The sequence below is a fragment of the Methylobacterium sp. 1973 genome (assembly GCF_040545035.1).
GTDB lineage: Bacteria > Pseudomonadota > Alphaproteobacteria > Rhizobiales > Beijerinckiaceae > Methylobacterium > Methylobacterium fujisawaense.
On record NZ_JBEPLA010000001.1, the window covers coordinates 663,479 to 720,874 of the forward strand.

At 69.0% G+C, this 57,396-nt stretch carries 45 protein-coding genes, 1 tRNA gene and 4 pseudogenes (2 of these 50 only partly in view); 36 read left to right on the forward strand and 14 right to left on the reverse strand.

The features are described from left to right. The 4 genes from ABIC70_RS03275 to ABIC70_RS03290 form a co-directional block, all read left to right on the forward strand. On the forward strand, positions 1-742 hold the 3' portion of the coding sequence (locus ABIC70_RS03275; protein ID WP_043379190.1) for a glycosyltransferase family 2 protein. The gene continues 338 nt to the left of window position 1, outside the view; the window shows 742 of its 1,080 coding nt (coding positions 339-1,080); its start codon lies beyond the left edge, outside the window; the stop codon is at positions 740-742. Positions 743-985: 243 nt separating this feature from the next. Further along, positions 986-2,497: a 2,3-bisphosphoglycerate-independent phosphoglycerate mutase gene (gpmI, locus tag ABIC70_RS03280; RefSeq protein ID WP_354438931.1), complete on the forward strand. Its 1,512-nt coding sequence runs from the start codon at positions 986-988 to the stop codon at positions 2,495-2,497. A 133-nt stretch (positions 2,498-2,630) separates the two neighbouring features. Continuing rightward, entirely contained in the window at positions 2,631-4,046 is a 1,416-nt protein-coding gene (locus ABIC70_RS03285; protein ID WP_354438865.1) for a lipopolysaccharide biosynthesis protein, read from the forward strand. Positions 4,047-4,056: 10 nt separating this feature from the next. Continuing rightward, positions 4,057-5,250 (forward strand): GNAT family N-acetyltransferase, encoded by a 1,194-nt coding sequence (locus ABIC70_RS03290; RefSeq protein ID WP_043379195.1) that lies wholly within the window; start codon positions 4,057-4,059, stop codon positions 5,248-5,250. Here the strand turns inward: ABIC70_RS03290 and ABIC70_RS03295 are convergent. The 3 genes from ABIC70_RS03295 to ABIC70_RS03305 all read right to left on the reverse strand — a co-directional run bounded on the left by ABIC70_RS03295 (position 5,186) and on the right by ABIC70_RS03305 (position 7,663). After that, positions 5,186-5,542, reverse strand: a complete 357-nt coding sequence (locus ABIC70_RS03295; RefSeq protein ID WP_043759809.1) for a hypothetical protein — start codon at positions 5,540-5,542, stop codon at positions 5,186-5,188. The two genes, ABIC70_RS03290 and ABIC70_RS03295, sit on opposite strands and share 65 nt — an antisense overlap. An 18-nt stretch (positions 5,543-5,560) precedes the next feature. Then, positions 5,561-5,788, reverse strand: a complete 228-nt coding sequence (locus tag ABIC70_RS03300) for a hypothetical protein (RefSeq protein WP_020091174.1) — start codon at positions 5,786-5,788, stop codon at positions 5,561-5,563. A gap of 447 nt (positions 5,789-6,235) precedes the next feature. Then, positions 6,236-7,663 carry a protein adenylyltransferase SelO gene (locus ABIC70_RS03305; protein ID WP_354438867.1) on the reverse strand — a complete coding sequence of 476 codons (1,428 nt, stop codon included), beginning with the start codon at positions 7,661-7,663 and terminating at the stop codon, positions 6,236-6,238. A gap of 1,043 nt (positions 7,664-8,706) precedes the next feature. Here ABIC70_RS03305 and ABIC70_RS03310 point away from each other — a divergent pair. From ABIC70_RS03310 to ABIC70_RS03320, 3 genes and pseudogenes are all read left to right on the forward strand, one after another. Then, entirely contained in the window at positions 8,707-8,994 is a 288-nt protein-coding gene (locus tag ABIC70_RS03310) for a hypothetical protein (protein WP_139231562.1), read from the forward strand. Between the two features lie 132 nt (positions 8,995-9,126). Further along, positions 9,127-9,267: pseudogene (locus ABIC70_RS03315) on the forward strand (IS3 family transposase); the annotation flags it as partial. A 305-nt stretch (positions 9,268-9,572) separates the two neighbouring features. Further along, on the forward strand, positions 9,573-10,532 hold the full coding sequence (locus tag ABIC70_RS03320) for a helix-turn-helix domain-containing protein (protein WP_043345703.1): 960 nt from the start codon (positions 9,573-9,575) through the stop codon (positions 10,530-10,532). 352 nt (positions 10,533-10,884) lie between these two features. Here ABIC70_RS03320 and ABIC70_RS03325 read toward each other — a convergent pair whose 3' ends face one another. Then, positions 10,885-17,046 (reverse strand): autotransporter-associated beta strand repeat-containing protein, encoded by a 6,162-nt coding sequence (locus ABIC70_RS03325; protein ID WP_354438868.1) that lies wholly within the window; start codon positions 17,044-17,046, stop codon positions 10,885-10,887. Positions 17,047-17,834: 788 nt separating this feature from the next. Here ABIC70_RS03325 and ABIC70_RS03330 point away from each other — a divergent pair. The 3 genes from ABIC70_RS03330 to ABIC70_RS03340 all read left to right on the forward strand — a co-directional run bounded on the left by ABIC70_RS03330 (position 17,835) and on the right by ABIC70_RS03340 (position 20,197). Further along, the gene (locus ABIC70_RS03330; RefSeq protein ID WP_354438870.1) at positions 17,835-18,776 is read left to right on the forward strand and encodes an AraC family transcriptional regulator; all 942 of its coding nucleotides are present in this window, start codon (positions 17,835-17,837) and stop codon (positions 18,774-18,776) included. Between the two features lie 235 nt (positions 18,777-19,011). Next, the gene (locus tag ABIC70_RS03335; RefSeq protein ID WP_354438871.1) at positions 19,012-19,470 is read left to right on the forward strand and encodes an AAA family ATPase; all 459 of its coding nucleotides are present in this window, start codon (positions 19,012-19,014) and stop codon (positions 19,468-19,470) included. 199 nt (positions 19,471-19,669) lie between these two features. Further along, positions 19,670-20,197 carry a metallophosphoesterase family protein gene (locus ABIC70_RS03340; RefSeq protein WP_354438873.1) on the forward strand — a complete coding sequence of 176 codons (528 nt, stop codon included), beginning with the start codon at positions 19,670-19,672 and terminating at the stop codon, positions 20,195-20,197. Between the two features lie 12 nt (positions 20,198-20,209). Here ABIC70_RS03340 and ABIC70_RS03345 read toward each other — a convergent pair whose 3' ends face one another. Then, positions 20,210-20,524 (reverse strand): hypothetical protein, encoded by a 315-nt coding sequence (locus tag ABIC70_RS03345; protein WP_043379206.1) that lies wholly within the window; start codon positions 20,522-20,524, stop codon positions 20,210-20,212. Positions 20,525-20,690: 166 nt separating this feature from the next. Next, a complete protein-coding gene (locus ABIC70_RS03350; RefSeq protein ID WP_354438875.1) occupies positions 20,691-22,559 on the reverse strand; it encodes a methyl-accepting chemotaxis protein in 1,869 nt (622 codons plus the stop codon). 390 nt (positions 22,560-22,949) lie between these two features. On the opposite strand from ABIC70_RS03350, the pseudogene ABIC70_RS03355 reads away from it, so the two are divergent. Further along, a pseudogene (locus ABIC70_RS03355) lies at positions 22,950-23,414 on the forward strand (DUF1440 domain-containing protein); the annotation flags it as partial. A gap of 53 nt (positions 23,415-23,467) precedes the next feature. Here the strand turns inward: ABIC70_RS03355 and ABIC70_RS03360 are convergent. Then, a pseudogene (locus ABIC70_RS03360) lies at positions 23,468-23,572 on the reverse strand (IS481 family transposase); the annotation flags it as partial. 458 nt (positions 23,573-24,030) lie between these two features. On the opposite strand from ABIC70_RS03360, the gene ABIC70_RS03365 reads away from it, so the two are divergent. From ABIC70_RS03365 to ABIC70_RS03380, 4 genes are all read left to right on the forward strand, one after another. After that, a complete protein-coding gene (locus ABIC70_RS03365; protein ID WP_354438932.1) occupies positions 24,031-25,632 on the forward strand; it encodes a sigma 54-interacting transcriptional regulator in 1,602 nt (533 codons plus the stop codon). Positions 25,633-25,843: 211 nt separating this feature from the next. Then, positions 25,844-26,395, forward strand: coding sequence for an OsmC family protein (locus ABIC70_RS03370; protein WP_043759796.1), 552 nt, complete (start codon positions 25,844-25,846; stop codon positions 26,393-26,395). 58 nt (positions 26,396-26,453) lie between these two features. Then, the gene (locus ABIC70_RS03375; protein ID WP_043759795.1) at positions 26,454-27,650 is read left to right on the forward strand and encodes an acyl-CoA dehydrogenase family protein; all 1,197 of its coding nucleotides are present in this window, start codon (positions 26,454-26,456) and stop codon (positions 27,648-27,650) included. Further along, positions 27,647-28,981 carry an FAD-dependent oxidoreductase gene (locus tag ABIC70_RS03380; RefSeq protein WP_354438877.1) on the forward strand — a complete coding sequence of 445 codons (1,335 nt, stop codon included), beginning with the start codon at positions 27,647-27,649 and terminating at the stop codon, positions 28,979-28,981. The genes ABIC70_RS03375 and ABIC70_RS03380 overlap by 4 nt, the downstream gene beginning before the upstream one ends. On the opposite strand, the gene ABIC70_RS03385 is transcribed toward ABIC70_RS03380, so the two are convergent. Next, on the reverse strand, positions 28,959-29,585 hold the full coding sequence (locus tag ABIC70_RS03385; protein WP_354438878.1) for a hypothetical protein: 627 nt from the start codon (positions 29,583-29,585) through the stop codon (positions 28,959-28,961). The genes ABIC70_RS03380 and ABIC70_RS03385 overlap by 23 nt on opposite strands. 194 nt (positions 29,586-29,779) lie before the next feature. On the opposite strand from ABIC70_RS03385, the gene ABIC70_RS03390 reads away from it, so the two are divergent. The 4 genes from ABIC70_RS03390 to ABIC70_RS28390 all read left to right on the forward strand — a co-directional run bounded on the left by ABIC70_RS03390 (position 29,780) and on the right by ABIC70_RS28390 (position 33,372). Continuing rightward, positions 29,780-31,135, forward strand: a complete 1,356-nt coding sequence (locus tag ABIC70_RS03390) for a CmpA/NrtA family ABC transporter substrate-binding protein (protein WP_043379219.1) — start codon at positions 29,780-29,782, stop codon at positions 31,133-31,135. Positions 31,136-31,138: 3 nt separating this feature from the next. Then, positions 31,139-31,978 carry a nitrate ABC transporter permease gene (gene ntrB / locus ABIC70_RS03395; protein WP_043759789.1) on the forward strand — a complete coding sequence of 280 codons (840 nt, stop codon included), beginning with the start codon at positions 31,139-31,141 and terminating at the stop codon, positions 31,976-31,978. Between the two features lie 8 nt (positions 31,979-31,986). Then, a complete protein-coding gene (locus tag ABIC70_RS03400; RefSeq protein WP_179697504.1) occupies positions 31,987-32,967 on the forward strand; it encodes an ABC transporter ATP-binding protein in 981 nt (326 codons plus the stop codon). 279 nt (positions 32,968-33,246) lie between these two features. Next, on the forward strand, positions 33,247-33,372 hold the full coding sequence (locus ABIC70_RS28390) for a hypothetical protein (RefSeq protein WP_502915941.1): 126 nt from the start codon (positions 33,247-33,249) through the stop codon (positions 33,370-33,372). 77 nt (positions 33,373-33,449) lie between these two features. On the opposite strand, the gene ABIC70_RS03410 is transcribed toward ABIC70_RS28390, so the two are convergent. Then, complete coding sequence (locus ABIC70_RS03410; RefSeq protein ID WP_354438879.1) at positions 33,450-34,355, reverse strand: helix-turn-helix domain-containing protein; 906 nt, start codon at positions 34,353-34,355, stop codon at positions 33,450-33,452. An 85-nt stretch (positions 34,356-34,440) separates the two neighbouring features. Between ABIC70_RS03410 and ABIC70_RS03415 the strand changes: the two genes are divergently transcribed. The 17 genes from ABIC70_RS03415 (at position 34,441) to ABIC70_RS03495 (ending at position 52,737) form a co-directional block, all read left to right on the forward strand. Further along, complete coding sequence (locus ABIC70_RS03415; protein ID WP_236952753.1) at positions 34,441-35,763, forward strand: NADH:flavin oxidoreductase/NADH oxidase; 1,323 nt, start codon at positions 34,441-34,443, stop codon at positions 35,761-35,763. After that, positions 35,738-36,070, forward strand: coding sequence for a DUF485 domain-containing protein (locus tag ABIC70_RS03420; protein WP_274926487.1), 333 nt, complete (start codon positions 35,738-35,740; stop codon positions 36,068-36,070). The genes ABIC70_RS03415 and ABIC70_RS03420 overlap by 26 nt, the downstream gene beginning before the upstream one ends. A gap of 12 nt (positions 36,071-36,082) precedes the next feature. Then, the gene (locus tag ABIC70_RS03425; protein WP_111473522.1) at positions 36,083-37,669 is read left to right on the forward strand and encodes a sodium:solute symporter family transporter; all 1,587 of its coding nucleotides are present in this window, start codon (positions 36,083-36,085) and stop codon (positions 37,667-37,669) included. A gap of 1,434 nt (positions 37,670-39,103) precedes the next feature. Continuing rightward, a complete protein-coding gene (locus ABIC70_RS03430; protein WP_124262961.1) occupies positions 39,104-39,289 on the forward strand; it encodes a hypothetical protein in 186 nt (61 codons plus the stop codon). A gap of 47 nt (positions 39,290-39,336) precedes the next feature. Next, on the forward strand, positions 39,337-40,743 hold the full coding sequence (locus ABIC70_RS03435) for an LLM class flavin-dependent oxidoreductase (protein ID WP_354438881.1): 1,407 nt from the start codon (positions 39,337-39,339) through the stop codon (positions 40,741-40,743). Between the two features lie 8 nt (positions 40,744-40,751). Continuing rightward, positions 40,752-41,522 (forward strand): ABC transporter ATP-binding protein, encoded by a 771-nt coding sequence (locus ABIC70_RS03440; protein WP_279900376.1) that lies wholly within the window; start codon positions 40,752-40,754, stop codon positions 41,520-41,522. A gap of 10 nt (positions 41,523-41,532) precedes the next feature. After that, complete coding sequence (locus ABIC70_RS03445) at positions 41,533-42,414, forward strand: branched-chain amino acid ABC transporter permease (RefSeq protein ID WP_179697500.1); 882 nt, start codon at positions 41,533-41,535, stop codon at positions 42,412-42,414. Positions 42,415-42,418: 4 nt separating this feature from the next. Next, positions 42,419-43,507 carry a branched-chain amino acid ABC transporter permease gene (locus tag ABIC70_RS03450; protein WP_043379245.1) on the forward strand — a complete coding sequence of 363 codons (1,089 nt, stop codon included), beginning with the start codon at positions 42,419-42,421 and terminating at the stop codon, positions 43,505-43,507. Continuing rightward, positions 43,504-44,859: an ABC transporter substrate-binding protein gene (locus ABIC70_RS03455; protein ID WP_354438882.1), complete on the forward strand. Its 1,356-nt coding sequence runs from the start codon at positions 43,504-43,506 to the stop codon at positions 44,857-44,859. Before ABIC70_RS03450 ends, ABIC70_RS03455 begins: the two co-directional genes overlap by 4 nt. Further along, positions 44,856-45,626: an ABC transporter ATP-binding protein gene (locus tag ABIC70_RS03460; protein WP_053609350.1), complete on the forward strand. Its 771-nt coding sequence runs from the start codon at positions 44,856-44,858 to the stop codon at positions 45,624-45,626. The genes ABIC70_RS03455 and ABIC70_RS03460 overlap by 4 nt, the downstream gene beginning before the upstream one ends. 43 nt (positions 45,627-45,669) lie before the next feature. After that, a complete protein-coding gene (locus tag ABIC70_RS03465) occupies positions 45,670-46,926 on the forward strand; it encodes an acyl-CoA dehydrogenase family protein (protein ID WP_075381100.1) in 1,257 nt (418 codons plus the stop codon). Next, positions 46,926-47,093: a hypothetical protein gene (locus ABIC70_RS03470; RefSeq protein WP_159020355.1), complete on the forward strand. Its 168-nt coding sequence runs from the start codon at positions 46,926-46,928 to the stop codon at positions 47,091-47,093. Before ABIC70_RS03465 ends, ABIC70_RS03470 begins: the two co-directional genes overlap by 1 nt. A 262-nt stretch (positions 47,094-47,355) precedes the next feature. Next, on the forward strand, positions 47,356-48,252 hold the full coding sequence (locus ABIC70_RS03475) for a LysR family transcriptional regulator (protein ID WP_043379259.1): 897 nt from the start codon (positions 47,356-47,358) through the stop codon (positions 48,250-48,252). 163 nt (positions 48,253-48,415) lie between these two features. Further along, the gene (locus ABIC70_RS03480) at positions 48,416-49,141 is read left to right on the forward strand and encodes a PIG-L deacetylase family protein (protein WP_053609352.1); all 726 of its coding nucleotides are present in this window, start codon (positions 48,416-48,418) and stop codon (positions 49,139-49,141) included. After that, positions 49,138-49,827 carry a 4-carboxy-4-hydroxy-2-oxoadipate aldolase/oxaloacetate decarboxylase gene (locus ABIC70_RS03485; RefSeq protein ID WP_043379263.1) on the forward strand — a complete coding sequence of 230 codons (690 nt, stop codon included), beginning with the start codon at positions 49,138-49,140 and terminating at the stop codon, positions 49,825-49,827. The genes ABIC70_RS03480 and ABIC70_RS03485 overlap by 4 nt, the downstream gene beginning before the upstream one ends. 82 nt (positions 49,828-49,909) lie before the next feature. Next, positions 49,910-51,238 carry an MFS transporter gene (locus ABIC70_RS03490; RefSeq protein ID WP_236961874.1) on the forward strand — a complete coding sequence of 443 codons (1,329 nt, stop codon included), beginning with the start codon at positions 49,910-49,912 and terminating at the stop codon, positions 51,236-51,238. 41 nt (positions 51,239-51,279) lie between these two features. Then, positions 51,280-52,737, forward strand: a complete 1,458-nt coding sequence (locus ABIC70_RS03495; protein WP_354438883.1) for an MmgE/PrpD family protein — start codon at positions 51,280-51,282, stop codon at positions 52,735-52,737. A gap of 30 nt (positions 52,738-52,767) precedes the next feature. Here the strand turns inward: ABIC70_RS03495 and ABIC70_RS03500 are convergent. From ABIC70_RS03500 to ABIC70_RS03520, 5 genes and pseudogenes are all read right to left on the reverse strand, one after another. Beyond that, positions 52,768-53,266: pseudogene (locus tag ABIC70_RS03500) on the reverse strand (integrase core domain-containing protein). Between the two features lie 323 nt (positions 53,267-53,589). After that, positions 53,590-53,666 (reverse strand) — tRNA-Arg (locus ABIC70_RS03505). Between the two features lie 125 nt (positions 53,667-53,791). Next, the gene (locus tag ABIC70_RS03510; protein WP_043379300.1) at positions 53,792-54,532 is read right to left on the reverse strand and encodes a nucleotidyltransferase family protein; all 741 of its coding nucleotides are present in this window, start codon (positions 54,530-54,532) and stop codon (positions 53,792-53,794) included. 19 nt (positions 54,533-54,551) lie between these two features. Then, positions 54,552-56,114, reverse strand: a complete 1,563-nt coding sequence (gene tsaE, locus ABIC70_RS03515) for a tRNA (adenosine(37)-N6)-threonylcarbamoyltransferase complex ATPase subunit type 1 TsaE (RefSeq protein WP_051975932.1) — start codon at positions 56,112-56,114, stop codon at positions 54,552-54,554. A 177-nt stretch (positions 56,115-56,291) separates the two neighbouring features. Beyond that, on the reverse strand, positions 56,292-57,396 hold the 3' portion of the coding sequence (locus ABIC70_RS03520) for an EAL domain-containing protein (protein ID WP_354438885.1). The gene runs 230 nt beyond the window's last position; only the last 1,105 of its 1,335 coding nucleotides appear in the window; its start codon lies beyond the right edge, outside the window — the gene reads right to left on this strand; its stop codon occupies positions 56,292-56,294.

A 57,396-nucleotide genomic window follows, 5' to 3' on the forward strand; every position in this document is an offset into this window, starting at 1 on the left:
GTTCGTGCAGAACCTCGTCGGCACGATGCAGCTGCGGGAAGCCGTCTCGGTGGTCGTGCCGCTCCGGACCGTCGGGGTCACGCCGCTGCAGCGGGCCATCGCGGCGGCGCAGAACAGCCGCCTCGGCAACGGCGGCTCGGCCCACCGTCAGGGCGGCATCTCGGGCTACGTCGCCCACGGCCACCACGCGGCCTTCGACCGGCGGGCGTTCCTGCGGGTGGGCGGCTACGACGAGACCTTCACCCACAACGAGGATGCCGAGCTCGACCGGCGGCTCTGCGCGGCGGGCGGGCGGATCTACCTCGCCGCCGACCTCGCGATCACGTATTTTCCCCGCGCGCGCTTCGGCAGCCTCGCGCGGCAATACCGTCAGTACGGTCGCGGCTGCGCGCGGACCCTCGAGAAGCACGCCAGCCTGCCGCGCGCCCGCCAGATGCTGCCGGCCCTGGTTCTGCTCTACGCCGTCGCGGCCCTGCCCCTGGCGGCCCTGATGCCCGCCCTGCTGATCCCGCTGCTGCTCTACGCCGGAGCCTGCGGCCTGTGCGGCCTCGCCCTGGCCCTCAAGGCGCGGGACCCCGTCCTGCTCCTGAGCGGACCGGCGGCGGTGGCCATGCATCTGTCCTGGGCGGCGGGGTTCCTGTCCCATCCGGGCTACTGGCGGACCGTCCTCCGGGCCGCCCTGCGCCGCAAGCGGCCCGGGCTCGGCGTCCCGCCGGGATCCGACGCGGCGCGCGTCAACTGACCGGTTGACGCCGGGCCGGCGCCGCGCCTGGCGATGGGCTGGGCGCGGCCCTGCCATGTCAGAAGCCCGACGCTCTCTCGCATCCGTCGCCCATTCGCCCATTGGGGCGGTGGCCTCACGGGGCCAAGGCGATTATCGACACGCGCAACGATCCGGCCGCGCAGGGCCCGGAGACCGGCCGCGCCCCGCGTGCGGCAGCGCAGGAGAGTTGTGACCGTGCCCGACAGTACGCCGCGTCCCGTGATGCTCGTGATCCTCGACGGCTGGGGTCTGCGGGACGCGGTGGCCGACAACGCCGTCCACCAAGCCAAGACCCCGGTCTTCGACGCGCTGATGCAGGCGCATCCCCGGGCGCAGCTGAAAACCTTCGGCGCCGATGTCGGCCTCCCCGCCGGGCAGATGGGCAATTCCGAGGTTGGGCATCTCAATATCGGGGCGGGCCGCGTGGTCCTGCAGGACCTGCCGCGGATCGACTCCGCCGTCGCCGACGGTTCGCTCGCCCAAAATCCGGCGCTGATCCGGTTCATCGAGACCCTCCGCGCATCGGGGGGCACCTGCCACCTCGTCGGCCTGCTCTCGCCCGGCGGCGTCCACGCCCATCAGGACCACGCCGTGGCGCTGGCGCGGTTGCTGGTCGCGGCGGGGATCCCGGTCCGTCTCCATGGCTTCACCGACGGGCGCGACATGCCGCCCCGCTCCGCGGCCACCTGCATCGCCGATGTGGCGGCCACCCTGCCCAAGGGCGCGCGTATCGCCACCCTGTGCGGCCGCTATTTCGGGATGGACCGCGACCGGCGCTGGGAGCGGGTCCAGACGGCCTACGACGCCCTCACGGAGGCGCGCGGGACCCGGTTCGAGCGGGCCGGGCAGGCGGTCGCCGCGTCCTACGCGCAGGACGTGTCGGACGAGTTCATGCGGCCCGCGATCATCGGCGACTATGCCGGCATGCGGGACGGCGACGGCCTGCTGTGCTTCAACTTCCGCGCCGACCGGACCCGGCAGATCCTGGAGGCGCTCCTCGACCCGGCCTTCGCGGGATTCGACCGCGCGCGGACGGTCCGGTTCGCCGCCGCCCTGGGGATCGTCCAGTACAGCGTCGAGATCGACGCCTTCGCCGAGACCCTGTTCGGCCCCCTCGACCTGCCCAACGGCCTCGGCGAGACCGTGGCCCGGGCCGGCCGCACACAGTTGCGCATGGCCGAGACCGAGAAGTACCCGCACGTCACCTACTTCATGAACGGCGGCCGCGAGGAACCGTTCGCGGGGCAGGACGCGGTCCTCGTGCCCTCGCCCAAGGTCGCAACCTACGACCTGCAGCCGGAGATGTCGGCGCCGGAACTCACCGATCGCGCCGTGGAGGCGATCGGCTCCGGGCGCTACGACCTCATCATCCTGAACTTCGCCAATCCCGACATGGTCGGCCATACCGGCAGTCTCGCGGCCGCCGTGAAGGCGGTGGAGACCGTCGACACCTGCCTCGGCCGCGTGGTCGAGGCGGTGACGGCGCAGGGCGGGGCGCTGCTGGTGACCGCCGACCACGGCAATTGCGAGATGATGCGCGATCCCGAGACCGGGGAGCCCCACACCGCCCACACCCTCAACCCGGTGCCGGCCCTGCTCATCGGCGTCGACGGCGTGTCCCTGGCCGACGGCCGCCTGGCGGATGTGGCGCCCACCCTCCTCGACCTGATGGGGCTCGACCAGCCGGCCGAGATGACCGGCGCGTCGCTGATCCGGAAGCGGGGCGCGGGCTGAGGGCCGGGACCGGCGGCACGCCGCCTGCACGGCCCGGGCTGTCATGCCCGCCGTCCCTGCGTTACGTCCCGCCACGAAGCCGGTCTGTCCCAGCGTGGTGCGAGGTCGTGGTGCGTGTGACCGGTTCTAGGACATGATCGCCCGACACAGCCTGATCTATGTCGGCTCCCGGGGCTTCGCGGCAGCCCTGAACATGGCCTCCGTGGCGGTGTTCACGCGGCTCGCGCCGGTGGAGAGCTACGGCACCTACCTCTACGTCCTGTCCTGGTCGCTGGTGCTCTACGGGGCGACCTGCCAATGGCCGAAATTCGCGTTCTTCGCCCTCTACGACGAGGCGCGCGAGCCCGCGCAGGTCGGCACCGTGGTGCGGATCCTGGGCGGCACGCTGCTGCTCGCGGGGCTCGGGAGCGCGCTGGCCGCCGGCCTCGGGCTGATGTCGGCGCGGATGGCGGCCGCGATCCTGGCGCTCGCCTTCGGGAGCACCCTGTTCGAGGGCTCCACCGAGATCGCCCGGACGCGCCTCCGGGCCGGAGCGGTGGCAGCCTCGGTGATGAGCCGGGCCGTCCTGATCCTCGCCCTCGGCAGCCTCGCGCTGCATCTCTCGCAGGATCCGCTGCATCTCGCCTTCGCGGTGGCGGCCGCCAACATCCTGGCCTCGCTCCCCGCCGCCGCCACGATCGCGCCGATGATGCCCGGCCGCGGCAGCCGGGCCGAGGCCCTGCGGCTCTTCGCCTATGGCTGGCCGCTGGTCCTGTCCTTCGGGACGGCGGCGCTCGCCCAGAGCCTCGACCGGCTGATCATCGCCAAGACGGTGGGGCCAGCGGGGCTCGGCGCCTACGGGGCGCTGGCCGACTTCCTGAAGCAGAGCTTCATCGTGTTCGGCGAGGCGATCGCCCTGTCGCTGATCTCCATCGCCAAGCGCGAGGCGCGGGCGGGCGGGATGGCGGCGGCCTCCGGGGTGCTGCGCGACGCCGCCCGGGCCATGACGCTGATCGCCGCCTTCGGGGCGGTGTTCTTCCTGTGCTTCGACGATCTGGTCGTGGCGGTGCTGCTCGGGCCCGCCTACCGGGCGGAGGCGCGGGAGCTCGCGCCGGTCCTGATCCTGGCCTCCATCCTGATGATGTTCCGCGCCTATTATTTCGGGCAGGTGATCTACTTCACCCGCTCCAGCGGCCTGGAGGCCGCCGCCGCCTTCGCGACCCTCGCCGCGGTCGCCGCCCTGTCGCTCCTGCTGATCCCGCGGTTCGGTGCCGCCGGGGCGGCCCTCGCCTTCGCGGGCGGCCAGAGCGCGGCCTGCCTCGTGCTGGTGCTGGGCGCCCGCCGGGCCGGAACGACGATGCCGCTGCCCCTCGCCGACATGGCGGGGATCGCCGGGATCGCGCTCGCCTGCGGCGCGGTGAATGCCGGCATCGCCCTGGTCCCGGGCGGGCTGATGCCGCCGGGGCAGGCCCTGCGCCTGGTCCTGCTCGCCGTCGCCGCCGGCATGACGGCATGGCGCTACGACGTGCTCGGCTTCGCCGGCGCGATCCGCCACCGGCTCGCGGCCTGACGGTCCCGCCATGGCAGACATCGCCGCGCTACCGGGGGGGTTCGTGGCGGCGGTCCGGCCCCTCGATCCCCGAGCCCCCTGGATCCCGGCCTGGCGGGCGCTGGGCGCGGCGTCCCTCATCCGAAACCCGTTCTACGAGGCCGGCTACGCCCTGGCTGCCCGCGACGCCTTCGGGGCGGGCGTCCGGCTCCTCCTCGTCGCCGACCGGCCGCCGGAGGCGCCGGGGGCCCGGCTCGTCGCCGTCTGGCCGTTCCGGCTGTCGCGGCGGCGCTGGGGCCTGCCGCTGCCGCTGCTCATGGGCTGGACCCACGGCTACGCCCCGTTCGGCGCGCCGCTCCTCGACGGTGCCGATCCACAGGCCGGACTCGCGGGGCTGCTCGCCGCGCCGGGCGTGCTCGGCCTGCCGCCGCGGCTCCTCCTGCCGAACGCCCCCGCCGACGGCCCCCTGCCGGACCTCCTCACCGCGCAGGGCGGACGCCGGGCCGCCTACTGGCCGCATGACCGCGGCCTGCTGGATCTGAGCGGGTTCGGGCCGGAGGCGCGGAGCGGCTATCTCGGGCACCTCTCCGGTCAGCGCCGCCGCAAGCTGCGCCGCGCCCGCGCGCGCCTGGAGGCGGCGGGGCCCGTGACCTTCGAGATCCTCGCCGCGCCCGAAGCCCTCGGCCCGGCCCTGGACGCCCACGTCGCCCTCGAGACCGCCGGCTGGAAGGGGCAGGCCGGGACGAGCCTGGCGCAGCGGCCGGCGGAGATCGCCTTCCTGCGCGCCGCCCTGGCCGATCTCGGCGCGGCGGATGGCGTGCGCATCGCCCGCCTGCGCCGGGGGGAGCAACTTCTGGCCTCCCTGATCCTGCCGGTCACCGGCCGGGAGGCCTGGGTGCTGAAGATCGCCAACGACGAGACCCGACCGGAGACCGCGCCGGGCGTCCAGCTCGTCCACCGGCTGACCGAGGCCCTGGCCGCGGGCGACTGGCCGATCGACCGGATCGATTCCTGCGCGCCGCCGGGCTTCGCCCTCGGCACCACCTTCTGGACGGAGCGCAGGCCGATCGCCCATCTCCTGGTCGAGGGGGGGCGCGATCCCCTGTTCCCGGTCGCCCGGACCCTGGAGCGCGCCCGGGAGCGCGTCGCCCGGGCGCGTGTCACCATCCGAAGCGGGCGATCTGCTCCAGCCGTGCCCGCGTCGCCGCCGCGTCGCCGCCCATGACGGCGATCCGCCCGGACAGGTCGTAGCAGGCCGCGCAGAACGGCAGTTGCAGCAGCGTGTACCCATCGTCGCGCGCCCGGGCGACGGAGGCGATCAGGCAGGGCAGGACCGGCCCGTCCGCGGGCCCGGCGAGGCAATCGGCCCGGGGGCTGCCGAAGGCCGGGCGGTTCGGCCAGGTCAGCAGGAGCGTGGTGCCGCCCCGGCGGTCGGGGGCCGGCGGCAGGGTGTAGCTGCGCAGGAACAGCGCGCAGGCGGCGAGGAGCAGGAGCGGCAGGATCAGGGCTGTGCGCATCGACGGATTCCTCGCGCCTCAATCCCCCGCGTCGAAGCGCGTGCGATAGAACACCTCGCGGCCGGCACCGTCGATCACCCGGACGGCCTCGGCCGGCTCCCCCGACCGCTGCGGCACCCGGGCGCGGGCGAACAGGCGCAGAGCCCGCTCCTGCGCGCTCTCCAGACTGCCGACCCGCACGGAGATCCGCGTCTGGATCTCGTCCGGTTCCGGTCCGAGGACTTCGATGTGGAAGGTCTCGCGCACGGGGATTCGTTTCATCGAGGGGCATGAAGACCGGATGTTGGAATCCGGCCGGCGGGCGCCATAACATGTTCCGGCCCGGTTTCGGCTCGGATCGCCCGCATCGGCCCATCAACACCGTCGCCGCGTGCGCCGCGCAGCGACCCAGAGACGCGCCCCGCGCTCGATCGCGGCGCTGCCGGGGAGTTCCGCGCGCATCGACGGGCCGCGCGAGGTCGATCTTGGCCCGAAGTCCAGTTGCCCCGTGGCCGGGCGCGGCTCTAAGAGGGCCGCTCCGACCGAGGAGACATCACCGGAGAAACCCGTGGATCCGCTCAAGGCCGCCGCCGCGACGCTTCTCTGCCTCGCTCTGTTCTGGCTGGCCTTCCGGCTGACCCGGCGCCTGGTCGATCTCGCCATCGCGGGGGGCTACGCCGAGGAGCGCCGGCGGCTCGCCGAGGAAGAGGCCGCTCAGGCCGAGGCGGGCGCCGTTCCGCAGGCCTCGGCCATCCGGGCCACCCCGGCGAGCTTCGCCGCGAACAGGGACCAGTCATCCGCCGCGGCGATCGGCGCCCACAACGCCTCCACCTCGTCGATCAGGAGCGTGCAGGGCGCCTCCGCGAAGTAAGGATGGTCGAGCCGCGCGCCCGGTGCGGGCGCCAGCGGTTCCAGCGCGGCCCGCACGGCCGTGAAGGCCTCGGACCGGTACTGCGCGGCGGCCGGTCCCGCCTCCGCCCGCCCGGCGCTCGCGAGCCCCCCGTACCAGTCGAAGAAGAACCGCTCGAAGGGCGCCTGCGTCTCGGCGAGGAAGCGCCAGACCGCCGAGACCAGCCGGTCGGTCTCCGGCTGCGGCGCCGCGGCGAGGCCGAGGCGGCGGAACAGGGCTTCGGCGAAGGCCGCCTGCAGGGCCGGGCCGAAGCCGGAGAGGGCGGCTTCGAGGCGCGCCTGGGGGGCCAGCGTCAGCAGGCAGTCGGCGAGCCGGGCGAGATTCCAGAACAGGGCCTCGGGCTGACGGCCGAAGCTGTAGAGCCCGGTCTCGTCGAAATAGGCCGCGGTGAAGTCCCGGTCGAAATGCGGCAGGAAGCGCCAGGGCCCGTAATCGAAACTTTCGCCGGTGACGTTGATGTTGTCGCTGTTGAGCACGCCATGGACGAAGCCGGCCGCCGCCCATTGCGCGCCCATCCGGGCGACTTTGACCACCACATCCTCCAGGAAGGCGACGCCGCGATCCTCCAGGCCGGCCCGCCAGAGGTCCGGCCTGTGGGTCTCGATCGTGTGGTCGAGGAGCCGGGCGACGTTGTCCGGTTCGCCGAGCGCCAGGACGCGCTGGAAGCTGCCGATCCGGATGTGCCCGTGCGAGAGGCGCACCAGCACGGAGGAGCGGGCCGGCGAGGGCTCGTCGCCGCGCACGAGGTCCTCGCCGGTCTCGATCAGGCTGAAGCTCTTCGAGGTGTAGACGCCCTGTGCCTCCAGGAGCGCGGTGGCCAGCACCTCGCGCACGCCGCCCTTGAGGGTGAGCCGTCCATCGGCGCCGCGGGACCAGGGCGTGGTGCCGCTGCCCTTGGTGCCGAGGTCGAGCAGCCGCCCGTCCTCGAGGTCGTGCAGCTGCGCGAACAGGAAGCCGCGGCCGTCGCCGAACTCCGGATTGTAGGAGCGGAACTGATGGCCGTGGTAGCGCAGGGCCAGGGGCGTCTCGAAGCTGCCGGGCAGCGGCTCGAACCGGCCGAAATGGGCGATCCACGCCGCCTCCGAAAGGCCGCCGAGGCCCACCCGCTCCGCCCAGGCCTGATTGCGGTAGCGTAGGATCGTCTGCGGGAAACGGGCCGGGGTGACCGGATCGAAGAAGGCGGGCCCGAGATCGGCGTGGCGCCGGGAGGGCTTGAAGGCGGTGTCGTCCATGCGGCGCGTCTCTCGGGTCGGGCCGGGCGTGCCCCTCCCGTCACCAAGCCGGCGGAACGGGATCCGTTGCAGCATTCCGGTTCTTGCGCGCGGAACGAAGCAGGCCGGCGTCGCAGGCGGCTTCGGGCGTGGTGCTGCGGGCGTGCTTCGCTCTGCGCGCAGGGGGCGTCCGGCACCAGGGCTGCCGTCGGCGCCCGTGCGTGTGAGCGCGATCCGCCTGGCCGTGCGACTGTCTAAAAGGAGTGGTCTCGTGGCGGTCTGCTACCGCGCGGACGGTCGAGGACGCAGACATTCGAGCTGTGGCAGCAGGGGTCGACAGTCGTGCGCTCGGCACCAGAAGCGCATCGCGCTGGATTGGACATGCCCCTGCCCGATCGATCGTAAGCGAGACCGCTCTTCCGAGGTCTGACGAGCCGACACGATCCCCCGACAGCATGGGGGCCGGATTGAGGTGATCCAGCCTGCCTCTCTGGCACGCGTCGGAGGAGCCCTCGTTTTATGGACACGGTCCGGCGCCGATATGAGACGACGCGGTGGGTCGGTCTACAGAATGTCCGGGTCCTTCAAGCGCGAAACGGCCCGCGCAGGCGCCCCGCAGCGCCAGCGCTCCTTCAAGGCAGGTCGATCCCGGAATGACCGCGATTGTTCGATGCGGCCTTGCGACGGGACGAACGATTTAAGGCTTATTGGGGATCTCAATCTATTTTATCATCCTGGCGATGCAGGATGTGATCAGACGTATCTATAAATATCATGCTCGGCGCGCCAATTAGGAGCAGATATATTTCATGGATGTGCGTCCAATACTGAAAGTACAAGACACCCCATCTCGCCGTCGAATCTCTAAAAGAGCTATTGTTTATCGAATGAAATAGATAAAAATTAAGCATAGCCCGAGCGTGTGATCTGTCACTTCGAGTCGGCCCAAATCAATTTATGAGTTGATGCCATAACCGCTAGTGGATGGCGGGAATGCGGTGGGATGTAAGTTTTTGGAATCCATACGAGCCCTCCGCCCTACGCCCGTTCGACCAGATATTTTTGTGACCCTCTATCTTCAGCAGGACAATCGAAAATCCTGCGCGCGCCAAGGAGCCTGTTCAATGCGTATGATCAAAGGTTTTATAAGAATTTGGCTCGTCGTGTCCGCTGCTGCCGCTTCAGTACTGCTGGTGTATGTCGTGAACCAGTCCGCCCCGGCCTGGGTAACCGCTGTTCTGCTGTCCCCTTTGTTTTTGATACCCATAACGCAAACCGATGAATTTCTGGCGCCCGTCATAAATTGGGTCAGGCGCGGGTTTCACGGCAATCCTTCCGACAACCCGCATTGACCAAGTAAAAAATTTCCAAAACTTGTTGCGCATTGGGGTGGTTGGAATTTGATTTTGCGACCGTGAATAAATTATTGCGGCTAACAGTACATTCTATGAAGAGTGCGGATTGCGAACGACTCCGGCAGGCGGTGGCGGGATACCGACAACCGCGTCCGGCCGCATTCGTCCTCGGGCTACCGACCACCTGCGCCTGTCACCGTCCCGGATCTGGCCTTCCGGCTTCCCATGGCCCCGGCCCTGCAGCAGCCTCTCAATCAGCCTGGTCAATAATACTGCTCAGCTCAGCGTCTATAGCACAATATATTGTATTTTCCGACATTTCACACCTAATGGAAATCAATTTTAGCGCTTAATAACAGTTTTTAGTTTCTACAAATACTGACTGACCGCCTCACAACCTCAGCGATCATAGAGAAGGTATATTTGCCGATAACTCACTCTTAGATTTGTTTTTGGCTGAGATTTGTTAGATTTTGACATTACGCCGTTTCCATATCATAAGCCACATTGCATCAGAGTTCGTCGAGAATTCATGCATTACTAGTGATGGTATATTTGAATATAGACAAAAATACATGCGGACACTATTTTCAACGGAGAAATTTCATCCCCGCGACAGATTTAGAAGCTGGCGCGATGCCATGTCCGACATGCGCGTGCCGGCCGAGCAGAAGCGCCTGACCGACGATCCATTCGATGCCAAGATAGAAGTTGCTACCGTCGGCTCGATCGAAGCGATACGCACCTCCCATGGCGCTTTACGCGCTGAGGCGACGCCCGACCTGGTCAGGAATCATGGCCAGGAGAATGCTGTCGGAATATTCTTCCGGCAGGCAGGAATTGCAAAGACCGGTCAATCCGACAGGACCTCGGTGCAACGGCCCGGCGATCTCATGGTGCTCGACTGTCGTCCGGCGGCGCAGGAATACAGCTCGGGCAGCCAGATGCTCACCCTCCACATACCCCGTGAGCGGCTCGAGTCTGTCCTCGGTCCAGCTCGGCTCTACAGCGGGCTGACCATCGGTGCAGACCTCGGCAGCACCGCCTTGGCGACAGGCTTCCTCACTGAGCTGATGCGTGTCAGTGATAGCCTCACGCCGGCCGTGGCAGACCGCATGTCGGCCATCGGCATCGACCTGATCGCGGCCAGCATCGCCGAGCGCTTGGCACAGGAGGTGTCTCGCCCCTTGCATGAAACAGTCACGGTTCAGCGCGCCAAGACCTATGTCGAGGCCAATCTGGGTGACCCCGACTTCGGACCTCCGGAACTCGCCGCGGCTGTCGGCGTCTCGCTGCGCCGGCTACAGGAGATGTTTCATGAGCGTGGCAGGCACGTGTCCGACTACATCTGGGAACGCCGTCTTCTGAGGGCCGGGCATCAGCTGAGCAAGATCGAGCATGGCCATCTGCAGATCGGCGCAGTCGCGTATAGCTGTGGCTTCTCCAGCCAGGCCCACTTCTCCCGCCGCTTCAAAGCGCATCACGGCATGACGCCGAGCGAGTTCCGGCAGGCTGCTCTTGAGGTGGCCCGGTAGGGCTCTCATCCGTTGACGATCCGGTCCTGGGTGGCGGTGGGAGCATCCCCGGCGCGCAGGTCGGGAAGGTCCGGTAGGCGCGATTCTCTGAACATGGAAAACCCGACGCGTTACTCCGACGCACACGGATGCGTCTCCAGCGGCTCGACGAGGGCTCGCCCAAAGGTCGGGAAAACGGTCGTCTTTCGAAGATGCAGTCGGATAGGACAATGTCGGCTTGGGGTGACGGCTGTGCGGGAACGCGTTTTGGTGTGTCGGTACGGAGTTGTGACAGCGCGCGCGGTGCCGCGTGCTCTTACGTCCCGTCGGCCCTCGACAGGTCGCCCACAGGCGCAGCCCGGGCCCAGCCGGCTCACCAGCGGTAGGAGAGGCTGCCCTTGACGGCATGGTCCTGCGCCCGCCGCCCGATCTGGCCGTCATAGGCCAAGCCCAGCCGCGCGCCCGGCGCTATTTCCCAGTCCAGCCCAGCCGACACCACCGCCGCGTCCTCGGCCAGCGGCCCACCCCCCGTGCGGAACGCTGTGCCCCCACCCCGGAACGCCAGCAGCGCTGCCGGCGCCACAGTCCCGAATGCCCGCCGGTAGCCGATCAGGCCCCGCGCCACGAGCGGACCTGCGCCTCCGAACAGGTCCGCCACAATCGCCTGCGCCTGCGCTCCCGCCGTGACTGTCTCCACCCCGTAGCTCCGGCCGAATACCGCCAGCGCCGCCGAACCGCCCGTTTCGGTCAAGCCGTCCTGGTGCAGCCGCAGCATCGCGACGCCCACGAACGGCTCGACGGAGCGCGCCGCTCCGCCCATCCGGTAGCCGACTTCGCTGAAGCTCTGCAGCGTCGTGCCCCCGGCCCGGCCCGTGATCGCCTGCGAAAAGCCCGGAAACAACACCGTCCGGTGGGTGTCGAGTGCGTCGCTGCCGTACATAACCCCGAGCCGCACCCGTACGGCGCCGAGCGCGCCGCTGGCGTAGGCGGCGCCGAAGCCACTCTCGATCTGCCCGGAGGACTGGCGGGCACGCACGTCGAACTGCGTGAAGCCGTAGCCGGCCGCGACGCCCGCGCGCCAGTCGCCCATCCCGTCCCCGAGCACGCCCGGGCCGGTCTCGCCGCTGAGTACGAAGCCGCCGGTCTCCCGGCTGAGCCGCGCCACGTTGCGCGTGCCCTCGGTGGCGCCGAACGCCCCGAAGGCTTGACCCCAGAGGCCGTAGCCCGGCGTCAGCGGCTGGACCGTCACCACACCGGCGGCGGGCTCGTCCGTGGCGAAGGCGGCGGAGCCGGCCGGCAGGGTCGTGCCGGGCGCGAGGCGCTGGCCGATGGTGCCGGTCAGGCCGAGGCCGCTGGCCGGGCCGGCGCCGAAGCGCAGGTGCTCGAGCAGCGCCCCCTGCACGGCGAGGGCGGCCTGCGCCCGCGCGGTCACTGCCGAGGCATGGATCTCGCCCGACAGGCTGTTGAGCGCCCGCACCGCGCCGGGCGCCGTCTGGTTGAGCACGGCGGTCACCACCTGTGCGGCCGGGCTTGCCACCACCGTGGTGGTGCTACCCGCGGTGCTCACCGTGGTCGTGACCGTGCCAGAGGCCGGCACGCTCGTCGCCGCGGTGGCGGGCGCGCTGCCGGTGGTGGCCGTTGTGGTCACGGTCGGCCCGGCGCCGTTCAGGGCCTGGGCGAGGTTGCCCTGGTTGAGCGTGGTGGCCACGCTGGTGAGCGGCGCCGTCTGAGCGAAGCCCAGCGACACGCTGTGGCCGTCGTAGGCCAGCGACGGCGTCAGGAAGGCGAGATTGCTCGTTGTCTGCAGGCTGCTGAACTGGCCGGTGACGCCGCCGGAGGCGGTGAGCAGCGTGTAGCGCAGGGCCGGCGTGTAGGTGCCGGCGCCCGCCAGCACCTGCACGGTGCCGCCCTGGATCGTGACCGGGCCGGTCACCGCGGTGCGGTCGTTGGCGGTGGGCGTCACCTTGACCGTGTAGAACGAGCCCGGCGCGAAGGTCAGCGGGCCGGTGATCGACAGGGTGCCGATCGCCGTGGCGCTGCCCGGCGCCAGCCGACCGCCGGCCTCGATCAGCGGGTCGCCGATCTTGCCCGAGCCGGCCAGCGTGCCGCCGCTCTTCACCGTCACCTCCGAGGCGGCGAGCACGCCGTCGATCTGCAGGGTGCCGCCACGGATCGTCGTGGCGCCCGTATTGGTGTTGCGGCCGGTGAGCACGGTGGTGCCGCCTCCCGTCTGCGTGAGGCTGCCCGATCCGGAGATCGCGGGGGCAAAGCTCACGGCGTCGGTCCGGTCGAACACCAGGGCGCCGTCGTTGACGACCCCGGCGGTCGCCACGATCGCGCCGGCGGTGCCGCCGTCGCCGAGCCGCAGGGTGGCTCCGCGGCCGATCGTGGTGACGCCCGTGTAGGTGTTGGCGCCGGTGAGCGTGAGGGTGTCGCCCGCCAGGGTCAGGCCGAGCGGACCGACGCCGTCCCGGATCGTGCCGGCGAAGCTGCCGGCGCTCAGGCCGGCCACCGTCAGGACGGCCGGGCCGCCCGCGCTGCTGGTCACAACCGTCGCCGGCGAGGCGCTGACCAGGGCGCCGACGGTGTTGGCGGCGCCCGCGAGGTCGAGGGTGCCGGTGCCTGCCAGGGTATGGGGGGAGGCCGCCGAGAAGCCGCCCACGCCGCCCGCCTTCAGGACCGATCCGTCGCCGATCGTGGTGGCGCCCGTGTAGGTGTTGGCCGTCGAGACGGTGGTGCCGTCGGTCGTGGTGAGCGTGGCGGGGCCGGAGATGCGCGCGACTGTTCCGCCCGCAGCGGTGACCGGGGCGGTGAGCGCGCCGTTCTGCAGGGTCGCGCCCTGGCCGAGGCTGACGGCGGCCTGGGTCTGGCGGGTGCCGCCGAGGTCGAGCACGCTGGTGGCGCCCGTGATCGTGGTGGTGGCCAGGGCGCTGCCGAAAGTGCCGGCACCGCCGAGGGCGAGGGTACCGGCCGCAACCGTGGTGCCGCCGCCATAGGTGTTGGCGGCAGTGAGGATCGCGGTGCCGGTGCCGATCTTGGTCAGGCTGGAGCGGTTGCCGCCATCTCCGATGCTGCCCGAGACGATCAGGTTGCCGGTGCCGCCGAGCGCGATGTTGCCTGCCAGCGTGATCGCGCCGGAAACACCGGCCGTGCTGGTACCGGTGAGCGCGCCGACCCCGCCGGCTCCGGAGCCGGCGAGCGTCAGGGCATTGCCGAGGGTCACGCCGTTGACGTCGAGGGTGGCGCCAGCCGAAACGGTGGTCGCCGAGGAGCCGAGCGCATGGGCGTTTGCGACGCTGAGCGTTCCGCCGGAGAGGGTCGTGGTGCCCGTGTAGGTGTTGGCGCCGATCAGGATCGTAATGCCGGCGAGGTGATCGACGCGGCCCCGGCCGGTGATCGTCGGCGCGAAGGTGACGGCCGTGCCGTCCGGGTTGCCGGTATGGTTGAAGGTGAGCGTGCCGGTGCCGGGGCCGAACTTCACCTCGCCGGCCTGCACCGTGCCGGCCGCCACCGGCGCTCGATCCGCCGCCGCGCCGAGGATCAGCGTGCCGGTCGAGCCGTTCTGCTGGGCGATCTCCAAGACGCGCGTGCCGTCGGGGCCGACCGAGACGCTGCCGCCCGCCGCTACGGAGAGGGTGCCGGTGCCGGATCCACCCACGACGAGGGTATCGCTGCTGATCCAGGCCGAGCCCGAACCCGTCACCGTCACAGACCCGGTGGTGCCGGTGCTCCCACCCAAACGGCCCGACACGCTTGAGACCACGCCCCCGTCCGCCACTGTCAGCAGGCCGCTCCTGGTGTTGCCGATGATGAGGTCGCCCTGGTCGGTCCAGCGGGAGCCCGCTCCGGTCACCGTCACCGTGCCCGGATCGTCGACCACGTTGCCGATCAAGCCGCGTCTGCTCGTCACGGTGCCGCCTGCCCCGATGCGCAGGCCGCCGCCGAGCACCCACAGGTCGCCGTCGAGGCGGCTGTGTCCGGTCAACGTCCACGTGCCGCCGCCGGTATCGGACACGGCGACCGTCCCGATGTTGCCGCCGATGTCGCCCGCGATCACGCCGTCGCCCGCCCCCTTGAGGACGAGCATCCGGTCGGCCCCGGCGGCGCCGGTGATAGGACCGGACAGGGTCAGCTTTCCGGCATCCACTGTGATGCGGCCCGTATCCGTCAGCGTGATCGCACCGGCGTAGCTGTTGGTCCCCGCCAGGCTGCGCAGGGCGCCGTGGCCGTTCACGCCCATGCCCGCCAGCGACAGCGCCTCGTTGCCCACCGCGATCCCGCCCTGGAGATCCAGCGCCGCGCCGGAGACGATTGTCGTGCCGGTCGCCGCCGTGCCGTCCGCCGCACCGAGCGCGGTGGCGTTCTGGATCGTCAGCGTGCCGTGCGCGATGGTGGTGGCGCCCGTGTAGGTGTTGGCGCCGGTCAGCGTCTGGGTGCCGCCCGCCAGCGTCAGGCCGCCGCTGCCCGAGATGGTGCCGCCGAAGCTGCCGTTGGCGTTGGTGATCGCCAGGGTCTTGGCCCCGAGGGCGACAGTGCCGGCCTGGCCGGGGGCGGTGTCGGTGAGGGCCGTGATCGCGGTGCCGGCGCCGGTCAGGCCAGAGATGTCGAGGACGGCGCCGGTGGCGAGCGCCACCCCGCTGGAGACGGTGACCGCGCCGGCTCCCGACAGGGCGAGGGTGCCGCCCGAGATCGTGGTCGCCCCCGTGTAGGTGTGGATGCCCGACAGGGTCAGCGTGCCGGTGTTCACCTTGGTCAGGCTGCCGCTTCCGGAGATCGTGCCCGCGTAGGACGCGGCGTCCGATCGGTCGAAGACCAGGGCCCCGGTATTGGCGATGTCGGCCGTGAGCGATCCGGCGGTGGCGCCATTGCCGATCGTGAGCGTGGCCCCCGCCGCGACCGTCGCGCCGCGCGCGTAGGTGTGGTCGTCCGTGAGTGCCCAGGCGCCGCCCTTGACGTTCAGCGCCTCGAAATTCACGACGTTCGCCAGCGTGCCGGTGCCGGGCCCCGTGGCGGCCTTGTCCAGGTTGAGCGTGTCGGAGCCGGTCCCGCCGTCGATCCGGCCGGTGATGGTCGAGCCGGTGAAGAGGTTGAGGATGTCGTTGCCGCCCTCCAGGCTGATCGCCCGGCCGCTGTCGCCGGTGATCGTGCCGTAATTGGTCAGGACGTCGTCGCCCTCGCCCATCTGGATCGCCGCGCCGTCGCCGCGGATGAAGCGGGCCGCGCCGGTGCCGGTGTAGCGGACGCCGTCGAGGGTCCCGACCGAGCCGCCGTCCACGCGGCCGTCCTTCAGGAGGACCACCCCGCTCGGATCCGGGATCGTGCCGTTGCCGATGATCGTGCCCTTGTTGACGATCGTGTCGGCGTCGGCCGCGGTGCCGGTCTTGTTCTCCAGGCGGATCGCGTAGCCGCCCTTGCCCTCGATCGTACCGCCGACGTCGTTGGTGATCGTGGTCGCGGCGGCGCCGGAGCGGCTGTTGTCGGGGTTCGAATCGTTGTTGACCACGATGCCGTAGGCGGCGCCCGAGATCGTGCCGGAATTGGTGATGGTGCCGCCGCCCAGCGAGATGCCCTCGCTGTTGTTGGCCCGGCCGTTCTTGTCGTTGCCGCCCGCCCCAGTCCCCTTGATGGTCCCGTGATTCTCGATCGTGCCGGCAAAATCGATGTCGACGCCGTCGCCGTCGCCGTCCTGCGTGCCGTTGCCGGAATAGGCCCCTTCGATCGTGCCGTAATTCGTGACCGTCCCGCCGGCGTCGGAGCCGACACCCGAGCCGTTGCGGCCGGTGATGGTGGCGTTCGCCGCGTTGTTCACCGTCACGGAGCCGGCGCCGTTGCTGCCGCTCAGGGTGACGCCGTGGCGGGCGCCGGAGATCGTGCCGCTGTCGTTGTTGTTCACCGTCCCAGCGGTAGCGGCCTTGAAATCGATGCCGTCGGCCTTGTCGGCGGCCTGACCATTCGTCCGGATCGTGCCGGAATTGTTGACCGTCGCGCCCTGGCCCGGCCGGATCGCGTCGTCGCCGCCGGACGTGATCGTCCCGGTGGCGGCGTTGTCGATCGTAATCGTGGCGGCGCCGCTGGCGGCGGCCTCGAAATCCAGCGCCCGCTTCGTCGATGACTGTATCGTTCCAGCGTTGTTCACCGTCACGGTGCCGCCGGTCGGGTTGACGTTGATCCGGAACGCGTCGCTGTCGGATTTGATAAGCGCGTTCGTCTTGTTCTCCAGCGTCAGAGTGCGGGTATTGTCACTGCCCGTCGCGTCGATCGCCCGGCCGCCGGCCTTGGTCGATTCGATCGTGCCGGCATTGAAGATTTGCAGATCGCTGGACGCATCGTTCCAGTTGATCGCCGCCTTCTTGTTGACGGAGAGCTTGCCGCCGGGTTCGATCGAGAGTCGATCCGTGCCCGCCAACGTCTCGGTGTCGGTGTACGTGTTCCCGCCCGAGATCGAGTAGTCGGCCGCGCCTGCCGGCAGGATCCAGGACTCGGCGGACAGCGCCGCCAGAGCGGCAACACCGATGCGGACCTTGCGCTGTCCCAAGATAAAATTCCCCCGCCTAAGGCGCAGCAATAATTTTATATGATGACGAAGCTGCGACGCTTTGTATTTTGTCTTTGAAAACAATCAATGATCATTATATCGATATTTACTTTTATTGAAGTTTACTGTATTATTATAATGTGTTTCCGCAATCTATAGTGCAAATATCTGCAGCCGTCTGAGTCTGCGCCGGTGCCGGGAGCGACCCTCGGCCACTCCGCGGGCTCCTGACCCGCGCAGGCCTCGCGCAGGGCAGCCGCCCCGACGGTTCCGGCGCTCACGATCTGCCGGACGCGCCGGCCCCGCCCCCACGGCACGCGTCGAGCGCCCGCTGCACCTCTCGGCGTAGGGCGACACGGTGAGGGGCGCGGTCTTCGGGATCGGGCAGGTACCGGCGGGCGACGCGCTCGACCGCGGCGCAGGGACTCTCGGGCGACCCGCTCGGCCCCGGCGGGCGCGCCCCGCTGTCACCGGCTGGTGGGACCGGCACGCCCGGACCCGCCTGCGGGACGGGCCCGTTGCCCGGATCCGCAGCCGCTCGACCGATCGGGGCGCAGGCGGCGATCAGAATGCTTGCAGCAACCGCAGAGCGGCATACGGCCCGTCGATGAATCATCCTCGCCCCCCAAAGTCTCGAAGGCGCCGCGCGCAGTGAGCGGCGGCCTGCATAAGCATTGCCGCAGACCCCACAAGCTTTTACAGCTCTCGCACGACTCTTCCTGCAGCCTAGCTGCGACGCACCGACTTGACTTGATCAAACTTGCGATCCGGCTTCGCATGGAGGGATTGTGGCCGAGGACCTGAACGACCAGATCTCCTGGGAGCGAGATCTTCTCACCCGGGATCCGCGGATCGCCCAACGCCCGAGCAGCTCACCCAAACGGCCGCCGCCGACGATGCTGGACGACCCCAGGATCGCCCGCGCAATACGGCTCATCGAGCGTAGCCCGGCTGAGAAGATCGGCCTCTCCGACATCGCGCGCCATGTCGGGCTCAGCCTGTTTCACTTCCAGCGCCTGTTCCAGGCCGTGATGGGTGAGACGCCTTCCGCCTACATGCGCCGGACGCGCCTCGACCGCGCCGCCATGAACCTGCAGATGAGCCGCCAGCCCATCACGGACGTCGCGTTGAATGCCGGCTACGCCAGTCACGAAGCCTTCGTGCGCGCCTTCCACCGCCAGTTCGGCGCCGTGCCGTCACAGTACCGGATGGTCGCCCAGCAGGCCCTGCCGGCGAAACCGGCGGCCCCGATCGCGGGCGGCGAGGTGGCCCGGGTCGAGGAGCGGCCGGCCTGTACCCTGCGCGCGGTGCGGTTCCATGGGCCGTATCCGGCCTTCGAGGCGCACTGGACGGCCTTTCACGGCTATCTCGCGTCGATCGGGATCGATCCAGCGGACGTGGAGGCGGTCGGCATCACCTACGACACACCGTTGATCACCCCGGACGCTGTGTTCCGTCATGATTGCGCGATCGTCGACCGCGGCCTGACTGTCGCGGACGACCTGCTCCAACCCGTCGCGTTCCGGCCGGGCCGCTACGTCCGCATGCGCCACCGGAAGCCGTTCCGCGCCATCCTGCAGACCTATGCGGCCCTGAGCCTCGACTGGCTCCCCCGCTCGGGGGAAACGTTCCTGCCGGACGGGAACGGGGGCTACAAGGTCTACCATCAGCCACCTTGGACACGAGTCGGGCAGGTCCACGACCTCAGCGTGGTGCTCCCGCTCGCCTGAGCCGGGGCAGCCGTTGGACGACACGCCGGTTGATCCGCCCCCCCACTCAAGGGGCCCGCCCTGAGATATGGCTTTCGGACCAGGACGAGGACGAACAGGTGGGAACGACGCGGCACAAGCCCGAGGACGTTGTCGCCAAGCTGCGGCAGGCCTGCAGCCGCTCGCTGTCGAACGGCCGCGCCTGGCGGTTGTCGGTGCGCGGATCGTGCCCCGTTCGGCTCGGAGCGTGGGGCGCGTGATCATCGATCCGGATCGGTTCCTCGAGACGCCCGCTGGCCGCCTCTGGACGCCGGAGCTCAACCGCCAGGCCTGGGCGGCCGCCTTCGATACCCTCGATACCGCCCTCGCTGCGGCGAAGCCGCCCGTGCAGGTGATCGTCGTGTGCGGCGTGCAGGGGGCGGGCAAGAGCACATGGGCGCACACAGCGGCCCGCGATCACCCGAACGCCATCGTCTTCGATGCCGCGCTGCCCGGTCGCCGGCACCGCAAGCCGATCATCGACGCGGCCCGGCGCCACGGTGCCCGGGTGTCGGCCGTCTGGATCGACACGCCGCTCGCCACCGCGCTGGGCCGGAACGCGGCACGCTCCGCCGACAGGATCGTTCCCGAGGCCGCTTTGCGTGCCGTGGCCGAACGCTTCGAGCCGCCCAGTCCCGATGAAGGCTTCGACGCCGTGCGCATCGTGCGCCCCTGAGAGCGCGGGCGATCCTTGGCCAAGCTCTGGATCCTGCCATCCCTGCACCTCGAGACGGTGCTGTATCCGGATCAGTTCCGGTCCGAGCCGCCCGCCTTCGACCTGCTGGTCGCGGCCGGCGATATGTGGAAGGCCGCCCCCCCGGCAGACGTTCAGGGTCCTGCACCGCCTCGCCAACGACGAGCCCGTCGTATCCGTGATGGGCAACCACGAGCACGGGCACGACATCGTGCCCGAGGCTCTCGCCCGCGCTCAGATCCTGGCCGGATGCCGGTTCGTCGGCACCACCCTGCGGGGCGATTGTCGGTTGGCCGGACAGCTCGATCCCAACACGCCGACCGGCGAGCCGATCGATGTCGCCCATGACGGCGGCCATCACCTGCTCACGGCCGGGGACGCCGCGGCCCTGCACCGTCACGCCCGCGCCGAGCTGGCCGCGCTCATGGACGAGGGTGATGGGGCGCTGCCGCTCATCGGGGTCACCCACCACGCCCCGCATCCGGACTGCATCGCTCCCGCTTGGCGCGGCACCTGGAACGCAGGGAGCTTAACCTTGATCCTGTCCGCCCTGACCGATACCGGCCGCACGGCTCTGTGGATGCACGGCCATGTCCACCACAGCCTCGACCTGGTTCGGCCCGGCGGAACCCGGATCCTGTGCAACCCGGCCGGTCCCCGCTTCGCCAATCCCGCCTTCGACGCGGCTCGGGCGATCGCGATCGGCTGATCTCACACGGGCTCAAGCCGAGGGGGCGTCGCGTGTCAGCTCTTGGACGAACAGCTCGGCCTGATCGACGAGCAGGTTCAGATGCGCCACGCTGTCGCTCATCTGGCCGACCAACGCCGCGGTGAGCTCGGTCAGCCGGGTCTCGGCACTCGGCTGCACGCTCTGCAGATTGGCAATCTGGGCCTTCAGCTCGGTCCGTCTCCGACGCAACACCTGCAGGAGCGTCTCGATCCGCGCCACGACCAGATCCGCGGCAAGCGCGTCCGTCCGTGATCCGACGGCGGTCTCATCCTCCTTGGAGCCCAGCGGGATGTTCGTTCCGGTCATGGCGGCTTGGTTCTGCCTCAAGGTGAAGCAGCTTAGGCCGTGACACATTCCTCAGGCTGACCGGCGTCGGCGATGACGCTCGGATGGCCGAGCCCCGTATCGCACCCGATCCAGCCGCCTGCACGCAGTCGGGCGAGCGGGAGGGGGCTCGGAGCCCGCGCCAGTCTCAGGCGGCTCGGACGGTGGCGAGGAAATGCGCCACCTCCGCCCCGAGATGCTCGGACTGGCGCGACAGCTCGTCCGCCGCGCTGAGCACCTGGGCCGCGGCCGCGCCCGTCTCCTCGGAGGCCTCGGCCACGCCGGTGATGTTGCTCGTCACCTCGGCCGTGCCGGTGGCCGCCTGAGCGACGTTGCGCACGATCTCCTGCGTGGCGGCGCCCTGCTCCTCGACCGCCGCGGCGATCGAGGCCGCCACGCCGTTGATCTCCCGGATCCGCGCCGTGATCGCCCCGATGGCACCGACCGCCTCGGCCGTCACGCCCTGAACACGCGTGATCTGGCCTGAGATCTCCTCGGTGGCCCGGGCGGTCTGCCCGGCGAGTTCCTTGACCTCGGCAGCGACCACCGCGAAGCCGCGCCCGGCATCGCCGGCGCGGGCTGCCTCGATCGTGGCGTTCAGCGCCAGCAGGTTGGTCTGCCCGGCGATCGAGGAGATCAGCCCGACCACGTCGCCGATCCGCGCGACCGTCCCGCTCAGCTCCTGCACCAAAGCCGCCGTCTGATCCGACTCGTCCACCGCCGCTTGCGCGAGCTTGGAAGAGCCGTCCACCTGCCGGCTGATCTCCTGCACGGACGTGCCCAGCTCCTCGGCGGCGACCGCCACGGTGTTGACGTTGCTCGCGGCCTGTTCGGCGGCGGACGCCACGGTCGTGGACTGGCCGGCCGTCTGGGTGGCGGTGGCGGTCATGGCCTGGGCGGTGGCCTGCAGGTCCGTGGCCGAGGACGAGACTTGGCCGACGATGCTGCCGACCGCCCGCTCGAACTCGTCGGCCAGCTCCAGCATGGTGCGCTTGCGCTGCGCCTCGCCGGCGGCCCGCGCTTGAGCAGCCTCCAGCTCCAGGTGCCGGCTCCGGATCAGATTATCCTTGAAGACCTGCACGGCCGCCGCCATCGCGCCGATCTCGTTCTTCGTGGCCGTGTCGGGAACGACGAGGCTGGTGTCACCGTCGGAAATCCGGCTCATGACCTGTGCCATGCGGCGGATCGGCATCGAGATCCTCCGGACGCAGACCACGATCACGCCGCCGCACATCACGAGCACCGCGCCACCGCCCAGCAGGAAGAGGACGAAGCGCGTCCGGGCCGCGGCGATGCGCGCCTTGATCAGGTCGAAAGCCCGGACGAACAATCGATCGCGAAGTTCGACGATCGCGCTCATGGCCGGGACATAACGGGCGGCGAAGTCCTGCACCGTCAGGGTCGCGGCCTGACCGGATAAGCTTTGGGCCACGAGATCGGCGGCCAATTTCTGGCCGCCTTCGATGTATTGCGCCCGCATGGTCCTGATGAGCTCATCGACACCCGCATCGTCGCCGATTTTCCCACGGGCGAGCAGGATCTGCCGCATCTGTGCGTCGACATAGCCGCTCAATCGATTGTATTGCCCGATCTCCTCGTCCGTCATACGCCGTTTGGTCACGAGAGCAGGGGTGAACACGGATCCGATCTGACCCGCGAAGTCACGCAGCTCCGTCGCGGTCCGGGCCATCGTCAGCCAGGAGCCCAGGCTCGGATCGGCCGACATCGTGGCATCGTCCACAGCATTCAACGCCTGGTCGAGCACTGGCGGGACGGCGATCAAGGCCTTCACGATCCCCGCCACCGCGTCCTGGGATCGCTGTGCCTGAACGTGAGCCGTCACGGCATCGGCCTGCTGCCGCACGGTGGCGAGGCGCCGAACGGTCTCGGAGACGGCCTCGGCAGCCTTGGCTCCCCATCGCTCCGGCAGTGTGGACACGGCGAGGCTGGCCTCTCGTAGGGCCGCATCGGTGTCGGTGCGAGCGTCGCTGAGCGCCTGCTCGACAGCGCGTGGCACCGGTCTCTCACTGCCGAGACTGCTGTTGGTGGGCCCCCGTTCCTGCGCGATGCGGGTCGAAGCGCCCAGGATCTTCAACGACGCGGAAGCACCCGTCAGCGCATTGACGCTATCACTGTATGATTTGTACTCGTCGATTTCCATCTTTGCAGTAACAGTCACGCACAGCGCACCGACACATCCCGACACAGCGACGATCAAAGTCGATATTTTCACAACAACCTCCGCAATCGACCAAAATCTCTAGGTTAAATCATATTACGATTTTGCAAATTTTTGGTTTAAAACTGTGATACAGGCAGTTGATCGATCCGTTTTTTGGATCTATGTCCGCAAACCTAAGAAGATTGGAATTCCTAGGGAGATTGTACGGACGACATAGAATTACATATGGAGGACAAATTGGGGACAAATTCGAAAAACGATGGTATTGTCGATTATGGATACGCGGCGTGGGCGGGATTCCTAGGCGGAAATCTTTCGAGCTTCGTCAAGTGGGGATCCGAGATCCCTTTCCCGCCCCGGGAGGCCGGCCGCATCTCGCCACCCTTCGCCATCCTCAAAGCGCTTGGCCTGAACGCCGAGGACATGACCTACGTCTTCACCGGTCACGTCATCAATTACGGCGTCGCCCTGGTGCACCAGGGCTTCTCGATCGTCTTCGGCCTGCTCTATTGCCTGCTCGCAACGGCATGCCCGCTCGTGACGCTGGGGCAAGGACTGGCCTTCGGACTGATCATAACCCTCCTGTTCCACGCCATCCTGCTGCCGCTGGGCGGCTGGGCGCCCCAGGTCTGGGACATTTCCGCCCATGAGGTGTTCTCGGAGGTGTTCGGGCACCTGCTCTGGGCTTGGACGATCGAGATCGTCCGGCGCGACATGGTGAGGATGCGGTTCGCGTCAGCGTCCACCTTGGCGAAAGCCAGCTCTGACGTTCGATCGATGGCAACGAACAGGTAGAGGGTGCCATCTCCCGTCCAGACCTCTGCGAGATCGATGTGGACATAGCCGATGACATCATCGGCAAAGCGCGTGTCTTGCGCTGATCGCCTTTTCGGCCCTTCGCCGCATCGGCCGCCGTCTGCCGAGCTCGCCACGTCTGGCGTCGTCGGGCTGACGCCGCAGCGTCCGGCGGCGGCCCTCACACCGTCTTGACGGCGCTGTCTTGCGCGACGGAGCGCCTCCGTCGTGCGGGCGCTGCCGTGGCGCCTTCGGCCCAGCGCGCATCCCGCGGGATCCAGCACCCGATCTCAGGGGTCTGCCCGCAGCATCGCCGACATGGCGGGGTCCGCGGGAATGTCGGCTTCCGCCGCCTCCGGGGAGGACGGGAGCGGGCCGCTTTCGGCCTTTGCATCGGTTGCCGGTCATCCGGCGCGTCTTCGGGGACGCGGTGCTGGCGTGTCTCACACCTCTCCTTGCACAGGGCTTGCAGGTTGCCGACGGCAGTCGGGCAACTGAGGTGCGATCAGCCATGGAGGAGCGGGCAGGCAACGCAACGTCGAGCACTTACTGGCGCACGCAGGAGATGTTCCTCATCCAAGAGGTCATGAACCTCGTCGGTAAGGGCCTGCACCTCGACCAGGTCACCCGCGAGATGCTGCACCTGCTCTCGGAGATCGTCGGGCTCAACCGTGGACGCATCGTCCTGAAGGACCCTGACGGCGCCGGCTATCGCATCGCCCATTCCTACGGCCTAACCCGCGAGGAGGTCGCCCGCGGCCGGTATGCGCCGGGCGAGGGCATCACCGGGCGTGTCATCCAGGACGGCCACCTCGTCATCGTCCAAGACATCGACAATGACCCGGTCTTCCTAGGGCGTGCGGTCGAGCGCGCGCGACTGCCCCGTGGCGCGGTGTCGTTCCTGGCGCTCCCGATCCGGGTCGAGCAGAGAACTGTCGGCGCCATCGCCTGCCACAGGATCCGCCACCGGGAGCGACCGCTCTCCGACGACCTCACCCTCCTTCGCATCATCGCCACGATGGTCAGCCAGTTGCTGACCCTGAACGAGCGGGTCGAGCGGAAGACACGCGCGCTCGAGGAGCACAACGATATGCTGGCTCGCGAGTTGCGCATCAAGCGGGCCCGCTACGGTATCATCGGCACCTCGCCCGCGCTGCTGCGCGCGCTCGTACAGGTCGAGAAGGTCGCGGACGCGACCGCGAGCGTCCTGCTGCTCGGCGAGTCCGGCACCGGCAAGGAACTGTTCGCCCGCGCGCTCCACCTCGCAAGCCCCCGGCGGGACCGGCCGTTCGTCAAGGTGAACTGTGCGGCCATTCCAGAGAGCCTCTTCGAATCCGAACTGTTCGGCCACGAGCGCGGCGCGTTCACCGGGGCGGTCGCGGCACGCGCCGGCTGGTTCGAGCAGGCGAGCGGCGGCACCATCTTCCTCGACGAGATCGGCGAGATGCCGGCGATCCTCCAAACCAAGCTGCTGCGGACCCTGCAGGAGGGGACGGTCGTTCGCCTCGGTGGTAAACGGGAGATCCGCGTCGACATGCGCCTGGTCGCCGCGACCAACCGGGATCTCGCGGCCGAGGTCGCCCACGGCCGCTTCAGGGAGGACCTTTTCTACAGACTCAACGTCATCCCGATCACCCTGCCGCCCCTGGCCGAACGGCGAGACGACATTCCGGACCTCGTGCTGCATTTCCTGACGCAGGCGAACCAGGCCAACCAGCGCAACGTCAACCTGACCCGGTCGGCCGTCGCACATCTCGCCCGCCAGCCCTGGCCGGGCAACATCCGCCAACTCGCCAACTTCATCGAGCGGCTCGTCTTGTTGGCCAGCGAGGGCGTTCTCGACGTCGACGACCTGCAGCCGATGCTTGGGGGCGTGACTGTCTCGGGGGCGGTTGCGCCGGGGCCGGCACGGCACATCGTGCCGTCGGGGGGAGACCCGGTCCATGCGATGGGCGGCCTTCGGCCCTATCTGCCCGCCGACTCGCACGATGGCGCGCAGTTGCGCCTGGCCCTCACGCAAGCGGGTGGCAACAAGACCCGCGCCGCGCAGAGGCTTGGCCTCACCGAGCGCCAGTTCTCCTACCGCTGGCGGAAGCTCCAGCCGATGGCCTAACCAGCCTCGCCCAAGTCCGACAATGTCGACACAATGTCGACATTCACTGTCGCAACCGGGCGATCAAATCACCGCGGCCCTCACCTAAGAATTTGGAAAACCTGGATTTTCAAAGATAATCACCGGCTCGGCCATCCTGGCATCTGCCTTGCGCAAGTCCTTCCGAGCAGCCCCCGACAATTGCGGGGCTGAGCCGGAAGAGGAACACCAGATGAGCGCGAGCGCCGCCCCGAAGACCGTCACCACCTACCTGCGTCCGATCGACCGCGACGGCCTGATGCAGTTCGCCGAGAAGGGCCGCTGCAATCCCGGCTCGCGCGGCACCAACAAGGTGCACACGGTCGTCGACGGCCAGTACCGCACCCTCAGCTACGTCGGCGACCATGCGCCCGTCGTGGTCGACGAGCCGCTGCATCTGTTCGGCGAGAACACCGCGCCGGCGCCCGGCGAGATCGTGCTCTCCGCCCTCGGCGGCTGCCTCGCGGTCGGAATCACCGCGGTGGCGACCTGGAAGCAGGTGCGCCTATCCCGCCTGGAGCTCCACATCGAGGGCGACATCGGCAACCCGGCCGCCTGGGGCGCCGGCGGGGCGGAGAAGAAGCCGGAGGATATGGGCTTTCAGGAGATCCGGGTCGCCGTGACCATCGAGGGCGACGCGACCCGCGAGGCGCTCGACGAGATCGTGCGCCACGCGAACCACTTCTCGCCGGTGGCCAACACCCTGCGCAACCCGGTCCCCTTCAAGATCGGCCTGGCCGATTGAGCGCGTCGGCGGGACCCGGCGGGCCCGCCCCCTTTCCCCTTCCTGAGGAGATTGCACGATGTCGAGCGCCCTCGCCCTTCCACCGGCCGGGCCCTCCGTGACGGAGGCGCCGTTCGCGAGCCCGGCCGGCCGCACGTGGACGGACGAGACCGTCCTCGCCGAGACGACGGCCATTGCCGACGGCCCCCTGGGCGCGGCGGCGAGCAAGATCGACCACGGCGCGTACCCGCTCGACATCATGGGCAGGCTCGGAGACGCAGGCGCGCTCGGCGTCCATCTCGACCGGCACGGCGCGCGCGTCGGCCTGGCCATCGCCGCCATGCAGGCGGCGAGCCGGGCCTGCGGCGCCACCGGCTTCCTGATGTGGTGCCACGATGTCTGCGGCCTCTACCTGGAGCGCTCGGGCAACCCGGCGCTCTCCGGCGCATTCCTCGACGACCACGTCGCGGGCCGCACCTTCGGCGGCACGGCGCTCTCCAACCCGATGAAGGCGTTCGCCGGGATCGAGCCGATCCTGCTGCGCGCCCGTCGCGTGCCCGGCGGCTACCGGGTCAGCGGCATGCTGCCCTGGGTCAGCCACATCGGCGCCGGCCAGTACTGCGGGGCCATCGCGGGCGTCCTCGGCGCCGGCGACGCCATCAGCCACGAGATCATGTTCCTGCTGCGCTGCGACCGCGCGGAGCTGCGGCCCTGCCCGCACTTCTCCGGCATGGAGGGCACCAGCACCTGGGGCGTGCGGCTCGACGAGTACTTCGTCGGGCAGGACGACCTGATCGCCGATCCGGCCCGGCCCTTTATCGGAGGGATCCGGGGCGCCTTCATCCTGCTCCAATGCGGCATGGGGCTCGGCGTGGCCGAGGGAAGCCTCGACGCCATGCTGGCGGTTGAGGAGACCCTTGGGCACGTCAACCAGTTCCTCGATGACCGCCCCGACACGGTCGCGGCCGAGCTCGCGGAGCTCCGCGCCCGGGTGATGCGGCTCGCCGAGACGCCCTACGATGGCTCGACCGACTACCTGATCGACGTCCTCGACGCCCGGGCCCAGACCGCCGAGCTGGCCCTGCGCGCGTCGCAGTCGGCGCTCCTGCATCAGGGCGCGCGCGGCTACCTGATGTCGGCGGCCCCGCAGCGCCGCGTCCGCGAGGCGCACTTCGTCGCCATCGTCACGCCGGCGATCAAGCACCTGCGCTGGGAGATGGCACGCCTGTCCCGAGAGGTGCTGCCGAGCGGCACCGGCGTGGGAGGTCGGGCATGACCGTCCTGGAACCCACCGACGGCCTCGGCCCCTGGAAGCAGTTCCTCTGCCGGGCCTGCGGGCTGATCTACGACGAGGGCGAGGGCGATCCCGACAGCGGCTTGCCGCCCGGAACCCGGTTCGCCGACATCCCGGACGATTGGGCCTGCCCGATCTGCGGGGTGACCAAGTCCGACTTCGAACCGTACCGGCGGCGGGCCCCGGTCGCGCCGGTGCCGGCGGCCGCGGCCGCGCAGCGCCGGCCGGGCGTGGTGATCGTCGGCGCCGGTGCCGGGGGATGGGCGGCCGCGGAGGCGATCCGGGCCGAGGACACCCAGGTTCCGATCACACTGGTGACGGCCTGCGGCGGCGACGTCTACCACAAACCGGAACTCTCGGTTGCGCTGGGACGCGGCCTGTCGCCGGACAGGCTGCGTCGGGAGACGGGCGCCGCGGCGGCTGCCCGCCTGGGCCTGCGCCTGATGGCCGACACGGTGGCCGTGGGCCTTTCCCCGGAGCGGCACAGCCTGCGCACCACGCGCGGCACCCTGGGGTACACCGCCCTCGTCCTGGCCCACGGCGCGCGTCCGGCGCTGCCGGCCTGCCTCGACCCGACCCTGTGCTGGCGCGTGAACGACCTCGCGGCCTGGGCCTCCCTGCACGCCGAACTCGCACAGGGCCCCCGTGCCGTCGCGGTGATCGGCGCCGGCATGGTCGGCTGCGAACTCGCGGAGGACCTCGCCTGGGCCGGACACGCCGTGACGCTCGTCGGGATCGGGGCGCTGCCGCTGCCCGAGCTCCTGCCGGACGTGGCGGGCCGCCGGCTCCTGGCCGGACTCGAAGGGCTGGGCGTGCGCTACCAGGCCAACGCCGTCGTGCGCGGCCTCGGCCGCCGGCCGGGCGGCGAGGTCGCGCTCACGTTCGCGGACGGGACGATTCTGGTCGCCACGACGGTGATCGCCGCGACCGGGCTCGCCACGCCCTCGCGGCTCGTGCGCGGTGCCGGGCTCGCCTTCGACCGCGGGATCGTCGTCGATCCGGCGACCCTGCGCACGAGCGGCCCCGACATCTTCGCGCTCGGCGACTGCATCAGCATCGCGGGGCGACCCTGCCGCTTCATCGAGCCGGTCGCCCGCCAGGCCGAGGCCATCGCCCACGCGATCCTGGGCCGGGAGCATCCGGGCTACGCGCACGCTTTACCCGTCATCCGTCTGAAGACGCGTTCGACACCGATCGCGCTGCACGGTGCGCCGCTCCCCGGGGAGCCCTGGCACATCGTCGAGCACACCGAGAGCCGGCTCGCGATGGAACAGCGGCGCGACGGCGAGGTCACCGCCTGGCTGGCCGCCTGAGGCGCTGACGATGACGAACGATTTTCACGCAACCGATCCCGCCTTGGCGCAGGCGCACGGGCAGGTCGAGGCCAGTCTCTCGGCCACGACCCCGCGCCCCGCCGTGCACGGCCTCATCGACGAACCGACCCATACCGCAACCTTCGCCATGCACGATCCCCGGAGCCGCGCCGCGGCGGTGATCGACAGCGTGATCGCCCAGGTCGGCGAACAGGGCCGGACCGTCGCGTGGATCCTGGAGACCCCCGGCCACGCCGACCCCCTCTCGGCCGCGCCGCACCTCCGGGAGGGTCTTGGCGGCCGGCTCGGGATCGGGTGCGGCATCCTCCAGGTGCAGGACGCGTGCGGCACGCTGTTCAACGCGGGGACTGAGGTCGCCCGCCAAGGCGCCGCGTTCGACCGGTTGTTCGACGAGGGTGACGGCTTCCGTGACGGTCGGGACGGGAGCGTTCGCGATCGCGGGCGTCTCCCGCGTCTCCCGCGTCGACTGAGCCCTGGTCCCGGCCTTCGCGGAAGGCGCCGGCAGCGGCCGCTCTGGGCTTCCCCGGCCCGCCGCCCGTGCAACCCGCAAGAGCCCGCTCGACACGGTGCCGGTAAGGCTCATCGGAGGTGCCGGCCTCGCGATGCTGCTCCGGTGATCCGGCACGGCTCGACGCTGCCGAGAGACCGTCACCGGCCCACCGTCTCGACCTTCGCCAGCCAGGCGGGGGGATGCTGATCCGAGCGAAGATTTCATGATGCGGCGCGCTTGGCGCGACAGTTGCTGCGAATTTCAAGACTTCAACGCCGGAGTTCTCGATGGCCCGTTCCGACAATCCTTTTGATGCCCGGCGCAGGCTCGGCGGCTGCTCCTGCGGTGCGCATGCGGACCAAGCCGCGCACGAAGCCTCTCTCCCGTCGGGCGACGCCGCGGTCGTGCGCGTCGTCGAGGCAGCGATGCTGCGGGCGCTGTTCCCGCACGATGCCGGACGCCGCGCCTTCCTGAAGAGCGTCGGCGCCGCGACCGCCGCAGCGGCGGTCGCCCAGTTCCTGCCCACGCAGTTCGTGGCCGAGGCGTTCGCCGAGGCCGGCAGGCCGGAAAGGGCGGATCTCAAGGTCGGCTTCATCCCGATCACCTGCGCCACGCCGATCATCATGGCCAAGCCCATGGGCTTCTACGAGAAGCAGGGCCTGAACGTCGACGTCGTCAAGACCGCCGGGTGGGCGGTGGTGCGCGACAAGACCCTGAACAAGGAATACGACGCCGCCCACATGCTCGCGCCGATGCCGATCGCGATCACGCTCGGCCTCGGCTCGAATCCCGTTCCCTTCGCGGTGCCGGCGATCGAGAACGTCAACGGCCAGGCGATCTGCCTCGCCAACAAGCACAAGGACAATCGCGACCCGAAGAACTGGAAGGGCTTCAAACTCGCCATCCCGTTCGACTACTCGAACCACAACTACCTGCTGCGCTATTACTTGGCCGAGCACGGCATCGATCCCGACACCGACGTGCAGCTCCGCTCGGTGCCGCCGCCCGAGATGGTCGCGAACCTGCGCGCCGACAACATCGACGGCTTCCTGGCGCCGGACAACATCGTCCAGCGCGCGGTCTACGACGGCGTCGGCTTCATCCACGTGCTGTCGAAGGAGATCTGGGACGGGCATCCCTGCTGCTCGTTCTCGGTCGCGCAGGACACGATCCGCGAGATGCCGAACGCCACGGCCGCGCTCCTGCGCGCCATCCTCCAGGCGACCGCCTACGCCTCGCGACTGGAGAACCGCAAGGAGATCGCCGCCGCAATCGCGCCCGCGAACTACCTGAACCAGCCGCTCACCGTCGTGGAGCAGGTCCTGACCGGCACCTACGCGGACGGCCTCGGCAGCGTCAGGAAGGATCCGCGGCGGGTCGCCTTCGACCCGTTCCCATACGAGAGCTTCGCGATCTGGACGCTGACCCAGATGAAGCGCTGGGGCCAGATCAAGGGCGATGTCGACTACGCCGCCGTAGCGAGGCAGGTCTACCGCGCCACCGATGCCGCCAAGCTGATGAAGCAGGACGGCCTCGCCCCGCCGGAAGCCACCACGAAGACGTTCGTGGTCATGGGCAAGCCCTTCGATCCGGCCAAGCCCCAGGAATACCTGGATTCCTTCAAGATCAAGCGCGCGAGCTGAGTCATGCAACGCACCCTGACCCTGCGCGCCGGCATCCTCTCCCTGGCGCTCCTCGCGGTGATCCTACTCGGCTGGCAGGTCGCGGTGAGCGGCACGGCCAAGACCGAGGCGATGGACCCGGAATACGCGGCCCTGATGGGTCAGGCGGCCACCACCGGCAAGTCGGCCATGCCCGGCCCCCTGGATGTCGGGGCGACCATCTGGGGGCACCTGAGTGACCCGTTCTACGACCGCGGCCCGAACGACAAGGGCATCGGTATCCAGCTCGCCTACTCGATCGGGCGCGTGGCGCTCGGCTACGGCTTGGCGGTGCTGGTGGCGATCCCGGTCGGCTTCCTCATCGGCATGTCGCCGCTGATGAGCCGGGCGCTCGATCCGTTCATCCAGATCCTGAAGCCGGTCTCGCCGCTCGCCTGGATGCCGCTCGCCCTCTACACCATCAAGGACTCGGCCCTGTCGGCGATCTTCGTGATCTTCATCTGCTCGCTCTGGCCGATGCTGATGAACACCGTGTTCGGCGTGTCGAGCACGCGGAAGGAGTGGCTCAACGTCGCCCGGACCCTGGAGGTCGGGCCGGTGCGCCGGGCGTTCACGGTGATCCTGCCGGCCGCCGCGCCGACCATCCTCACCGGAATGCGCATCTCCATCGGCATCGCCTGGCTCGTGATCGTCGCGGCCGAGATGCTCGTGGGCGGCACCGGCATCGGCTACTTCGTCTGGAACGAGTGGAACAACCTCTCGATCACCAACGTGATCACCTCGATCTTGGTGATCGGCGTCGTCGGCATGGCCCTCGACCAGCTGCTGGCGCGCGCCCAGCGCCTCGTCACCTTCCCCGAATGAGGCACCCGATGAGCAAGCTGCTTCCCTTCGTGCGGCGCTCCAGCCGTGCCGCCCCCGCTCCCGTTCAGGCCGGGACCAGCCGCATGTCGAACGCAGAGAAGTTCATCTCCATCGAGGGGATCGCGCGCCGCTATCCGGGGCCAGGGGGCAAGACGGCCACGATCTTCGAGGACCTGTGGCTGCCCATGCGCCGCGGAGAGTTCGTGTGCATGATCGGGCACTCGGGCTGCGGCAAGACCACGGTGCTCAACATCCTGGCGGGGCTCGAGGCCCCGTCCGAGGGCGTCGTCATCGTGGATGGGCAGGCGATCGAAGGAACCAGCCTCGATCGGGCGGTGATCTTCCAGGGCCACGCCCTGCTGCCCTGGCGCAGCGTGCTCGGCAACGTCGCCTACGCGGTCTCCGCGCGCTGGCGGACGGCGCCCAGGGCCGAGGTCGAGGCGCGCGCGAGGAAGGCCATCGCCACGGTGGGACTGGCGGGCTCCGAGCACAAGCGCCCGTCCGAACTGTCGGGCGGCATGAAGCAGCGCGTCGGCATCGCCCGGGCGCTCTCGATCGAGCCGAAGATCTTGCTGATGGATGAGCCCTTCTCGGCGCTGGACGCGCTGACCCGGGGAACCCTGCAGGACGAGGTCCGCCGCATCTGCGTCGAGACCGGCCAGACGGTGTTCATGATCACACACGACGTCGACGAGGCGATCTATCTCGCCGACCGGATCGTGCTGATGACCAACGGACCCCGAGCGAGGGTCGCGGAGATCGTCGAGAACCCGCTGCCGAAGGACCGTGATCGCACGCAGCTCCACCATGCGCCCGGGTATTACGCCCTGCGCAACCACCTGATCGACTTCCTGGTAACCCGCTCCACGACGCTGCGGGACGCGATGCCGGACGGGTACGACCCGCGCCATCCGCCGGTCGTGCGGCCTTCCCTGAGCGAGGCGGACGCGGCAGCCGGCGCCGCCGAGCCTCCAGCCCGCCGGGCCTGATCCGCGGCCATCGCCCACGCGGCGGGATATCTGCCGCCGGATCGCGCGGAAGGCATCGGCAGTCCCGACGGCAAACCGCTTCGCCCGTCACCCTCGCCCGGTGCGCGAACGCGAGGCGTGACTTGCCGAACTCCTCGGCCTCACCGAGGCGGAGGAGCGGATGCTCAACGAGCCGCTGATCTACCGGTTCTACGAGCGGGTGATGGTCTACGGCACGACCTTCGAGGAGCTGATCCAGGAGGGGTTCGGCGCGGCATCGTGTCGGCGATCGACTTCAACATGGACATGGCTCGCGAGGCCAGCAACAAGGGCGACCGGGCGAAGCTCACCATGTCGTGCAAGTTCCCGCCGCACAAATCTTACGGCAACAACGACGACAGGCCGGAATACGGGCTCAAAGCATAATGAAATCAGGTCTGACCGGCGAATCGCAACGTGTCGGAAATGCTTCCAGTATAATTTCGGTCAGAACAACTTGAGATTTACGATCTGCCAATGAGCCTGTAATGTTTCGGTGTGAGCCCGGTCAACCGCCGAAAGGCCATTGCCAGATGGCTTTGACTGGAGAAGCCCGTATCGAAGGCAATCGCCGTGACGGCAAGGTCGGTCGAGAGGAGCATGGTCTTGGCCCGCTCGACACGGCGTGAGAGGACATACTGGTGAACCGTCGTTCCCCATTGCTTGAGGCACACGCGGGATAGGGTGCGGGGGGATACGCCGATCTCGGCGGCAAGCGCCTCGAGGGAGAGGTCCTCGGCGAGCCGCTCTTCGATCAGGTCGCGGATGCGCCGCATCTCGCCGCGATCCAGCGCATCGTTCTCCAACGCCGTCCGTGATGAGCGACCGTTCGCCGTATAGGCCCGGACAAGGCGCACGACCATCGCGTGGACCAGCTCGTCGACATAGAGCGCCGATGAGGCATCGGGCTCCTCCCGCAGGATCTCCAGGATGGCCAGGGCCAGCTGCTCGAGGAGCGGATCAGACGTTCCGAGCGGAATGTCGAGCTCGACCCGTGGCGCCGTCGCACTCCACATCTGGCGCGCGGTCTCGTCGATCAATCCCTGGCGGAGATGCATCGCAAGCATCTCGGAGCGTCCGCGTCTTTGCCACTCGCTCTTGTCATGGGCGGGGATCAGGTGGAACTGCCGGGGGCGCAACGTGCTCGCCTCGGTCGCGCCGCCGCGCCCGATGCGTCGACGGATCTGGGCCGGACGCGCGACGCAGTAGCCGAGGCAGGGATTGCCGACCGGATCGAGCGTCCCCGTCCACGGCTCGACGGCGACGTGCTGCGCGTGAATGTCCCGCCAGCCCCGCCCCGTGCTGCGGGCCAGCGCGATATTCTTCGGCCAGGAGCCGATGTCACGCGTCTGCATCGTCGCGCTCGTCATGTCCCCGACCCTGTCGGCACGTCCCGCCAGCCTCCGCGCTGCACGCTGTCCGGAATCTGTTCGAGCCCGGCCCGAATTTGGAAGAGTGCCGTCCAAAGCTAAGGGCAGTCTAGGGCTTGAACAAGTCATCACTGGCGGACAGCTCGGCATTCGACTGCTCGTTCCGCAACTGTATTGGCTCAATTTCGAGCAGATAGCTCGCTTCTCCGGCAGGATGTTCGGCTGGACGGAGCGTGCGTGGAGAGCGGGCACGATGTCCTCCTTGTTCAGCGAACTCCGGGTCCGCGATGTCACGTTGCGCAACCGCATCGCGGTCTCGCCGATGACCCAGTTCTCGTCGCCGGACGGCCTCGTGAACGATTGGCACTTGGTCCATCTGGGCTCGAAGGCGGCGGGCGGCGCCGCGCTCGTGGTGGTCGAGCAGGCGGCCGTGTCGCCGGAAGGCCGCATGTCCACGCAATGCGCGGGCATCTGGAACGACGAGCAGGGTGAAGCCCTGGCCCGGATCGCCCGCTTCGTCTCGACCGTCGGGGCCGTGCCCGGCATCCAGCTCGGCCACACGGGCCGGCGGGGCTGCGTCGAGCCTCCGTGGAAAGGCGGCGGCCACCTGCCGGAAGACCACCCCGACGCGTGGGAGATGATCGGCCCCTCCGCGGATGCGTTCGGCGGGGTCATGCCGCGCATCCCGCGGGCCATGACGCACGACGATATCGCGACCGTCACGCGCCAGTACGCCGAGGCCGCACGCCGGGCGCGGGACGCCGGCTTTCAGTGGCTGGAGATCCACTGCGCGCACGGCTTCCTCCTGTCGAGCTTCTTTTCGCCCCTGGCCAACCGGCGCACCGATGAATACGGCGGCGATTTCGCCGGGCGCAGCCGGCTGCTTGTCGAGGTCTTCGAGGCCGTCCGCTCGGAATGGCCCGAGCGGCTGCCGCTCTCCATGCGGTTCGGCGTGACGGAATTCGCACCCGGCGGCCAGACCATCGACGAGTCGGTCGAACTGGCTCGCCTCCTCGCGCCCCGGGGACTCGACCTCGTGGACGTCTCCTTCGGCGGCAACTCGGGCCGCGCCCAAACGCCGTGGGACGAAGAGGGCTTCATGGTCCCGGCGGCGCAGCGAATCCGCAAGGAGGCGGGGGTCCTGACCGCCGCGAACTGGAACCTGGCTGATCCCGTCTTCGCGGAGTCGATCGTCAGGGAGGGCCAAGTCGACATCGTCATGCTCGGCAGGCCGATGCTCGCGAACCCCCACTGGCCGGTCTACGCGGCGATGGTTCTGGGCGAGGCGCGCCCCTACGACATGCTGCCCGTCCAGTTCAAAACTTGGCTCAACAAGTATCAACGCAGCCGCGTCAACAACGGATTCGGCCACGTGGTCGCCGATGCCGCATCGAAGGCTGCCGAATAAACGCCCGATCCAACATCAACGCGTCGAAGCCGGAGGTCGAACGGTGTCAGCAGAGGAAACACATCTCGAAGTCCCGAAGAACGATCTGCCGCAGGCCCGACTCGGATGGATCATGGCGTGCATTCAAACGGTGATCTACGGCAGCTTCGTCGGCACCTTCATCGTTTCGCCCGCCACCATGACGCGGCCGATCGCGCCCGGGATGGCCGTGACGGTCGCCACCGTCGGCGGCCTCCTCGCCATCCTGTCCACCATGATCCTGACGGGACTCTACGTCCTGCTCGCCAACCGTCTCACCGCGCGCTGAGGAGGCGACCCCATGCGAAGATCCCTATTGGCCACCCTGCTGCTCCTGGGCGCGACCGCCCCGGCGCTCGCGGGCGATCCCGGCGGCGGCCTGAACGCCGCGGCGATCGGAATGTTCGTCGGCATCGTCATCGTGACGCTGGGCATCACCTACTGGGCGGCCCGGCGCGCTCAATCCGCCGATCAGTTCTATGCCGCCGGGGGCCAGATCTCCGGCTTCCAGAATGGCATCGCGCTGGCCGGTGACATGATATCCGCCGGCGCGCTCCTCGGCCTCGCCGGGTTGATCTGCTCCTCCGGCTTCGACGGCCTGATCTTCGCCGTCGGCTACGCGACCGGCCTGCCCTTCGTCGTCTTCCTGGTGGCCGAGAGATTGAGGAAGCTCGGCCGCTACACGGTGGCCGACGTCCTCGCGACGCGCCTGTCGGAAACGCCGATCCGCATCTTTACTGCTATCGCCACCCTCGTCATCGTGATGTTTTACCTCATCGCCCAGATGGTCGGGGCGGGACAGTTGATCCGGCTGCTTTTCGGGCTGGACTATCTCTACGCGCAGATCCTCGTGGGCGCGCTGATGATCTGCTACGTGATGTTCGGCGGCATGGTGGCGACGACTTGGGTGCAGATCGTCAAGGCGACGCTGCTGCTCGCCGCCGGCGTCGCGATCGCGCTGCTCATCCTGGCGCGCTTCGGATTCGACTACGACAGCCTCATCGCCCAGGCCATAGCGGTGCATCCGAAGCACGCGGCCATGATGATGCCCCAGGTCTATTCAGGCAGCGTGTGGCAGTCGATCTCCCTTGGCATGACCCTGATGCTCGGGGCGGCAGGCCTGCCGCATGTCCTGATGCGCTTCTTCACCGTCCCGGATACCCGTGCCGCCCGCGTGTCGGTGTTCTGGGCGGTGATGTGCCAGAGCGGCTTCTTCGCCCTCATCTTCGTCATCGGCTTCGGAGCGCTGGCCATCATAGGCGGGGACCCGGCCTATCTCGACGCCAAGGGCGCCATCCGCGGCGGCGGCAACATGGCCACCGTCCATCTGTCGCACGCCTTGGGCGGCGACACGCTCATGGGCCTCGTCTCCGCCGTGGCGTTCGCCACGATCCTGGCGGTGGTCGCAGGACTGACGCTGACGGGAGCCTCGGCGGTTTCGCACGATCTCTACGCCCGCATCATCGGCCGGGGCCGGGCAACGGAGCGCAGCGAAATCCGCGCCTCGCGGCTCGCCACGGTCGGCCTCGGCATCATCTCGGTACTGCTCGGCATCGCCTTCCAGACCCAGAACGTCGCCTACATGATCAGCCTCGCCTACGCGGTCAGTTGCAGTTCGACCCTGCCGCTGCTGATCCTGGCGCTGTACTGGAGCGGCCTGACGACCCGGGGCGCCATCGCGGGAGGGGTGACCGGGCTCGTCGGCGCGACCGTCCTGACGGTTCTCGGCCCGCCGGTCTGGGTGAAGGTGCTCGGAAACGCCGCACCGATCTTCCCGATCGATCCGCCCACGATCGTGACGATGCCATTGGCATTCCTCACGGCGTTCGTGGTCTCGGCGATGGACCGCAAGTCCGCGCCCGCGGCGGCGATGTCGCCCGCGACCTAGTGCTACTCCTGCGGGGCCTCGCGATCTCGACCGTTGCGAGCCCCCCTTGACGGTTCCGCCATGGGCACGCGCCGGTCAGGCATGGAAGCAATTCATCGCGGAACGATGAAAGGTCCGCGTCCCAAGTATAAGGTTCACAAAGCGGGAATTCTGCTTCCGGCCATGACCGCCGGATCGGGGGCGCTTCAGAATGACTGGGTTGGGTGCTTTCCTGCCCATCGGCTTTCGGCGGCCGAATCCGTAAGTTCGCCCGTTCGCCCGGATCGTGTCGGTCGACGGATGCGCGCCCATTTGGGTCGTCCAAGTCCCCCAAGGCAGTGCCCGAAAGCGGCACGCGACATGACGACGTGCGCCGGCTTGCGCGCATGACAACGGCAGCCAACCGAGACCAGCCAATATGCCCCACGGATCGTTGCGGGCGGGCACCTCTGCGCAACGCGAACCTGCCCCATGGTGACGCTTGTCGCCCCAGGGCAGGACGGCAGCGTCGAAAATCGAGCAGAATGGCTTTGTGCCGCGCGGTCACACGATGATGGCGTGCACGGTCCGGTCCGTCGGGGCCAAGGTCGAGACTGGTCACGCTTGCTGCCAGGGCCAAAATCCAAGTGTCGACCGTTCGGCAACATCCTCAAGGTGCTTCTGAACCAGCCGAATAGAACTGCACTTAAGACGGGCGAATATTTAGGGATCTCGAAACCAGGAAACATGGACATCGTTCCAGGTCGAGGGTCGTGCGCTTCACCGGCCGGACCGGTAGCGCGCTGAACGCGCCGCGATCGAAAAATGGCGGCTCAAGCGAGGATCTGCGCCCCCGACGCAACGCCGCTCGCCGACGAAGCAAGTCACACGAACAACATTCCAACCGGCCGACCCTCGCCCCCAGTGCGTCCGGTGCGCAGATCCGAGGCGCTGCAGGCCAATCGAAGAGTCCTTCCACCCGCCCTCGACGAAGCGGAATCTTAGCCTCGTCGCCTCAAGTAAAATGGCATTCTGTTTTCTTGAACGACGATATCGTTTGCGCATAAGTTCTTTGCCTGAGGGGACACAAGCGATCTTTCCCCGAAAAAATATAAACAATATGATTCTTTACTGGGGCATCACTTCGGATGTCCTTGCTATACCGAGACGACTCGCCGATGCAGTTTGCACCTTCCGCCATCTCTCGCAGAGTCTCATCCCGGCTCGGGGTTCGGCGAGGCTGTCTCGCACTCCTTGCCCCTCTCTCCGCCGAGGCCCTGTCGCCGAGCGCCGTCGAGACCGTCACGGGCGAGGCGGGCCCGCAGACGGATGCCGGCGCGATCGGCGGCGCCCCTCATGGCGGCGTCAAATGGCATGGGCCGCGGGCGCCCGACGCGGCCTCGCTGGCTGCGGCGGGGTTGTCAGGCCGACCTGATCTCAGGAGGCACCGGCGGCGCCTGTTCTCGCGACAAGCTCGTGTTCGAGGTCTACGCTCATCTTGCCGTAGGGAACGGTATCTTCTTCGAGCCGGTGGTCCAGTACGTCGTGAACGGTGATCCGTACTGGAATCCGTACGCGGCCAATCGCTCGAAAGACGGCGTTGACGTTGACGCCACGCGGATCGTCCCGCTGGCGGCGATCTTCGGCCTCGCTCCGGGCTGAACCGCCCGACCTTCCCGCCCTCACCACACCGACTGCGACGCGCTGCCATGCCCGGCCAGACCATTCGCTTCAACGCCTTCGCCATGAATTGCGTCGGCCATCAATCGCCCGGCCTTTGGGCCCACCCGCGAGACCGTTCGTGGCGATACAAGGACTTGGAATACTGGCAGGATCTCGCTCGGACTTTGGAGCGGGGCATCTTCGACGGTGTCTTCATCGCGGATGTCGTCGGATACTACGATGTCTACAAGGGCTCCAACTGGCACGCCCTCGAGCAGGCGGCCCAGATCCCCGTGAACGATCCGCTGCAGCTGGCCGCGCCGATCGCCCTCGCCACGGACCATCTCGGGATCGGCATCACTGCATCCACGTCCTTCGAGCACCCCTACACCTTTGCAAGGCGCCTCTCGACGGCGGATCACCACACCAAGGGCAGGATCGGATGGAACATCGTCACGTCCTACCTGGAGAGCGGAGCCAGGAATGTCGGCCAGAGCGGCCTGCAGCGCCATGACAACCGCTACGAGGTCGCGTCGGAATACGTCGAAGTTCTCTACAAGCTCTTCGAGGGGAGTTGGGAGGATGGGGCGGTCCTGCGGGACCGGGATAGGCGGATCTTCACGGACCCGTCGAAGGTCCATGAGATCGGCCACCGCGGGCGGCACTTCACGGTCCCCGGCTATCATCTCAGCGAGCCCTCACCGCAGCGCACACCCGTGCTCTACCAAGCCGGCGCGTCGGGCCCCGGCAAGGCCTTCGCGGCAACGCATGCCGAATGCGTCTTCGTGGCCGCGCCCCTCAAGGCGATGCTCAGGGCCTATGTCTCCGATGTCCGCGCCAAGGCCGTCGCCGCGGGGCGGTCGGCTGAGGACATCCTGATCTACAACCTCACGACCGTGATCGTCGCCGAGACCGACGAAGCCGCGCAGAGGACGTTCGAGGACTATCAAAACTACGCATCCTACGACGGCGCGCTCGTCTTCATGTCGGGCTGGAGCGGGATCGACTTCGGGCAATACGCACCGACCGATCTCGTGAAGAAGGTCGAGACCAACGCCATCGTCTCGATGGTCGAGACCTTCACGGCGGACGAGAAACCCTGGTCGATCGCCGAGTTGGCCCGGTGGGGCGGCATCGGCGGAATCGGGCCGGTCTTCGTCGGCTCGCCGACGACCGTCGCCGACATCCTGCAGGAATGGGTCGAGGAGACCGGGGTCGACGGCTTCAACCTCGCCTATGCGGTCACGCCCGAGACCTTCGAGGATACGGTCAACCTGCTGGTGCCGGAACTGCAGCGTCGCGGTGTCTATCCGAAGGCGTACAGGCCCGGGACCCTGCGCGAGAAACTGTTCGGACGCGGCGCCTACTTGCCCGAGTCCCATCCGGCTCACGGCTACCGGGACATCGAAGCCGTGAAGACGCGCGAGGCCGCGGGCCTTGCGGCGGCCGAGTGAGGGCGGCGATGCCCGAACCTCTTCTCGACGTCTTGGACGTCTCACTCTCCTTCAGAGGCCTGAAGGCGCTCGACGCGTTGAGCTTCTCGGTGACGCGCGGCGAGATCTGCGCCCTGATCGGTCCGAACGGCGCGGGAAAGAGTTCGGTCCTCAACATCCTCAACGGCGTCTATCGCGCCGATGGCGGGGCGATCGTGTTCGACGGCGGCCGCCTGGGACAGATCCGTCCGGTCACGGCCGCGCGGCGGGGCATCGGGCGGACCTTCCAGCACGCGGCCCTGTTCGGCGGCCTGAGCGTGCGCGACAACGTTCTCGCCGGCCTGTCGCGCAAGAGCCGGACGACGCTCCTCGACGATGCCCTGGGCCTGCCGCGCGCGCGCGCGGAGACGCGCGGATGTCTCGCTGCAGCCGACGAGATCCTCGGCTTCCTCGATCTCGCCGCCCACGGCGACCGCCTCGTCTCGACCCTTCCCTACGGCCTTCAGAAGCGCGTCGATCTCGGGCGGGCGCTGATCGCGAAACCGAAGCTCCTGCTTCTCGACGAGCCCATGGCCGGGATGAACGGCGAGGAGAAGCGGGCCATGGCGCGTTTCATCAGGTCCGCGCGCGACACCCTCGGGACGACGATCGTCCTGATCGAGCACGATATCGGCGTGGTCCTCGGTCTCTCCGACCACGTCGTCGTCCTCGATTACGGGCGCAAGGTCGGGGACGGCCCACCGTCCCAGGTCCGCAGCGATCCGGCCGTCATCGCCGCCTATCTCGGCAAGCCGCAGTGAGGACCGCGCGATGAGCTTCTTCCTGGAGACGCTCGTGGGCGGAGTGCTCGCGGGCGTGATGTATGCCCTCGTCGCGATCGGCTTCGTGCTGATCTACAAGGCGTCCGGCGTGTTCAACTTCGCGCAGGGCTCGATGGTGCTCTGCGCTGCGCTGACCTTCGTGACCCTGACGGAGAAGGGACTTCCGTTCTGGCTCGCCGGTCTCGTCACCTTGGCGATCATGGTGACGCTCGCGGTGGCGGTCGAGCGGGTGGTGCTGCGCCCGCTGGTCAACCGCTCGCAGGTCACCCTGTTCATGGCGACGCTCGGCCTGTCCTACATCATCGAGGGCGGCTCGCAGTTTCTCATGGACGCGCGCGTCCACGAACTCGACCTCGGGATCGCCGACCTTCCGGTCGCGCTCGGACCGATCCAGGTCAGCTCGTTCGATCTGGTGGCCGCCGCCAGTGCCGGCGCGCTGGTCCTGGGTCTCGCCCTGTTCTTCGAACGCACCCGGGTCGGCAAATCCCTGCGCGCCGTCGCGGACGACCCGCAGGCCGCGCTGTCCGTGGGAATCCGGCTTCCGGCACTCTGGGCGGCCGTCTGGGCCGTGGCCGGGTTCGTCGCGCTGGTGGCGGGACTGCTCTGGGGCGCACGGCAGGGCGTCCAGTTCTCTCTGACCTTCGTGGTGCTGAAGGCGCTGCCGGTGCTCATCATCGGCGGATTCACCTCGATCACCGGCGCCATCGCCGGCGGCCTCATCGTCGGGGCGGGCGACGCCCTGGCCGAGATCTATCTCGGGCCGCTCCTCGGCGGATCCGTCTCCACGTGGTTCGCCTACGGGCTTGCGGTCGCCTTCCTGCTGGTACGGCCGGCCGGATTGTTCGGCGAGCGGCCGATCGAAAGGGTCTGACGCGATGCCTCCCGCTGCCGCGGCCCTCGACGGCCGCGCCCTCGCCGCGACGTCCACGCCGGCCGGTTCACCGATCCGGGCAGCGGGCATTCTCGCCGCCCTCGCCATCGCCGCCGTGGCGGTGCCGGTCGTCGCGGACGACTACTGGTACAACGCGATCCTGATTCCGTTCCTGATCATGGCGCTGGCGGGCCTCGGCCTGAACCTGACCATGGGCTTCGCGGGCCAAGCGTCCCTCGGCACGGGCGCCTTCATGGCGGTCGGCGCGTACGCAACCTACAACCTCCTGCTCAGGGTGCCGGTGCTCCCGCTGCCCTTCAGCCTGCTCGGTGGAGGGCTGATCGCCGGCCTCGTCGGCCTCGTCGTCGGCCTGCCGAGCCTGCGGATCAGGGGGTTCTACCTCGTGGCGCCGACTTTGGCGGCGCAGTTCCTGATCGCGTGGACCTTCAATCAGGTCGGCTGGTTCTCGAACTACGCCACGTCGAGCGCGATCTCGGCCCCCCATCTGGCCTTGCTCGGCCGCGATCTGTCGAGCCCGGCCGGGCGTTACGCCTTGACGCTCGCGAGCGTCGTCGTCGTCACGGCCGTGGCGTGGCGGCTCGTGCGGAGTCGGACCGGCCGCGACTGGCGCGCCGTACGCGACGGCGAAACGGCTGCCGCGATCATCGGCGTCCCGGTGTCCCGAGCGAAGCTGTCGGCCTTCTTCGTCGGGGCTGCCGTGAGCGGCGTGGCCGGCGCACTCTGGGCCTTCGCCTATCTCGGCACGGTCGATGCCCGAAGCTTCGATCTCGATCGCTCGTTCCAGGCGATGTTCATCATCATCGTCGGCGGTCTGGGCAGCCTGTCGGGAAGCTTCCTCGGCGCAGCGTTCATCGTGCTCACGCCGATCCTGCTCTCGCACCTGTCCGGCACGATCCTGGGAACGGGCCTCGACGGCGGGCAGATCGCCAATCTCCAGCGCGTCGTCTTCGGCGCCCTCATCATCGGCTTCCTGATCAAGGAGCCGAACGGCCTCGCCGCGCTCCTCGGGAGCCTCGTCGACCGCCTGCGCCGTCTGGCCCACCGACCTGACCCTCTCGGAGAAGACAGATGACCCGCCTCGCACGGACCATGCGCATCGTTGCGCTGGCCGCCCTTCTCGGAACCGGCACGGTCACCACGGCCCCGGCCGGAGACGCGCCCCGGCAATACTTCCCGCTCCCAACATTCCGCGTGGGCGCCTACGCCTCGTCCGGCATTCCCGTCTGGGCCGGGACCATCGATTACCTTCGCTACATCAACGAGGTCGAAGGCGGCATCAACGGCGTCAAGCTATTCTGGGACGAGTGCGAGACCGAATGGGCGGTCGAGAAGGGCGTGGAGTGCTACGAGCGGGTGAAAGGCGGCCGTGACGGCTCGCCCGTGCCCCTCTTCCTGCCCCACGGCGATCCGGTCTCGAAGGCGCTCACCGAGAAGTCGGTGGCCGACAAGATCCCCCTCGTGACCACCGGCTACGGCCGAACGGAGGCCATCGACGGCCGCGTGTTTCCCTACAGCTTCACGGTTCTGTTCAGCTTCTGGAGCGAGGCCTCCTCGGCAATCAAATATATCGCCGAGCAAGTGGGCGGGAAGGACAGGCTCAAGGGCCTGAAGATCGCCACCGTCTACCACGACAGCCCGTATGGGAAGGAGACGCAGATCCCCCTCGACCTTCTGGCCAAGACCTACGGCTTCGAGAATATCCAGATCGCGGTGCCGCATCCCGGCAACGACCAGTCCGCGCAATGGGCGCGGATCCGGCAGATCAAGCCGGATTGGGTGTTCCTGCGGGGATGGGGCGTGATGACGCCGGTGGCGATCAAGACCGCCGCCAAGACGGGTTTCCCCGTCGATCACATCATCGGCGGGATCTGGTCGGGCTCCGAGGAAGACGTGCGCCCGGCCGGCAGCGTCGGGAAGGGATATCGCGCCATCACACCGTTCCCGGCGGGGCAGGACTTCGAGATCCTCAAGAAGATCAAGGCCGCCATCGTCGACAAGGGCCTGAGCGACCTGAAGGACCCGAAGAGCTTCGGATCGGTCTACTACAATTCCGGCGTGATCGAAGCGATCATCGCCGTCGAGGCCATCCGGACGGCGCAGGGGCGCTTTGGCCGCAAGCCGATCGACGGCGCACAAGGGCAATGGGGCCTGGAGCACCTCGTCCTCGACGAGCCCCGCCTGAAGGCGCTGGGCGCGGAAGGGCTGGTGCAGCCCCTCCGTCTCTCGGTGAAGGACCATGAGGGAGGCGGCGCCGGCAAGGTGCTGCAGTGGGACGGCACGCAATGGGCGGTGGTCAGCCACGGCTGGGTGAAGTCCGACCGGGACCTGCTCCTTCCGCGCATCTACGAGCGCGCCGCGGCCTATGCCCGGGAGAAGGGCATCACGCCCCGCAGCGAGGAGACCGCCGAGGCGATCGCGCGATGACGGCGCCGGCTGCCTTTCTCGAGGTGGACGGCATCGAGGCCGTCTACGGGAACGCCATCCTGGCGCTGAGGGACGTCTCCCTTTCCCTCGGTGCGGGAGAGATCGTGGCGTTGCTCGGCGCGAACGGCGCCGGGAAGACCACGACGCTCAGGGCGATCTCGAGCCTGCTCGGTGCGCAGCGCGGCTCACTTCGCCGCGGCCACGTCCGCTGGCAGGGGGAAGCGACCGCGCGGCTCGATCCGGCCAGCCTCGTCCGAAGGGGCTTGGTGCAGGTGCTCGAAGGCCGGCACGTCTTCGGCCAGCTCACGGTCGAGACGAACCTGGAGATCGGCGGCTATCTCCGCCGACCGAGCCGAGCGCAACTCGCCCGCGATCTGGAGCGGATCTACGCGTGGTTCCCACGCCTCAGGGAGCGCCGGCATACGCGGGCGGGACTGACCTCGGGAGGCGAGCAGCAGATGGTGGCCATCGGCCGCGCCCTGATGACGCGTCCGAAGCTGCTCCTGCTGGACGAGCCCTCCATGGGCCTCGCCCCCCGCGTCGTCGCCGAGATCTTCGAGAGCCTCGCTCGCCTGAACCGCGAAGAGGGGCTGAGCCTCCTCATCGCCGAGCAGAGCGCTCACCTCGTCCTGGAGCACGCCCACCGCGCGGTCGTGCTCGAGAACGGGCGCGTCGTCGCGACCGGGAATGGCCGCGACCTCTCGGCCAGCGGCCGGCTCGACGCTCTCTACCTCGGTGAGCCGGGCGCCACGCCGACACGCCACTGACCCGCGCCCGGCTTCCATCGCATCCGGAGGACACGAGACCGCCATGACTGCTTCGGAACGACAGGGATCTGCCCATTGGGGGGTCGCGCCGAGCCCGCGCTACGAGGCCCTCGCGGGGCGATTTCGGCCGCTCTTTGCCCAAATCCGCGAGGGCGCCATCGAACGGGAACGGAACCGAGACCTTCCCTATCCGGCCTTCGCCGCGTTGCGGGACGCGAAATTCGGTGCCCTTCGGGTCCCCGAGGCCGAGGGGGGGTTCGGGGCGAGCCTGCCGGACCTGTTCGCGCTCCTCGCCGAGTTGGCCGAGGCCGATTCCAACCTGCCTCAGGCGTTGCGAAATCATTTCGGCTTCGCGGAGGACACCGTCGGCAGCCCGAAAGACGAGCGCCGCGCGCGGTGGATCCAGCGTCTGACGGCGGGCGACCTGTTCGGGGGAGCGTGGTCCGAGACCGGCCCGGCCAAAGTCGGCGTGTTCGAAACCCGCATCCATCGCAGCGGTGCGGGGTGGGGCGTGACGGGTCGGAAATTCTACACGACCGGCTCTCTCTTCGCGGACTGGATCGACGTGGTCGGCACTGGTCCTGATGGCGAAGAGACCTCCGCCATCGTCGCGGCGAAAGGACCGGGCCTCGAGATCGTCGACGATTGGGACGGCTTCGGCCAGCGGCTCACGGCCAGCGGTTCGACCGTCTTCGACGATGCCGACGTTCTAGGGGATCCGCTTCCGACCGCCTCGCGGTTCTCCTACGGGCCGGCCTTCTTTCAGGCCGTCCATCTCGCCACCCTCACCGGCATCGCCCGGGCCGCGGCCACGGAGGTGACGAGCGCCGTCCGCGACCGCAACCGGACCTATTCCCATGCGGCGGGGGCCCGGCCGAGTTCCGATCCGCAGGTGCTCCAGGTGGTCGGGCGGGTCCACGGCCTCGCCTATGCCGCCGGCGCCATCACCCTGCGGGCTGCGGAGGCCGTCCAGCGCGCCTACGACGCCCGCATCGGTGCTGTGCGGGAGGAGGAAGCCCATGCGATCAACGTGAGGGCGGAGATCGAGTTGGCGCAGGCCCAGAGCGTTCTCACCGGACTCGTCCTGGACGCAGGAACGATCCTGTTCGACGCCCTGGGCGCGTCGGCCACCCGGTCCGGTCTCGCGCTGGACCGACACTGGCGCAACGCCCGGACGATCGCGTCCCACAATCCGCGGATCTACAAGGACCGCATCGTCGGGGATTTCGCCGTGAACGGCACCGAGCCCCCGTTCCAGTGGAAGATCGGTCAATCGCCCGCTCTGTCCGGCGGCACGTAGTGGGCGAGTACGATGCCCGCGGGCACGGCCAGGTCGGACAGGCGGCGCAGGCCGCGGTCGCCCGGCCGCCCCTGCAGTCCTGCAGCGATGTCAGCCCCGACGAGGCGGCGCACGGCCGACCGGAGCGGAAGCGCTCCAGCGCCAATGCCTGCGTCGCAAAGCTCTGATGCGAAGCAAAGGTCTGACGCGGAAATCAGACCGGCTTGAACGCCGGCACAGCTGTCATCCGCAGGGCCTTACCCACCGATCGCCGGTGCAGCGAATGGGCCAGTGTCTCCGCCGATGCGCAAACGCGGCATCGTACCCGTGCGATGGGCTTGGCCGCATGATCCGGTCCCGAGCGTGCGGACAGGGGCAGCTTCTCGCCGAGCCGCAAGCATGTCACTCCGCACGATGGACAGCGCGGTCGCGCGTGGGACGTAGGGCACGATGGAGCGCGTGGACTTCCTGGGGCTCCAGGCCTTTCTCAGCATCGCCAACTGGGGAAGCTTCAACCGAGCGGCGGCCAGTCTCAACCTGTCCCAGGCCGCCTTGAGCCATCGCCTCAAGAAGCTGGAGGACGAACTCGGGGTGAAGCTCGTCGCCCGCACGACGCGCCAGGTCACCTTGACCCCCGCCGGTGTCGACCTGCTGCCGAGCGCTCAGCGCATCGTCGAGGAGCTGTCCCAGATCTTCGGAAAGCTGCGCGCGCAGGGGCGCGAGAGCCAGGACCTCGTCCGCATCGGGTGCCTGCCAACCATCGCGAGTTCTCACCTGCCCCTCATCCTGCAGCGCTTCGGCCAGCGCGACCCAGGGGTGCTCGTACGCATTCTGGACCATTCGGCGACTGCCATCGTGGAGCGCGTGCGGGCGGGCGAGGCGGAGTTCGGCGTTACCATCATGTCCGCCCAGCACTACGACCTCGACATCGCTCCGATCCATCAGGAGCCCTTCGTGCTCGTCTGTCGTGCCGGTCATCGGTTCGCGGGGGAAAAAGCGGTTACATGGAGCGATCTGCGCGACGAGCGCTTGGTCAAGATCGGCGAGCAGACCGGCAACAACCTGCTCATCGCGGCCGGGCTCGGCGGGCGCTATGCCGAGATGGGCTGGACATACGAGGTTCACCGCGTCGCCACGGCGATCGGCCTCGTGCTCGGCGGCCTCGGCATCACCGTGGTCCCGCGCCTTGCCTTCCAGACGGCACCCGGCAGCGACCTCGTCGCCGTGCCGCTGCGAGGGCCCAGCATCTCGCGCACGATCGGCATCGTCACTCGCCGCGGCCACACGCTGTCGTCGCCGGCCGAACGTCTGGCGCGGATCTTCCGCGAGTATTTTCAGACGGTCTGAGCGGGGACGGCGGGCCGAAGGATCGCACCCATCTATCGATTTTATGCAATAAAAACTGCAATCATTTCATTTGTCTCATACATGGGCGTTGACTAGTCATCGATCCTGAAGACAGCGCGCAGGTCCTGCCTCGCCGCTGGAATGAGGGAGGACACCGACGGCCATGACTTCAGTTCCCAAGTCAGGTCTCGTGGTGACCGCCCACCCCGGCGACTTCGTCTGGCGGGCAGGCGGGGCCATCGCGCTCCACGCAGCGAAGGGCTACCGCCTCAAGATCGTTTGCCTCTCTTACGGTGAGCGCGGCGAGAGCCAGTGGGCCTGGAAGTCGGCCGGCGTGCGCCTCGACGATGTGAAGGCGCAGCGGCGTGCCGAGGCGGAGGAGGCCGCCGCGATCCTCGGCGCCGAAATCGAGTTCTTCGACGTCGGCGATTATCCCCTGCGCGTGGGCGAGGCCGAGCTCGACCGCTTGGTTGATGTCTACCGCGAGTTGAATCCGGCCTTCGTGCTGACGCACGCGCTGGAGGATCCCTACAACTTCGACCATCCGGTCGCCGCCCATCTCGCCCAGGAAGCGCGGGTCATCGCACAGGCCGCCGGCCATAAGCCGGACCACGAGCGCCGCTACAGCGCGCCGCCGGTCTTCCTGTTCGAGCCGCACCAGCCCGAGCAGTGCAACTTCAAGCCCCAGGTGATCCTCAACATCGATTCCGTCTGGGCGACGAAGCAGCGGGCCTTCCGGGTGCTCGCCGCCCAGCGCCACCTTTGGGACTATTACGAGCGCGTCGCCCTCAACCGCGGCGTCCAGGGCGGCCGGAACTCCGGCACGGCGATGACATACGGCGAGGCCTACCAGCGGCTCTTCCCGATGGCGGTGGAGGTGCTGTCATGAGGAACGTCGTCGTCCGCAACATTCCGCGCCTCGCGCCCGAGGTGGCGCAGCGGCTCGCCGGGCATGGCGTCTCCACCGTGCACGAGGCCCAGGGACGCACGGGCCTGCTGAAGCCGTACATGCGTCCGATCTGGGAAGGTGCTGCCATCGCCGGCAGGGCCGTCACGGTGCTCGCCCAGCCCGGCGACAACTGGATGCTGCACGTCGCCATCGAGCAGTGCCGGCCGGGGGATGTCCTCGTCGTCGCCTGCACCACCGACAACACCGACGGCATGTTCGGCGATCTCCTCGCCACCTCGCTGAAGGCCCGCGGCGGGATCGGCCTCGTCATCGACGCCGGCTGCCGCGACGTGCGGACCCTCAAGCAGATGGGCTTCCCGGTCTGGTCGCGCGCGATCTCGGCCAGGGGCACCGTGAAGGCGACCCTCGGCAGCGTGAACGTCCCGGTGGTCTGCGCCGGCGCCCTGGTCCGGCCGGGCGATGCGATCGTGGCGGACGACGACGGCGTCGTGGTCGTGCCTTGCGCCGACGCGGCCGCGGTGGCGGAGAAGGCCGACGCCCGGACCGCCAACGAGGAGGCGAAGCGCGCCCGCCTCGCCGCGGGCGAACTCGGCCTCGACCTCTACCGGATGCGCGAGACCCTCGCGGCCGCCGGCCTGGAATACGTCGACGATCCGCAGGACTGACGCCCCCGTACCCGGGCGCCCGGCAGACCGCCCGAAAGAGGCGGCGCAGGGCACGATCCGTCGTGCCAGGAGGAAACGCACCATGATGAAGCTCGGCTGGTACCACGACCTCGACGATACGGAGCGGAGAACCTACTGGGCCTGCTTCGCGGGCTTCGGCCTCGATGCCATGGACACGACGATCTACGCGCTCGTCATTCCGGCCCTCATCGCAACGCTCGGCCTCACGCAGGCCGAGGCCGGCTACCTCGCCACTGCCTCCCTCGCGGGCGCCGCGGTCGGCGGCTGGGCCGCCGGCATCCTGGCCGACCGAATCGGCCGGGTCCGGATTCTCCAGCTCACCATCCTGATGGTGGCCGGCTTCACCTGCCTCGCCGCGTTCATGAGCGATTTCTGGTCGCTCGCCGCCGTCCGGTTCCTGCAGGGTGTCGGCTATGGCGGCGAGGCGGCCGTTGGCGGGGTGCTGATCAGTGAGGTCATCAGGCCGGGCCTTCGGGGCCGGGTCGCGGCCTCTGTCCAGAGCAGCTACGCGGTCGGCTACGCGATCTCGGTCAGCCTTCTGCCGGTCATCGCCGCGCTCTTCTCGGAGGAGATGGGCTGGAGGGTGTTCTTCGCCCTCGGCATCGTGCCGGCCGGCCTCGTCTTCTTCATCCGCCGGCTCGTGCCGGAATCCGGCATCTACATGCAGGCAAAGGCCGCGCAATCCGACGGCGCGGTGTCGCCGCCGGTCTGGACGATCTTCACGGGCCGGCATCTGCGCCGCACCTTCGCGGCAGCGGTGATGTCCACCGGCATCTTCGGGGGCGCCTACGTGATGATCACGTGGCTGCCGACCTATCTGCGGACGGCCCTCGGCCTCTCGATCAAGTCGAGCACCGGCTATCTCGCGATGAATATCCTGGGCTCCCTCGTCGGCCCGCTGCTCTACGGCTGGCTGTCGGACCGGATCGGCCGCCGTCCCGCCTTCATGACGTTCCTCGTCCTGCAATCGGGCAACGTCGCGATCCTCCTGCTCGCGCCGATCGGCCTCGGCACCACGATCGTGCTGAGCTTCTTCCTGGGCGCGTTCCAGGGCGCCCTGGCCGCCGGCATGCTGCCGACCTTCGCGGAGCTGTTCCCCACGTCGATCCGGGCGAGCGGCCAGGGCTTTTGCCTCGGTGGCGGACGCGGGTTCGGCTCGGTGGTGCCCGCCACGGTCGGCATCCTGGCGGCCAGCCTGCCGCTCGGCACCGCGATGGGCGCCTGCGCCCTGTGCGCCTACGGCGTCGCCTTCTGCGCGACCCTTCTTCTCCCGGAGACCGCCGGCGCGGATCTGCACGGTGACCCGGGCGCCCGGGACCCGCGCCCCGTTGCGCCCGGCCGGGCAGACGGTCACGCCGTGACGCCCCATCTCGCTCGAACCGACGCATGAGGGCCACGCTGCCCACGGCAGGGCTCAGGGAGCAGCACGGCATGGCCCAGGACACCGCGGCACGCGGAACGAGCCGGAGAAGGATTCTGCAGGCGGCGGGCGGCCTCCTCGCCACCGCCGCCGTGCCGGCCCGGGCGGCCCCGGCCGGGGCCGAGATCACCGGGCGGCTCGCCCGCTACATGGTCGAGGCACGCGACAGGCCGCTTCCGCCGGATGTCGTGCTGGCCTGCAAGCACCGCATCCTCGACACGTTCGGCGCCATGATCTCCGGCGCTCGCATGCGGCCAGGCGAGATGGCGACGGCCTATGTCCGCAGCCTCGGCAGCTTCGATCAGGCCACCGTCGTGGCCTCGGATCTGCGCACCACCGCGATCAACGCCGCCCTCGCCAACGCCATGTGCGCCCATGCCGACGAGACGGACGATTTCGAGCCTGTCATTAAAGCGCATCCCGGCTCGGCCACCGTGCCGGCGGCTCTCGCGATGGCTGAGAAGGAGGGCCGCTCGGGTCAGGACATGATCCGCGCCGTCGTTCTCGGCTACGATCTGTGCTGCCGTCTCCTCCTGGCGCTCGGGCCGGATCTCGTCCGGGGCTCCCACCGGAGCGCCGAGGGAACGAGTTCCACCTTCGGGGCCCTGGGCGCAGCGGCCGCGCTCGCCCGCCTCGACGAGCGGCGCACGCGCTTCGCGCTCTCCTATGCGGCCCAGCAGGTCTCCGGGCTCTGGAGCTGGGTCAAGGACGAGGACCATATCGAGAAGGCCTTCGACTTCGCCGGGATGGGCGCCCGCAACGGCGTCACCGCGGTCACAATGGTCCAGGCCGGCCTGACTGGCGTCGCCGACGTCCTCGACGGCACGCACAATCTGTTCATCGCGCTCTCGACCGACCCCAAGCCCGAAGCGATGCTGGATGGGCTCGGAAGCCGGTATTTCATCACGGAAACCGCGATCAAGACCTTCTCGGTCGGGTATCCGATCCAGTCGCCCCTCGATGCAATCCTGACCTTGCGCGAGCGCCACGGCCTGCGCGCCGCAGATGTGCAGCGGATCGTCGTGCACCTGCCGACCGACGCGGTTGGCATCGTCGGGCACAGCGCCATGCCGGATGTGAACTGCCAGCATCTCGTCGCCCTGGCACTCGTGAAAGGAGCCGTCTCCTTCACGGACAGCCATGATGCGAGCCTGATGCAGAATCCTGCGATTCGGTCCGCACGCGAGAAGGTTGAGGTGGTGGGCGATCCCGGCCTGATGACGCGGGAGGCCCCGCGCAGCGCGCGGGTCGAGGTGACCCTCACCGACGGGAGGAGGCTGGAACATTTCACGAAGTTTCCGCCCGGGACCAAGGAGCCCCCCCTGAATACGGAGCGGGTGAACGCGAAGGTGCGCGACCTCATCACGCCGGTGCTCGGTGTGCCGCGCGCCGACGCGCTGATCACGCGTCTCAACGACCTTGAAAACCTCACCGACGTTCGAGGGCTGCGGAGTTTGATCGCTTCCTGATGGGGGACCTTGCCCCCTGTTTGCCCTCGTTCATAACCGGAGCCCGTTCCGGTTCTGGTCGTGCTCGGACCGGGTTGCAGATGCGTTCGGGGTTGAGCCCGCCGAAGCTCGTGTGAGGGCGGCAGGTGTTGCAGTCTGCCCGCCACACCTCGGCCATGGTCCGAGCCGCCGGCAGGCTCCGGAACAGCTGCTCGTTCAAGCACTCGTCGCGCAAGCGGCCATTGAGGGTCTCGACGAAGCCGTTCTGCTGCATGCACTGGACGTCAGAAGGTCTTCCCCAGAGCCTCGCGCAGCGTGGCCACGTCGAGCCTCGCCTCGACCAAGAGCGTCTTGCGCTTACGGCTCTCCTCGTCGAGCGCCTTCAGCTGGCGCGCATCCGAGACCTCCGTGCCGCCCCAGCGCGAGCACCGCGTGTGGAACGTCGCGTCGCCGATGCCGCGACGGCGGCAGATCTCAACAACCGGCAATCCGGCCTGCTGCTCCTTCAGGATCCGATGCTCTGCGCTTCGCTGAACCGGCTCGTCTTCATCGTCCGTCTCCTGATCGACGGACTCTCGCTTCAGAACGAGGGCAAGCCAGCGGCCAAAGGAGGAGTCGCATTGCGCGATCTCCCCGGCATCCACGCCCGCCCGCTACGGTCGGAGGTGTGGCGAGGCGAGCGTGGAAGGTCAGTGGGGGCTTAGGCCACCGACAAGCTCGGCAGTAGCAAGCGAGCTTTGCCGGATCATGTCCCGACCTCACGAACGCTGATCGCGCATCCAGTGCAGGCGCCAGCCGTTACCGAGTGGTTCCGCTGTTACCCACAGCGTTAACCCGGTGCGTTCGGGAATGTCTTGAAATCTAGCTAGGTGATGGCGCGCCCGAAAGGATTCGAACCTCTGACCCCCAGATTCGTAGTCTGGTGCTCTATCCAGCTGAGCTACGGGCGCCTGACACGGCGGCGGGGTCTTGGCCCGCCGGTGTGAAGGGGCTTCTAGAGGCTCGGATCCGGCTTGGCAAGACACTTTGGACAACGACTTGCGCGGCCCATGCGTCCCACCTCGCTCCCCCGGACCTACGGAGTCCGCGCGCTCGCCCGCACGCGCTCCTCGGCGGCCCGGATCGCCTCGGGCGTTCCGACATGCAGCCACTGGCCGTCGAGCCGCATCCCGAAAAGCCGCCCCGCCGCGATCGCCCGGTCGAACAGCAGGTTGAGGGAGAAGGCGCCCGTCGGCGTGTCCGCGAACAGGCTCGGCGTGAGGATCGCCACGCCCGCGTAGATGAAGGGCGCCACCTCACGCTCGCCGCGCCGCTCCAGGCGCCCGTCCGGGTCCATCACGAAGTCACCGGCCCCTTCGTAGCCGAGGCTGGTGGCGGTGGGGGCCACCAGCAACAGGCCATCCATGCGGTCCCCATCCCAGCTCTCGATCAACCGGCGCAGGTTGGAGGCCGGCCCCTCGAGCCAGAACGAATCCGAGTTCAGCACCACGAACGGCCCCGCGCCCAGCAGCGGCAAGGCCTTGCGGATGCCACCGCCCGTCTCCAGCAACGCTCCACGCTCGTCGGACACGAGCGTGGCCGGCCCCTCGGTCCGGCCCGCAAGATGCCCCTCGATCAGGTCGGCGAGATAGTGGACGTTGACGACCGCGGTCCCGATTCCGGCCTCGGCGACCCGGTCCAGGGCGTGATCGAGCAGAGCCTTGCCGGCGACCTCCACCAGGGGCTTCGGCACCGTGGCGGTCACCGGCCGCATGCGCTTGCCCAGGCCCGCGGCCAGGACGAAGGCGCGGCTGACGGCGGGGGCGGGCTCGCTCATGCGGTCGGGAATCCGATGGTCAGGGTTCGGGAGCCGGAGCGACGAGGCCCGGCAAATGATCCGCGTGCCACGCCCGCAGTCCGGCGAGCGCCGGATGGGCGAGGTTGCGGGCGAGATAACCCTCGATCCGCGGCAGATGGGCGAGATAACCGGGCTTGCCGTCGCGCCGGTCCAGGCGCGCGAAGATGCCGAGGATCTTCGTGGCCCGCTGGGCCGCAAGCAGCGCGTAGGCGGTGGCGAAGGCCCCGACATCGAAGGCCGGGTCCCGGCCGCGGCGCTCGCGGGCGTAGAGGCCGAGCAGCCGCAGCTCGAACTCGGCGCTGGAATCGACCCGGGCATCCTGCAGCAGGGAGGCGACGTCGTAGGCCGGGTGGCCCATCACGGCGTCCTGGAAGTCGATCAGCCCGACCCGCTCCAGCCCGTCGCGCTCGGGCAGCCAGATCAGGTTCGGGGAGTGGTAGTCGCGCAGGGTCCAGGTCGGCCGATCCGGGATCGCGCCCTGAAGCGCCTCCCGCCACAGGTCGACGAACGCCGCCCGCGCCTCCGCCGTCAGGCGGACGTCCCGGATCGCCGGCGCGTACCATTCGGGCATCAGTTCCGCCTCGAACAGCAGCGCCTCCATGTCATAGGGCGGCAGCACGTGCTCGATCCCGTCCTCCACCGGCAGGGCCGAGGGGAGCGGGTTGGCGTGGAGCTTGGCGAGCACGCGCACGGCCTCGGCGTAGCGCTCGGGCCGCGGGGCGCCCCCCTCGATCACCGGCTCGCTGCCGAGATCCTCGAGGATCAGCAGGCCCTCGGCGAGGTCCTCGCCGTAGATTTTGGGCGCCGAGAGGCCGAGCGCCCGCAGGCCGCGGTCCAGGGCCACGAAGGCGTGGACGCTCTCGGCGAGGTGCACGATCGCGCTGTAGGGCTTGCCGTCCCGCACCGGGGGCCCGTCCGGCCGAGGCGGCGCGATCATCAGCACGGCGCTGGTGCCGTCGGGCTTGGTCAGGCGCTCGTAGGCGCGGGAGGAGGCGTCTCCCTGCATCAGCGTCCGCTCGGCGATGTCCCACCCGCTGCGGTCGAGGAGGCGGCGCACCGCCCGGGCCCGATCGAGGCGGGCGCGCATGCCGCCGGTGCCGTCGATCCGGGCGAGCCGCGCCTCGGGGCCGAACTCCGCCCGCAGGGACAGGTCGACGGTCAGCACCGGACCGTCGCGGGGCGGCATCCGGTCCGGCCACTCGACCAGGGTGATCGCGCCCTCGGCCATCTCGTCGAAGCCGAGTTCCACCAATTCGTCCGGGTCACGCAGCCGGTAGAGGTCGGCATGGATGATCGGCCGACCATCCCGGGCCGCATAGGGCTGGATCAGCGTGAAGGTCGGGCTCGGAACCTCCAGCTGCGCGTCGCCGGCGAGTTCGCGGATCACCGCGCGGGCGAGCGTGGTCTTGCCGCCGCCGAGGCCACCCGACAGGGCGACGACGTCGCCGGGGAGCAGAAACTCGGAGAGGAACAGGCCGAGATCCTCCGTGGCCGTCTCGTCCGGCAGCACGAATTCCCAGGGCACCGGCCGCGCGGACGCGCCTGCCGCCCCATCGGCCATCTGCCCGTCCCGCTCGTCTCCGCCCAAAGCCCGCCTCCGAGACCCGAAGACGCATGGTCCGAAAACACGCACCGGATGCAAGCGTTTCCGCCCGGAGCCGCGCGCTTCCCGCCGGCCCGGTGCATCGAAACCACGCTCGCGGAGGCGGCAAACGTCGCCGCCGAGGCCCGGACTCCCTCAGATCCGGGCGCCGTGGGACCCCTGCCGCCCGGAATCGGCCAATTCGGCCGGCCCGCACCGCCAGCGCAGGGCATCCCAGGCAGCCGCCGCCGCAAGGGCATCGGCCTGCGGCATCGGGCGGCCGAAATGGTAGCCCTGGCCCAGGGCGCAGCCCATCGCCGCCAGGGCCTCCGCCTCGGCGCGGCCCTCGATGCCCTCCGCGACCGCCGCGACCCCGATCTCCTCGGCGAGCCGCAGGATGGTCTGGACGATCCGGCGATCGCGCGGCTCCGCCAGCATCGCCCGGACGAAGGCCCGGTCGACCTTCAGCGTGGTGATCGGCAGGGCGCTGAGATGACTGAGCGAGGAATAGCCCGTGCCGAAATCGTCCACCGCGATGCCGAGGCCGGCCGCGCGGCAGCGCGCGAGGGCGGCGGCGGCGCCGGCCGGATCCTGCATCAGCGTGCTCTCGGTGATCTCGAGCTTGAGGGCCCCGGGGGCGATACCGGTCCGGCGCAGCATCGCGTCGATCAGGCCCGGAATGTCCGACCGGGCGAGGTCCTGGGCGGTGACGTTGAAGCTGACGAACAGGGAGGCTTCGACGGAGGCGGGGGCCTGCAGACCGGCCTGCAGGATCGGGGGCACGATCCGGCCGATCTCGCCGATCACCCAGGCAGTGATGGCGACGATCAGGTCGCTCGCCTCGGCGGCCGGGATGAAGGCCGCGGGCGGCACGAGCCCGCGCTCGGGATCGTGCCAGCGGATCAGGGCCTCGAAGCCGGCGAGCCGCCCGGTGGCGAGCCGCACGATCGGCTGCAGGAACAGCGCGAACTCGTCCTGGGCCAGGGCCCGCCGCAAGGCGCGCTCCTGCGCGAGGGCGGCGACCGTCGCGTCGAAATCGGCTCGGGCGGCCGGCGAAAGCGCCGCCGGCCGGCTCCCCGCCACCGCCGGTCCGAGGCGCGGCAGGGTCTCCCGGAACCGGGCGATGAGCCCCTCGAGGCAGAGGCGCAGGATCGGATCGGCGCCGGCGAGCCGCTGGCGGATCTGCGCCGCCCCCACGGGCACGAGCACGCAGTCCTCCTCGGCGCGGACGCCGGCGGAGCGCGGGAGGGCGTCGAGGATG

Excerpts from the sequence above, each read along its gene's own strand:
- gpmI (WP_354438931.1), top strand. The coding sequence starts at position 986 with ATGCTCGTGATCCTCGACGGCTGGGGTCTGCGGGACGCGGTGGCCGAC.
- ABIC70_RS03285 (WP_354438865.1), top strand. The coding sequence starts at position 2,631 with ATGATCGCCCGACACAGCCTGATCTATGTCGGCTCCCGGGGCTTCGCG.
- ABIC70_RS03290 (WP_043379195.1), top strand. The coding sequence starts at position 4,057 with ATGGCAGACATCGCCGCGCTACCGGGGGGGTTCGTGGCGGCGGTCCGG.
- ABIC70_RS03295 (WP_043759809.1), bottom strand. The coding sequence starts at position 5,542 with ATGCGCACAGCCCTGATCCTGCCGCTCCTGCTCCTCGCCGCCTGCGCG.
- ABIC70_RS03305 (WP_354438867.1), bottom strand. The coding sequence starts at position 7,663 with ATGGACGACACCGCCTTCAAGCCCTCCCGGCGCCACGCCGATCTCGGG.
- ABIC70_RS03320 (WP_043345703.1), top strand. The coding sequence starts at position 9,573 with ATGCGGACACTATTTTCAACGGAGAAATTTCATCCCCGCGACAGATTT.
- ABIC70_RS03340 (WP_354438873.1), top strand. The coding sequence starts at position 19,670 with ATGGGCAACCACGAGCACGGGCACGACATCGTGCCCGAGGCTCTCGCC.
- ABIC70_RS03345 (WP_043379206.1), bottom strand. The coding sequence starts at position 20,524 with ATGACCGGAACGAACATCCCGCTGGGCTCCAAGGAGGATGAGACCGCC.
- ABIC70_RS03365 (WP_354438932.1), top strand. The coding sequence starts at position 24,031 with ATGGAGGAGCGGGCAGGCAACGCAACGTCGAGCACTTACTGGCGCACG.
- ABIC70_RS03370 (WP_043759796.1), top strand. The coding sequence starts at position 25,844 with ATGAGCGCGAGCGCCGCCCCGAAGACCGTCACCACCTACCTGCGTCCG.
- ABIC70_RS03375 (WP_043759795.1), top strand. The coding sequence starts at position 26,454 with ATGTCGAGCGCCCTCGCCCTTCCACCGGCCGGGCCCTCCGTGACGGAG.
- ABIC70_RS03380 (WP_354438877.1), top strand. The coding sequence starts at position 27,647 with ATGACCGTCCTGGAACCCACCGACGGCCTCGGCCCCTGGAAGCAGTTC.
- ABIC70_RS03385 (WP_354438878.1), bottom strand. The coding sequence starts at position 29,585 with ATGAGCCTTACCGGCACCGTGTCGAGCGGGCTCTTGCGGGTTGCACGG.
- ABIC70_RS03390 (WP_043379219.1), top strand. The coding sequence starts at position 29,780 with ATGGCCCGTTCCGACAATCCTTTTGATGCCCGGCGCAGGCTCGGCGGC.
- ntrB (WP_043759789.1), top strand. The coding sequence starts at position 31,139 with ATGCAACGCACCCTGACCCTGCGCGCCGGCATCCTCTCCCTGGCGCTC.
- ABIC70_RS03400 (WP_179697504.1), top strand. The coding sequence starts at position 31,987 with ATGAGCAAGCTGCTTCCCTTCGTGCGGCGCTCCAGCCGTGCCGCCCCC.
- ABIC70_RS28390 (WP_502915941.1), top strand. The coding sequence starts at position 33,247 with ATGGACATGGCTCGCGAGGCCAGCAACAAGGGCGACCGGGCGAAGCTC.
- ABIC70_RS03410 (WP_354438879.1), bottom strand. The coding sequence starts at position 34,355 with ATGACGAGCGCGACGATGCAGACGCGTGACATCGGCTCCTGGCCGAAG.
- ABIC70_RS03420 (WP_274926487.1), top strand. The coding sequence starts at position 35,738 with ATGCCGCATCGAAGGCTGCCGAATAAACGCCCGATCCAACATCAACGC.
- ABIC70_RS03425 (WP_111473522.1), top strand. The coding sequence starts at position 36,083 with ATGCGAAGATCCCTATTGGCCACCCTGCTGCTCCTGGGCGCGACCGCC.
- ABIC70_RS03435 (WP_354438881.1), top strand. The coding sequence starts at position 39,337 with ATGCCCGGCCAGACCATTCGCTTCAACGCCTTCGCCATGAATTGCGTC.
- ABIC70_RS03440 (WP_279900376.1), top strand. The coding sequence starts at position 40,752 with ATGCCCGAACCTCTTCTCGACGTCTTGGACGTCTCACTCTCCTTCAGA.
- ABIC70_RS03445 (WP_179697500.1), top strand. The coding sequence starts at position 41,533 with ATGAGCTTCTTCCTGGAGACGCTCGTGGGCGGAGTGCTCGCGGGCGTG.
- ABIC70_RS03450 (WP_043379245.1), top strand. The coding sequence starts at position 42,419 with ATGCCTCCCGCTGCCGCGGCCCTCGACGGCCGCGCCCTCGCCGCGACG.
- ABIC70_RS03455 (WP_354438882.1), top strand. The coding sequence starts at position 43,504 with ATGACCCGCCTCGCACGGACCATGCGCATCGTTGCGCTGGCCGCCCTT.
- ABIC70_RS03460 (WP_053609350.1), top strand. The coding sequence starts at position 44,856 with ATGACGGCGCCGGCTGCCTTTCTCGAGGTGGACGGCATCGAGGCCGTC.
- ABIC70_RS03465 (WP_075381100.1), top strand. The coding sequence starts at position 45,670 with ATGACTGCTTCGGAACGACAGGGATCTGCCCATTGGGGGGTCGCGCCG.
- ABIC70_RS03475 (WP_043379259.1), top strand. The coding sequence starts at position 47,356 with ATGGAGCGCGTGGACTTCCTGGGGCTCCAGGCCTTTCTCAGCATCGCC.
- ABIC70_RS03480 (WP_053609352.1), top strand. The coding sequence starts at position 48,416 with ATGACTTCAGTTCCCAAGTCAGGTCTCGTGGTGACCGCCCACCCCGGC.
- ABIC70_RS03485 (WP_043379263.1), top strand. The coding sequence starts at position 49,138 with ATGAGGAACGTCGTCGTCCGCAACATTCCGCGCCTCGCGCCCGAGGTG.
- ABIC70_RS03490 (WP_236961874.1), top strand. The coding sequence starts at position 49,910 with ATGATGAAGCTCGGCTGGTACCACGACCTCGACGATACGGAGCGGAGA.
- ABIC70_RS03495 (WP_354438883.1), top strand. The coding sequence starts at position 51,280 with ATGGCCCAGGACACCGCGGCACGCGGAACGAGCCGGAGAAGGATTCTG.
- ABIC70_RS03510 (WP_043379300.1), bottom strand. The coding sequence starts at position 54,532 with ATGAGCGAGCCCGCCCCCGCCGTCAGCCGCGCCTTCGTCCTGGCCGCG.
- tsaE (WP_051975932.1), bottom strand. The coding sequence starts at position 56,114 with ATGGCCGATGGGGCGGCAGGCGCGTCCGCGCGGCCGGTGCCCTGGGAA.